This window comes from Amycolatopsis orientalis (assembly GCF_000943515.2).
Lineage (GTDB): Bacteria > Actinomycetota > Actinomycetes > Mycobacteriales > Pseudonocardiaceae > Amycolatopsis > Amycolatopsis orientalis.
In genome coordinates this window covers 3534758-3590118 of the sequence record NZ_CP016174.1, presented here as the reverse complement: position 1 = coordinate 3590118, position 55361 = coordinate 3534758, and the positions used below count along the sequence as shown (strand labels likewise).

Annotated in this window: 59 protein-coding genes and 1 pseudogene (2 of these 60 running past the window's edge); 21 read left to right on the top strand and 39 right to left on the bottom strand. The window is 68.8% G+C overall.

What is annotated here, in order from left to right:
* From SD37_RS16155 to SD37_RS16125, 7 genes are all read right to left on the bottom strand, one after another.
* Nucleotides 1–109 carry the start of a TauD/TfdA family dioxygenase gene (locus SD37_RS16155; RefSeq protein ID WP_044850716.1) on the bottom strand. Its footprint begins 905 nt before the window's first position, so the window shows 109 of its 1014 coding nt (coding positions 1–109); its start codon is at nt 107–109; the stop codon falls past the left edge of the window.
* A 6-nt stretch (nt 110–115) separates the two neighbouring features.
* Nucleotides 116–1537: a cation:proton antiporter domain-containing protein gene (locus SD37_RS16150; RefSeq protein ID WP_044850717.1), complete on the bottom strand. Its 1422-nt coding sequence runs from the start codon at nt 1535–1537 to the stop codon at nt 116–118.
* A gap of 9 nt (nt 1538–1546) precedes the next feature.
* On the bottom strand, nt 1547–2371 hold the full coding sequence (gene ddaH / locus SD37_RS16145; RefSeq protein ID WP_335622507.1) for a dimethylargininase: 825 nt from the start codon (nt 2369–2371) through the stop codon (nt 1547–1549).
* A 5-nt stretch (nt 2372–2376) separates the two neighbouring features.
* A complete protein-coding gene (locus SD37_RS16140; protein ID WP_044850718.1) occupies nt 2377–3636 on the bottom strand; it encodes an ATP-grasp domain-containing protein in 1260 nt (419 codons plus the stop codon).
* Nucleotides 3633–4790, bottom strand: coding sequence for an NAD(P)/FAD-dependent oxidoreductase (locus SD37_RS16135; RefSeq protein WP_044850719.1), 1158 nt, complete (start codon nt 4788–4790; stop codon nt 3633–3635). Before SD37_RS16135 ends, SD37_RS16140 begins: the two co-directional genes overlap by 4 nt.
* A 96-nt stretch (nt 4791–4886) precedes the next feature.
* Nucleotides 4887–6440, bottom strand: coding sequence for a carbamoyltransferase C-terminal domain-containing protein (locus tag SD37_RS16130; RefSeq protein ID WP_236725383.1), 1554 nt, complete (start codon nt 6438–6440; stop codon nt 4887–4889).
* Nucleotides 6441–6542: 102 nt separating this feature from the next.
* A complete protein-coding gene (locus tag SD37_RS16125; RefSeq protein WP_044850721.1) occupies nt 6543–8009 on the bottom strand; it encodes an ATP-binding protein in 1467 nt (488 codons plus the stop codon).
* Nucleotides 8010–8196: 187 nt separating this feature from the next.
* Between SD37_RS16125 and SD37_RS16120 the strand changes: the two genes are divergently transcribed.
* The 3 genes from SD37_RS16120 to SD37_RS16110 all read left to right on the top strand — a co-directional run bounded on the left by SD37_RS16120 (nt 8197) and on the right by SD37_RS16110 (nt 10834).
* Complete coding sequence (locus SD37_RS16120) at nt 8197–8889, top strand: hypothetical protein (protein ID WP_044850722.1); 693 nt, start codon at nt 8197–8199, stop codon at nt 8887–8889.
* The gene (locus tag SD37_RS16115; RefSeq protein WP_044850723.1) at nt 8873–9223 is read left to right on the top strand and encodes an MmcQ/YjbR family DNA-binding protein; all 351 of its coding nucleotides are present in this window, start codon (nt 8873–8875) and stop codon (nt 9221–9223) included. The genes SD37_RS16120 and SD37_RS16115 overlap by 17 nt, the downstream gene beginning before the upstream one ends.
* A 393-nt stretch (nt 9224–9616) precedes the next feature.
* Nucleotides 9617–10834, top strand: a complete 1218-nt coding sequence (locus SD37_RS16110) for an IS30 family transposase (RefSeq protein WP_418189824.1) — start codon at nt 9617–9619, stop codon at nt 10832–10834.
* A gap of 161 nt (nt 10835–10995) precedes the next feature.
* Here the strand turns inward: SD37_RS16110 and SD37_RS16105 are convergent, their stop codons facing one another.
* From SD37_RS16105 to SD37_RS16045, 13 genes are all read right to left on the bottom strand, one after another.
* On the bottom strand, nt 10996–11325 hold the full coding sequence (locus SD37_RS16105) for an avidin-fold protein (RefSeq protein WP_044850177.1): 330 nt from the start codon (nt 11323–11325) through the stop codon (nt 10996–10998).
* Nucleotides 11322–12575, bottom strand: coding sequence for a glutamate synthase-related protein (locus tag SD37_RS16100; protein WP_044850178.1), 1254 nt, complete (start codon nt 12573–12575; stop codon nt 11322–11324). Before SD37_RS16100 ends, SD37_RS16105 begins: the two co-directional genes overlap by 4 nt.
* Entirely contained in the window at nt 12572–13567 is a 996-nt protein-coding gene (locus SD37_RS16095; protein ID WP_044850179.1) for an asparagine synthetase A, read from the bottom strand. The genes SD37_RS16100 and SD37_RS16095 overlap by 4 nt, the downstream gene beginning before the upstream one ends.
* Complete coding sequence (locus SD37_RS16090) at nt 13564–14871, bottom strand: methylaspartate mutase (RefSeq protein ID WP_044850180.1); 1308 nt, start codon at nt 14869–14871, stop codon at nt 13564–13566. The genes SD37_RS16095 and SD37_RS16090 overlap by 4 nt, the downstream gene beginning before the upstream one ends.
* Nucleotides 14868–15332, bottom strand: coding sequence for a cobalamin B12-binding domain-containing protein (locus SD37_RS16085; protein WP_044850181.1), 465 nt, complete (start codon nt 15330–15332; stop codon nt 14868–14870). The genes SD37_RS16090 and SD37_RS16085 overlap by 4 nt, the downstream gene beginning before the upstream one ends.
* Nucleotides 15329–16609, bottom strand: a complete 1281-nt coding sequence (locus SD37_RS16080; RefSeq protein ID WP_044850182.1) for an ATP-grasp domain-containing protein — start codon at nt 16607–16609, stop codon at nt 15329–15331. The genes SD37_RS16085 and SD37_RS16080 overlap by 4 nt, the downstream gene beginning before the upstream one ends.
* A complete protein-coding gene (locus SD37_RS16075; protein ID WP_065912845.1) occupies nt 16606–18360 on the bottom strand; it encodes an ABC transporter substrate-binding protein in 1755 nt (584 codons plus the stop codon). The genes SD37_RS16080 and SD37_RS16075 overlap by 4 nt, the downstream gene beginning before the upstream one ends.
* Before the next feature lie 30 nt (nt 18361–18390).
* A complete protein-coding gene (locus SD37_RS16070; RefSeq protein ID WP_044850184.1) occupies nt 18391–19653 on the bottom strand; it encodes an MFS transporter in 1263 nt (420 codons plus the stop codon).
* Nucleotides 19654–19659: 6 nt separating this feature from the next.
* Nucleotides 19660–21288, bottom strand: coding sequence for a class I tRNA ligase family protein (locus tag SD37_RS16065; RefSeq protein ID WP_065912844.1), 1629 nt, complete (start codon nt 21286–21288; stop codon nt 19660–19662).
* Nucleotides 21285–21650, bottom strand: a complete 366-nt coding sequence (locus SD37_RS16060; protein ID WP_037306256.1) for a cupin domain-containing protein — start codon at nt 21648–21650, stop codon at nt 21285–21287. The genes SD37_RS16065 and SD37_RS16060 overlap by 4 nt, the downstream gene beginning before the upstream one ends.
* Nucleotides 21651–21673: 23 nt before the next feature.
* Complete coding sequence (locus SD37_RS16055) at nt 21674–22987, bottom strand: lysine N(6)-hydroxylase/L-ornithine N(5)-oxygenase family protein (RefSeq protein ID WP_044850186.1); 1314 nt, start codon at nt 22985–22987, stop codon at nt 21674–21676.
* Nucleotides 22988–23046: 59 nt separating this feature from the next.
* Entirely contained in the window at nt 23047–24303 is a 1257-nt protein-coding gene (locus SD37_RS16050) for an ATP-grasp domain-containing protein (protein WP_044850187.1), read from the bottom strand.
* A gap of 355 nt (nt 24304–24658) precedes the next feature.
* Nucleotides 24659–25066 carry a VOC family protein gene (locus SD37_RS16045; RefSeq protein WP_044850188.1) on the bottom strand — a complete coding sequence of 136 codons (408 nt, stop codon included), beginning with the start codon at nt 25064–25066 and terminating at the stop codon, nt 24659–24661.
* A gap of 274 nt (nt 25067–25340) precedes the next feature.
* On the opposite strand from SD37_RS16045, the gene SD37_RS16040 reads away from it, so the two are divergent.
* Together SD37_RS16040 and SD37_RS16035 are read left to right on the top strand one after the other, a co-directional pair.
* Nucleotides 25341–25820 (top strand): DUF2975 domain-containing protein, encoded by a 480-nt coding sequence (locus SD37_RS16040; protein WP_044850189.1) that lies wholly within the window; start codon nt 25341–25343, stop codon nt 25818–25820.
* Nucleotides 25820–26032, top strand: coding sequence for a helix-turn-helix domain-containing protein (locus tag SD37_RS16035; protein WP_044850190.1), 213 nt, complete (start codon nt 25820–25822; stop codon nt 26030–26032). The genes SD37_RS16040 and SD37_RS16035 overlap by 1 nt, the downstream gene beginning before the upstream one ends.
* Before the next feature lie 7 nt (nt 26033–26039).
* Here SD37_RS16035 and SD37_RS16030 read toward each other — a convergent pair whose 3' ends face one another.
* A complete protein-coding gene (locus SD37_RS16030; RefSeq protein WP_044850191.1) occupies nt 26040–27353 on the bottom strand; it encodes a cytochrome P450 in 1314 nt (437 codons plus the stop codon).
* Nucleotides 27354–27423: 70 nt separating this feature from the next.
* On the opposite strand from SD37_RS16030, the gene SD37_RS16025 reads away from it, so the two are divergent.
* Entirely contained in the window at nt 27424–28044 is a 621-nt protein-coding gene (locus SD37_RS16025; protein WP_044850192.1) for a UdgX family uracil-DNA binding protein, read from the top strand.
* Nucleotide 28045: 1 nt separating this feature from the next.
* Here SD37_RS16025 and SD37_RS16020 read toward each other — a convergent pair whose 3' ends face one another.
* Complete coding sequence (locus tag SD37_RS16020) at nt 28046–28240, bottom strand: hypothetical protein (protein WP_044850193.1); 195 nt, start codon at nt 28238–28240, stop codon at nt 28046–28048.
* 83 nt (nt 28241–28323) lie between these two features.
* The gene (locus SD37_RS16015) at nt 28324–29286 is read right to left on the bottom strand and encodes a TIGR03557 family F420-dependent LLM class oxidoreductase (protein WP_044850194.1); all 963 of its coding nucleotides are present in this window, start codon (nt 29284–29286) and stop codon (nt 28324–28326) included.
* 111 nt (nt 29287–29397) lie between these two features.
* Here SD37_RS16015 and SD37_RS16010 point away from each other — a divergent pair, with 111 nt between their 5' ends.
* The 3 genes from SD37_RS16010 (at nt 29398) to SD37_RS16000 (ending at nt 31032) form a co-directional block, all read left to right on the top strand.
* The gene (locus SD37_RS16010) at nt 29398–29730 is read left to right on the top strand and encodes a hypothetical protein (protein WP_044850195.1); all 333 of its coding nucleotides are present in this window, start codon (nt 29398–29400) and stop codon (nt 29728–29730) included.
* A 64-nt stretch (nt 29731–29794) separates the two neighbouring features.
* Entirely contained in the window at nt 29795–30247 is a 453-nt protein-coding gene (locus SD37_RS16005) for an ATP-binding protein (protein WP_044850196.1), read from the top strand.
* Nucleotides 30244–31032: a SigB/SigF/SigG family RNA polymerase sigma factor gene (locus tag SD37_RS16000; protein ID WP_044850197.1), complete on the top strand. Its 789-nt coding sequence runs from the start codon at nt 30244–30246 to the stop codon at nt 31030–31032. The genes SD37_RS16005 and SD37_RS16000 overlap by 4 nt, the downstream gene beginning before the upstream one ends.
* 128 nt (nt 31033–31160) lie before the next feature.
* Here SD37_RS16000 and SD37_RS15995 read toward each other — a convergent pair whose 3' ends face one another.
* From SD37_RS15995 to SD37_RS15985, 3 genes are all read right to left on the bottom strand, one after another.
* Nucleotides 31161–31490, bottom strand: coding sequence for a DUF3140 domain-containing protein (locus SD37_RS15995; RefSeq protein WP_037306422.1), 330 nt, complete (start codon nt 31488–31490; stop codon nt 31161–31163).
* Between the two features lie 30 nt (nt 31491–31520).
* Nucleotides 31521–31985 carry a hypothetical protein gene (locus tag SD37_RS15990; RefSeq protein WP_044850198.1) on the bottom strand — a complete coding sequence of 155 codons (465 nt, stop codon included), beginning with the start codon at nt 31983–31985 and terminating at the stop codon, nt 31521–31523.
* 97 nt (nt 31986–32082) lie between these two features.
* Nucleotides 32083–32544, bottom strand: a complete 462-nt coding sequence (locus SD37_RS15985; RefSeq protein WP_037306273.1) for an SRPBCC family protein — start codon at nt 32542–32544, stop codon at nt 32083–32085.
* Between the two features lie 137 nt (nt 32545–32681).
* Here SD37_RS15985 and SD37_RS15980 point away from each other — a divergent pair, with 137 nt between their 5' ends.
* From SD37_RS15980 to SD37_RS15955, 6 genes are read left to right on the top strand one after another with little or no spacing between them, the layout of a single operon-like run.
* Nucleotides 32682–33095: a phage holin family protein gene (locus SD37_RS15980; RefSeq protein ID WP_044850199.1), complete on the top strand. Its 414-nt coding sequence runs from the start codon at nt 32682–32684 to the stop codon at nt 33093–33095.
* A complete protein-coding gene (locus SD37_RS15975) occupies nt 33092–33397 on the top strand; it encodes a DUF3618 domain-containing protein (RefSeq protein ID WP_044850200.1) in 306 nt (101 codons plus the stop codon). The genes SD37_RS15980 and SD37_RS15975 overlap by 4 nt, the downstream gene beginning before the upstream one ends.
* Nucleotides 33394–33660, top strand: a complete 267-nt coding sequence (locus SD37_RS15970) for a DUF4235 domain-containing protein (RefSeq protein WP_044850201.1) — start codon at nt 33394–33396, stop codon at nt 33658–33660. Before SD37_RS15975 ends, SD37_RS15970 begins: the two co-directional genes overlap by 4 nt.
* A gap of 15 nt (nt 33661–33675) precedes the next feature.
* Nucleotides 33676–34971: an NAD(P)/FAD-dependent oxidoreductase gene (locus tag SD37_RS15965; protein WP_044850202.1), complete on the top strand. Its 1296-nt coding sequence runs from the start codon at nt 33676–33678 to the stop codon at nt 34969–34971.
* 13 nt (nt 34972–34984) lie between these two features.
* The gene (locus SD37_RS15960) at nt 34985–35488 is read left to right on the top strand and encodes a hypothetical protein (protein WP_044850203.1); all 504 of its coding nucleotides are present in this window, start codon (nt 34985–34987) and stop codon (nt 35486–35488) included.
* Nucleotides 35489–35517: 29 nt separating this feature from the next.
* Nucleotides 35518–37308, top strand: a complete 1791-nt coding sequence (locus SD37_RS15955; protein WP_044850204.1) for a thiamine pyrophosphate-requiring protein — start codon at nt 35518–35520, stop codon at nt 37306–37308.
* 34 nt (nt 37309–37342) lie between these two features.
* Here SD37_RS15955 and SD37_RS15950 read toward each other — a convergent pair whose 3' ends face one another.
* The 3 genes from SD37_RS15950 to SD37_RS15940 form a co-directional block, all read right to left on the bottom strand.
* The gene (locus SD37_RS15950; RefSeq protein WP_044850205.1) at nt 37343–38104 is read right to left on the bottom strand and encodes a glucose 1-dehydrogenase; all 762 of its coding nucleotides are present in this window, start codon (nt 38102–38104) and stop codon (nt 37343–37345) included.
* Nucleotides 38105–38153: 49 nt separating this feature from the next.
* The gene (locus SD37_RS15945; protein WP_044850206.1) at nt 38154–38750 is read right to left on the bottom strand and encodes a TetR/AcrR family transcriptional regulator; all 597 of its coding nucleotides are present in this window, start codon (nt 38748–38750) and stop codon (nt 38154–38156) included.
* A gap of 335 nt (nt 38751–39085) precedes the next feature.
* Nucleotides 39086–39454 (bottom strand): winged helix-turn-helix transcriptional regulator, encoded by a 369-nt coding sequence (locus SD37_RS15940; protein ID WP_044850207.1) that lies wholly within the window; start codon nt 39452–39454, stop codon nt 39086–39088.
* 62 nt (nt 39455–39516) lie between these two features.
* On the opposite strand from SD37_RS15940, the pseudogene SD37_RS15935 reads away from it, so the two are divergent.
* Nucleotides 39517–40052: pseudogene (locus SD37_RS15935) on the top strand (GNAT family N-acetyltransferase).
* 25 nt (nt 40053–40077) lie between these two features.
* Here the strand turns inward: SD37_RS15935 and SD37_RS15930 are convergent.
* Nucleotides 40078–41151, bottom strand: a complete 1074-nt coding sequence (locus SD37_RS15930) for a TetR/AcrR family transcriptional regulator (RefSeq protein ID WP_044850208.1) — start codon at nt 41149–41151, stop codon at nt 40078–40080.
* 106 nt (nt 41152–41257) lie between these two features.
* Between SD37_RS15930 and SD37_RS15925 the strand changes: the two genes are divergently transcribed.
* A complete protein-coding gene (locus SD37_RS15925; protein ID WP_044850209.1) occupies nt 41258–42448 on the top strand; it encodes a cytochrome P450 family protein in 1191 nt (396 codons plus the stop codon).
* Between the two features lie 26 nt (nt 42449–42474).
* Nucleotides 42475–43332 (top strand): LLM class F420-dependent oxidoreductase, encoded by an 858-nt coding sequence (locus SD37_RS15920; protein ID WP_044850210.1) that lies wholly within the window; start codon nt 42475–42477, stop codon nt 43330–43332.
* Here SD37_RS15920 and SD37_RS15915 read toward each other — a convergent pair.
* Nucleotides 43313–44716: a serine/threonine-protein kinase gene (locus tag SD37_RS15915; protein ID WP_083254976.1), complete on the bottom strand. Its 1404-nt coding sequence runs from the start codon at nt 44714–44716 to the stop codon at nt 43313–43315. The two genes, SD37_RS15920 and SD37_RS15915, sit on opposite strands and share 20 nt — an antisense overlap.
* A gap of 231 nt (nt 44717–44947) precedes the next feature.
* On the opposite strand from SD37_RS15915, the gene SD37_RS15910 reads away from it, so the two are divergent.
* Nucleotides 44948–45640 (top strand): IclR family transcriptional regulator, encoded by a 693-nt coding sequence (locus SD37_RS15910; protein WP_044850211.1) that lies wholly within the window; start codon nt 44948–44950, stop codon nt 45638–45640.
* 342 nt (nt 45641–45982) lie between these two features.
* Nucleotides 45983–47545: an amidase gene (locus SD37_RS15905; protein ID WP_044850212.1), complete on the top strand. Its 1563-nt coding sequence runs from the start codon at nt 45983–45985 to the stop codon at nt 47543–47545.
* Nucleotides 47546–47585: 40 nt separating this feature from the next.
* Here SD37_RS15905 and SD37_RS15900 read toward each other — a convergent pair whose 3' ends face one another.
* From SD37_RS15900 to SD37_RS15875, 6 genes are all read right to left on the bottom strand, one after another.
* Nucleotides 47586–48137: a TetR/AcrR family transcriptional regulator gene (locus SD37_RS15900; protein WP_044850213.1), complete on the bottom strand. Its 552-nt coding sequence runs from the start codon at nt 48135–48137 to the stop codon at nt 47586–47588.
* Nucleotides 48138–48227: 90 nt separating this feature from the next.
* Nucleotides 48228–49979 (bottom strand): 3-oxosteroid 1-dehydrogenase, encoded by a 1752-nt coding sequence (gene kstD, locus SD37_RS15895; protein WP_044850214.1) that lies wholly within the window; start codon nt 49977–49979, stop codon nt 48228–48230.
* Between the two features lie 143 nt (nt 49980–50122).
* The gene (locus tag SD37_RS15890) at nt 50123–51160 is read right to left on the bottom strand and encodes an LLM class flavin-dependent oxidoreductase (protein ID WP_044850215.1); all 1038 of its coding nucleotides are present in this window, start codon (nt 51158–51160) and stop codon (nt 50123–50125) included.
* Nucleotides 51160–51675 carry an SRPBCC family protein gene (locus tag SD37_RS15885; protein ID WP_044850216.1) on the bottom strand — a complete coding sequence of 172 codons (516 nt, stop codon included), beginning with the start codon at nt 51673–51675 and terminating at the stop codon, nt 51160–51162. The genes SD37_RS15890 and SD37_RS15885 overlap by 1 nt, the downstream gene beginning before the upstream one ends.
* A 48-nt stretch (nt 51676–51723) precedes the next feature.
* Nucleotides 51724–52239 (bottom strand): winged helix-turn-helix transcriptional regulator, encoded by a 516-nt coding sequence (locus SD37_RS15880; protein ID WP_037306300.1) that lies wholly within the window; start codon nt 52237–52239, stop codon nt 51724–51726.
* 60 nt (nt 52240–52299) lie between these two features.
* Nucleotides 52300–53223, bottom strand: coding sequence for a tetratricopeptide repeat protein (locus SD37_RS15875; protein WP_044850217.1), 924 nt, complete (start codon nt 53221–53223; stop codon nt 52300–52302).
* A 546-nt stretch (nt 53224–53769) separates the two neighbouring features.
* Between SD37_RS15875 and SD37_RS15870 the strand changes: the two genes are divergently transcribed.
* Nucleotides 53770–54183: an SsgA family sporulation/cell division regulator gene (locus tag SD37_RS15870; RefSeq protein ID WP_044850218.1), complete on the top strand. Its 414-nt coding sequence runs from the start codon at nt 53770–53772 to the stop codon at nt 54181–54183.
* Nucleotides 54184–54196: 13 nt separating this feature from the next.
* On the opposite strand, the gene SD37_RS15865 is transcribed toward SD37_RS15870, so the two are convergent.
* Entirely contained in the window at nt 54197–55177 is a 981-nt protein-coding gene (locus SD37_RS15865; RefSeq protein ID WP_044850219.1) for an RICIN domain-containing protein, read from the bottom strand.
* A 162-nt stretch (nt 55178–55339) separates the two neighbouring features.
* On the bottom strand, nt 55340–55361 hold the end of the coding sequence (gene fgd / locus SD37_RS15860; protein WP_044850220.1) for a glucose-6-phosphate dehydrogenase (coenzyme-F420). It continues 983 nt past the right edge of the window; the window shows 22 of its 1005 coding nt (coding positions 984–1005); the start codon falls outside the window, past its right edge — the gene reads right to left on this strand; it ends in the stop codon at nt 55340–55342.

The following is a 55361-nucleotide window of genomic DNA, read 5'->3' as shown; positions in this document are numbered from 1 at the left end:
CGACAGGATTCGGGAAGGTCCGCAACTCGCTCCCGATGGCCTCGCGGACCTCGTCGGCGAGCACGACCTCGGCGAAGGTGCCGACTAGGGTTTCCTGCTTGCTGGTCATGGCGTCCTATCTACTTTCCGCCGCCGCTGGACCGGCGGTCTTCTCGGTGTCCTTTTCGGACTTCTTCCCGAACCTGGAGATCAGGGCGAGCGCCGGCGCGGTGGCGACCGTCGAGACCAGCGTCATGATCACGAGCATCGCGAACACCGTCGGGCTGATCACCTTCAGCTGGAGCCCCACGTTGAGCACCACCAGTTCGGTCAGTCCACGGCAGTTCATCAGCGCCCCGAGGGACAGCGAATCGCGCCAGCCGACGCCGGTCAGCCGGGCGGCCGCGGTGCTGCCGACCCATTTCCCGAAGACCGCCACCGCCGTGATCAGCGCGCACCACGCCCACAGGCTCGCCTCGCCGAGCAGGCCGAACTGCGTCCGCAACCCCGTGTAGGCGAAGAAGAGCGGCAGCAGCAGGGTCACGGTGACGCTGCCGAGTTTCCCGGCCGCGCGGCTCACCACCGGATCCTTGCGCGGGGCGATCACGCCGAACAGGAACGCGCCGAAGATCGGGTGGATGCCGATCTCCTCGGTGGCCAGCGCGGAGAGCATGATCCCCGCGAGCAGGATGGCCAGCACCGCCGACTCGGGCACCCGCGGGAGCCACTTCGCGAGCACCGGGCGGACCGCGTAGACCATGACCAGTACGAAGACCAGGGTCAGCGCGATGGTCAGGAACACCTCGTTGCCCGATCCGCCCTGGCTGATCGCGATCACGACGGCCAGCAGGCACCAGGCGGCGACGTCGTCGACCGCCGCGCAGGTCAGGGCGAGCGCGCCCAGCGCGGTCTTCGCGAGCCCGCGGTCGGTCAGGATCCTGGCCAGTACCGGAAAGGCCGTCACGCTCATCGACACCGCGATGAACAACCCGAAGCTCAGGAATCCGACGTCGCCGCCGAAGACCGGGTACAGCCCCAAGGCCAGCACGATGCCCGAGACCATCGGCAGCGCGATGCTCACCTGGCTCACCGTCACCGCGGTGAACCCGCGCCGCCGCACCGCGTCGAGATCGATCTCCGAGCCGACCAGGTACATGAAGAAGATCAAGCCCAGTTGCGCGAGGACGTTGATGATGGAGACCACGTTGCCGGGGAACAGCCAGGCGAACCCGGCGGGCCACAGCAAACCGAGCAGGGACGGCCCCAGCAGGACGCCGGCGATGATCTCACCGATGACCGCGGGTTGCCCGAGCCGTCGTGCGGCCAGCCCGGCCAGATGACAGGCGGCCAGGATCACCGGAAGCGCGACGAGCAGGCGTGGATACGGGTCGGCCCCACCCGGCGCGGCCGTGGCCGTCGCGGCGTGGCCCTGGTCGTAGGCCGAGCCGAAGCCGAGCACGACGACCACCACCACGAGCGGGACGGCGACCAGCACGGCACCGGTCAGCACCCGCCGGAGGGTGACCGCCCGCCGGGCTTCCGGTTGCGCGGAATCCATCTGTTCTCCTTATCCCGCACGCAGTTCCAGCGTGCAGCATTTGACGCTGCCGCCCGCCTTGAGCAGTTCGGACAGGTCGGCGCCGATCGGTTCGAACCCGTGTTCCCGCAGCTGGGCGGTCAGCCCGGTGGCCGCTTGCGGCAGCACGACGTGCTTGCCGTCGGACACCGCGTTGAGGCCGAACACGGCGGCGTCGCGTTCGGAGGCCAGGATCGCGTCGGGGTACAGCTCCTTCAGCACCATGAGACTGTCCTCGGAAAACGCCTCCGGGTAGTACATGACCGTGTCGTCGTCGAGGACCGCGAGCGCCGTGTCGAGGTGGTAGTACCGAGGGTCGATCAGCGTCAGCCCGATCACCGGACGGCCGAAGAACTCACGCGATTCGTTGTGCGCCTCGGGATTCGTGCGGAACCCGGTCCCGGCGAGGATCCGTTCCCCGGCGACGAGGTAGTCGCCTTCCCCTTCGTTGACCCACTGTGCCTGCCGCACGTAGCGGTATCCGTTGGCACGGAACCACTCCAGGTAGGCCTCGGATTCGCCGCAGCGCTGCGTGTGCTGGAACCGCGCGACGAGCACCTGCCCGTCGACCACGGTGGCGCCGTTGGCCGCGAAGACCATGTCGGGCAGCCCGGGCAGCGGGTCGAGCAGATCGACGCGATGGCCCAAGTCGACGTACAGGTCGTGCAGCCACTCCCACTGGGCGATGGCCAGTTCGGTGTACGTGGGCTTCTTCGGGTCCATCCAGGGGTTGATCGAGTACTCGACGTCGAAGTACGTCGGTCTGACCATCAGGTAATGCCGTCGGGTGGCTGTACGTGACACGCTGTCCTCCACGCGTTCTACTGCTGCTTCTGGGTTTCGGAGAGCTTGACCTCGATCTTCCCGGCCAGGTCGTTCGCGTTGCGCATGGCTTCGTCGAAGGACGAGCCGAGCGCGCCGATGCCGCCGAAGATGTTGTTGCCGAGCGGCGGCCGCTTGATCAGGTCGCCGGGTTTCGCGAAGATCTTCAGGTAGTACAGGGCTTCCGATTCGCTCACCGCCGGCGGGACGTCGATCGAGGCGATCACTCCACCGGGGCAGATCAGGCACATCGCGGCGGTGTGCACCCCGGTCGGGCTGAAATGCCGCACGTCCGGCCGCACGCCTCGGGAGACGTCCATGAGGCCTCTGATCGGGTCGTAGCCAGCCGAAAGCCGTGCCATGTGGTCGAGTCCCCCGCCGCCGGGGCGGACGGCGATCTCCAGCAGGAACGGCTTGCCCTGGTGGAACCGGACCTCGGCGTGCAACGCGCCGCGGGTGAGCCCCTGCGCCCGCACCCCGGCGGTCACCACGGCGTGTACCTCGGCCACCTCTTCGGGAGTGAGCGACGTCGGAGCGTGGTGCACGTCGTCGTCGAAGGTCTCGCCCTCCGAAGTGACCCTGTCCACAATGGACCCGAGGTAGACCTCGTCGTCCCAGGCGAGCGCTTCGATGAGATGTTCGTGTCCGTCCAGGAAGGACTCGACGAGCAACCCGTGCGGGCCGAGGTCCAGCCCTTCGGCCTCCATGTTGTACCAGGTCATCCGGTCGATCCCGGCGCGCGCCTGCGCGTAGCGCTCCCGCATCTTCTCCGCGTCGTCGACGCGGAAGACGAAGTTGCTCGCCGCGCCGAGGGTCGGCTTGAGGATCACCGGGTAACCGAAGTCCTCGGCCGCCTGCAGGGCCGCGTCGAGGTCCTCGACGAAGCGGAAGTCCGGATGCGCGGCGCCGCCCTTCTCGTGTGCCTGCCGCATGATCAGCTTGTTCCGGCTCGTCCGCGCCGCGTCGACGCCGATCCCGGGCAGGCCGAGTGCTTCCGCGACCGCGGCGACCAGGACCACGCCGGATTCGGAGAAGGTGAGCACGCCGTCGAAGGATTCCTCGGCGTGCCAAGCCTTCGCCTGGCGGACGAGGTCGTCGATGTGGTTGCTGCCGGCGATCCGGTAGCGCTCCCGCGGCCAGAGGTCTTCCGTGCCGATCCCGTTGAGCACGTACAGCACGCCGCCGAAGTCCTCGATCTGCTGATACCGGGGCAGGTAGTAGTAGGAGTTCTGGCTGGCTTCCAACGCGAGCAGTTTCACGACACACCTCGTAGGGCAGGGCGGGTTGGGTGGACGCCGGACGCGCGGATGAGCGGCCGGTCGAGCGGTTCGAGTCCGGTCGGGGCCGGATCCGCACCGGTCAGGCGGGCGGCGAGGGACCGGGCGATCAGCGGAGCGAACTTGAAGGACGAGCCGCCGCACGCGGCGTAGGACAGCACACGGTCGCCGAGGACGGCGAGCATCGGGCCGAGGGTGGAACGCCGGGCCAGATAGTGACAGTCCCGGGTGTCGACCAGCCAGTCCCGGCGGAAACCCGGGATCAGCGCGGCGAACGTGTCGATCAGGTGCTCACGCCACCACGAGGGCGCCGTGCCGCCTACGACGTCGTCGACGACCCGGCAGGCGCTCGCGGCGCTGAGCTTCAGCGGCGTCCCGGCGACCGGCGGGACCAGCCACGCGCCGCCGGGAGTGCCGAGTGACGTGATCGCCGGGGTCGCCGCCCACGCGGCGGCGTCGGCGGGCGGGACGTCGCAGTAGAGCATCGTCTGCCGGTGCAGCACGAGTTCCCTGGACAGCTCCGGGGCAAGCAACTCCCGCGACCACGGCCCGGCCGCCAGCAGCACGGCGTCCCCCCGCAGGATCCCGCCGTCGGCCAGCCGCACCTCGGCACGGTCGGCGTCGACACCGACCACCTTGCGATGCGGGTGAAGTTCGGCGTGCGCGTGCCAGCGGAGCCGGCCGGCACAGGCCGCCAGTACCCGGTCGGCGAGCAGGACCCCGGCGTAGGACTCGAGAACCGCGCCCGTTCCGGGGTGGAACCCGGCGTGCGGGAACGCGTCGGCGAGTTCGCCCGCACCGAACACCTCAGCCTTCGAACCGGCCGCGGTCAGCAGTTCCCGCGCGGCCGCCGCCTTCTCCGCGTCGATCGCGGTGAGCGCGCCGACCTGTTCGTAGAACCTCGTGCTCAGCAGTCGTTCGAGTTCGATCCACGCGTGATGAGCGCTGACGGCGGCCGCCGTGGTGGCGAGGTCGCCGGGATGCAGGGCACGCAGCACGCGGTGACGATCGAACGAAGTGGCACCGGAGAACGGGATGTCGGCCTGGTCGGCGACGATCACCTCGTGCCCGGCCGACACGCACTCGATGGCGGTCAGCAGCGCGATGACGCCGCCGCCCGCGAGCACGACTCGCATGGCCTTCCCCCTCCGGGCGAAAGTGGGCGCGACGGGATGCCCGGATGCCACCACTGGGGAGGTGGCATCCGGGTCCTACCCCCGTCGGGCAGGGATTCAGGAAGCTCGCGGGGTCACGAACGTGTCGTTGATGACGTAGCCGTCGAGGCCGTACGTCTCCCCGTACTCGATGAGATCACTGGTGCGGTTGAGGAAACCGCGCCCGTTGTTGTTCAGCGAGGTGTTGCACAGCACGCTGAACCCGGTCTGCTCGCGGAACGCCTCGAGCAGGTCGGTGATGCCGGCGTTGCGCTCCCGCGTCACCGTCTGGGTGCGCGCGGTGCCGTCGACATGCGTGATGGCCTTCAACTCGTCGGAGGTGACGTGGTTGAAGTACAGCATGTACGGATCCTGCACCGAGCCGACGAACCACTTCGGCGCGTCGGATTCCAGCGCGATCGGCGCGATCGGGCGATAGTCCTCACGGCGCTTGATCTTGTTGAGCCGCACGGTGGTGTCCACGGTGAACGGCGCGGCCAGGATCGACCGGTTGCCCAGCGCCCGCGGCCCCATCTCGTACCGGCCCCTCGCCCAGCCGATGATGTTGCCGTCCTTGATGTACTTCGCGACCTCGCTCGCCACGAGTGGCCGGGTCTCGTACTTGGCCGGATCCGGGACGACGTCCTCGACGAAGTCCTCCCCCGCGTAGACGTCCCACTCGATGGTCGCCTGCCCGGTGTAGAACCATTGCGCGTCGATGGCCGTGCCCAGCGCGGAACCGCTGTCGTTGGGACACGGCGGCACGAACACCGAGGAGAACAGGCCGCTCTCCCGCCACAACCGGTTCCAGTCGCAGTTCAGCCCGCAACCACCGGAGATCAGCAGCGGCAGGCCTTCGGTCAGGTTCTTCTCGGCGTAGTCGTGGAACCGGCCGAAGATCGCCTGTGAGTGCTTGGCCGCCGCGTTGCGGTATTCCTGCGACCACACCCCGGCGTTGTACAGATGGGACCAGGACATCTCCTCTTTGGACAGACCGAGGATGATGCCGTCGCGGTCGAGGATGAAGTCGATGGTCTTCTGCTCGTCCGGGGTGAGCGGGCCGGGTTCGGCGAACCCGGTCAGCGCCATCTGCTTGCCGGCGTCGTTGAACCGGAACTTTCCCTTGCCGAGCGGGAAACCCGGATCCGCCAGCGCGAAGAGATAAGCGTACTTCGCGCCGGGGTCGGTCAGCACGTGCTGCAGGTGAGTGGCCTCACCGCGCTCGTCGATCCGGTAGAAGTCCCCGATGTTCCCTTCCCACACCAGGGAGTAGTACTCCTGGCCGGGTGCCGCGGGCGCCATCCCCAGCGAGGTGTAGATATGCGAGCGCTCGTGGGTCGAGGAGAAGTAGCGCACGTCCTTGCCGAAGAACTTGCCAGCCTCGTCGGAGATCGCGCCCTCGCCGACACCGAAGTATCCGGTGCGGGACGGGGGTTCCACCGAGAACTCACCCTTGACCCAGCCGCCGAGCGCCACCACGTCGGGTTGCTTGTCGAGCATCCCCGCCGCTCGCGCCATCAGCTCGCCGGTGATCCGGTCGTAGCGCGGGTAGTTGTCCTTTTCCGACTCCAGCGCGAACAGCAGCTTGCCGTCCTCGATCGCCACGATCCCGCCATCGTGACCCTCTTTCATGGACAGAATCAGCATTGTGTCACCGAATTTCGCTCGCCTTCATTCGTCGACTCATTCAAGCCGCGCCGTCCGTTGACCGGAAGCGTCGCGCGGGGAGAACAATCAACCTTCGGACGAGCCCCCCGGCAGGGTGCGCACGGTCTCGTGGCGCAGCGCCTCGAACGCGTTCTTCCGCGCCCGGCGGCCCGCCATCGGGACCGCGACGGCGAGCGGGTTCGGCTCCCGGTACAGCCCGGCGGCGAACGCGCTGACCAACCGGGAGACCGCGTAGCGCCCGGCGACGTTGGCGCGTTGGAGAAGTCCGGCGTCCACGACGGATTCGAGGAGTTCGTCCGCGGTCTCGATCGTGCTGCCCATCGCCGCGGCTACGCCGATCGACGTCGTCCAGCCCGCCCCGTTCTGCCCGAAGTGGTGGATGGCCTCCCGTCCGGCGGGCGGAAGATGTTCGTACGCCGAGGCGAACCGGTCACGGACGTTGACGTCGCCGACACAGAGGCTGTCCATGAGCCGGTCGCGATCCGCGAGCTGGCCCGCGGTGTAGGCGATCGCCCATTCGGGGCGCGCGGCGATCTTGCGGCCGACGATGTTGATCGCCAGCGGAAGATCCCCGCACAGGTCGGCGATCGCGTCGGTCGCGTCGTGTTCGGCGCGGACGCGGTTTCCGCCTGCGATGCGCCCGATCAACGCCAGCGATTCGGTGCGGGTGAACGTGTCCAGCTCGATCCGGTTCGTGTCCTCCAGTCCGAGCAGCCGGGCGCGGCTGGTGACCACGACCTGGCTGTGCGTCGCCTGGCCCAGCAACGGCCGCACCTGTCCTTCGTCGCTCACTCCCGCCAGCAGCACGAACAACCGGCGTTCGGCGAGCAAGGACCGGTACAGCCCGATGCGCTGCATCGGGTCGTCGGGCACGAGATGCGCCGGCACCCCGAGCGCGCGCAGGAAACCGCGCACGATCCCGTTGGCCGAGCGGCCACCGGTCCCGCTGTTGCTCAGGTCGGCGTAAAGCTGCCCGTCCGGGAAGTCCGCGGCGACCTCTTCGGCCAGTCGCAACGCGAAGGCCGTTTTCCCTACACCGATCGGGCCACTGACGACCAACGGCACTTTGACCGGCCCGGTCGCCCCGATCATCCCGGCGGCCTCGGCCAGATTCCTTTCCCGGCCGACGAAAGTCCTCGATCCCATCGGCAGTTGCGCCGGACGGGCGAGGTGGATGACGCCGGATGCCAGCGCGTGCGCGCCATCCGCCGGGATCTCGGCCGTCGGCGGTGCGGCCACCCGCTCCTCGCGTGCCTCGACGCCGCCTCCCGTTTGCCCGGCGACACTCCGCCAGCGCCGTTCCCACGCCGCGCGGTCACCGCCGCACGCGGAGACGAACGCCAGTGTCACGGCGAGGGTGGGCAGCCGGTGGCCGCTGGCCGCGCTGGACAGCACAGAGGGCGCGAACAGCGCCGTCCTGGCGAGTTCCCGGTAGCTCGGGTTTCCCGCCCGGTTCCGTAATACCCGCAGATCATGAGCGAATGCGGCGATCGGACCAGTGGAGCCGTCCAACGGTCGCTCGGGTCTGCCCATGCCATCTCCTCCCCTGGATGGGGCAACGCGATCGCGCTGCGTAACCGACATCCTTGTGGCCTTCCTGGCCACAACCCTAAAGGACCAATGAACCATGCAGCAGATACAAATAGGTGACTCAATGTACAAAGTCCAATAGTTGGACGGGTAAATTCACCTGCTTGGTGGCACCGGATAGGGTTCCGCCATGTCCAGCTCCCTCCCCCCCCTCGCCGAACTCCGGCGCACCGCCGAAGTGTTCAACGGGTTCGCGAATGCCGACACCTCCTGGCTTCGTCTCACCCGAGAAACGCGGTCAGCGATCGACCTGTCACAGGCCGCACATCGCACAATTCTTCTTCGCTGGTTGAACTCGTGGGGTTGCCGAATCCGGTATCCGCGCGAAGGCGAGCCCGCTCCCTTCGACGACGGGATCCGGACCTGGTGGGAGACCTGGGGCGCCGCCCTGCCGGAGGCCGATCTCGCCCACCTCACGGACGCGGGGATCGACACGGCCGCGAAGGCGTACGCGGACCTCTCCGGCGTCGTCGTCTCGGCGGGGCGGACGAGGCGCACCCTGGGTCCGACCGCGGCCGCGAAGGCACTGTATGCTTTGCGCCCCAACACGATCATGCCGTGGGACGCCGCCATCGCGGTCACCCTCCACGGCGCCAGGGACGGCGCCGCGTTCGGCAGGCACCTGCGACTCGGCCGCGAGTGGGCCGCCGCCGTGATCGCGGAGGCGAACTCGAACGGCGACGGTATTTCTGCCCTGGTGGGCAGGCCGGTGTCACTGGCGAAGGTCCTCGACGAATACCTTTACGTCGCCATCACCATGGGCGCCAAGGGTGACTGGGGAACGAAACGCGGAGAATGGTGGAAAAATGGTAACCGGGGATGATGTCAGGAAGATCGCTTCGGAGCTACCCCGGGCCTATGAGGCACTGGTCCGGGACCGGGTGAAGTTCCGCGTGGGGCGAATCGTGTTCCTTTCGCTCTCGCCCGACGAAACCGTACTGGGATTCGGCTATCCCAAAGAGGAGCGGGAAGCGCTGGTGGCGGGCGAACCGGACAAGTTCATGATGCCGATCGCGTCCGATATGCGCTATCAGTGGGTCCGCGTCCGGCTGTCCGCGATCGATTACGAAGAGTTACGAGAGTTGATCGTCGACTCTTGGCGAATGTGCGTACCGAAGAAGGTCTGGGCGGAATACCTCGAAAAGAACCCGCGCTGACACGCCTTTCGACGTGAGCCATTTGGCGCCGCCGACTACCCTTTTCGGTCCCGTGAATTCCCTTTCGGGCGGATCCTCTCCCGGGGCATCCGGCCCTCACCGCGGATCTGGGGGCGGCGAATGTCATAAGGGGTCCCCATGGGACGAATTTCGTCCTATGGGGACCCCTTATGACACCCCCCGGAACCGAAGCCGCCCCACCCGCCCGGATTCGCGCGAAGGCCCCTTCCCTCAACCGAGCCGCACTGCCAGGCACCCAAGGGTGGCCCCCCTGCACCCCTATGGTCCACAAAGGACACTACTCAGCCAGAAATGTCCGATTGACTCCGTTTGACCGTATATCGCGGTCCGTGAAGGCCTCTCGGAGTCATGGGGTTGTTGCAACACCGTCTGATGGAGGGCGGGGTTGTGGTGGTGCGGGTTCATCGGTGGTTGCCGCGGTCGGTGCGGGTGGCGTTTTGGGAGCAGGTCCGGGCCGGGGTGGCGGCGAAGCCGGCGGCCCGGGCGGTGGGCTTGTCCCCGACGACGGGGGTGCGGTTGTTCCGGCAGGCTGGCGGGGTGATCGGTAACGCACCCACCCGGCCTGGTCCGGTCCGGTTAAGCCTGGCCGAGCGGGAAGAGATCGCCTGCCTGACCGCGGCAGGGCAGGGGCCTCGCGCGATCGGGCGGGTGATCGGCCGCCCGGCCTCGACGGTGTCACGCGAGGTGGCCCGTAACACCGGCACCTCCGGTGCCTATCGGGCGGTCAGTGCCCAGCACGCGGCTGAGGAACGCGCGAAACGCCCGAAGGTCGCGAAACTGGCCGCGGACGCCTCGTTGCGCCAGGTGGTGCAGGCCGGACTGGACCGGAAATGGTCCCCGCGTCAGATCTCCCGGAGACTGGTGCTGGAGTTCCCCGACCGGCCGGAGATGCGGGTGTCACACGAAACGATCTACCAATCCTTGTATGTCCAGGGAAAGGGTGCGCTGCGCCGCGAACTGACCGCCGCGTTGCGGACCGGGCGGGCACTGCGGATGCCACGCCGTCAGGCCCAGGCCCGCCGGGAACGCACCCCCGGCGGGCTCAAGGACATGGTCAACATCTCCGCCCGGCCCGCCGAGGCCGCCGACCGCGCGGTCCCCGGGCACTGGGAAGGCGACCTGATCCTGGGCAAGGACAACAAGTCCGCGATCGGAACCCTGGTCGAACGCTCGACCCGGTTCGTGATGCTGCTGCACCTGCCCCACGGACGCGACGCCGCCACCGTCGCTCACGCCATGACCGAGATCATCCACACCCTGCCACCACTGCTGGCCAAGTCCCTGACCTGGGACCAAGGCAAAGAAATGGCCCACCACCAGCAGATCACCCTGGCCACCGGCCTGGACATCTACTTCTGCGACCCTCACGCACCCTGGCAACGCGGCACCAACGAGAACACCAACGGCCTGCTCCGCCAATACTTCCCCAAAAGCACCGACCTCACCCAGCACACCCCAGCCGACCTCGCCCGCGTCGCCACCGAACTCAACGGACGACCCCGAGAGACCCTCGGCTGGCACACACCCGCCGAAGCCCTCGAAGCACTACTCTCAGACCAACAAACAATGCGTGTTGCAACCACCATGTGAATCCGCCCCTCCTTGAGGGACTCTGGATCCCTCAAGGAGGCCTTCACGGACTTCCGACACTGGCCTCACCGCAGGTCTGGGCGGCGCGTGAAGGCCCCCTTCCCTCGGCTGAGCCGTGGGAAGGGGGCCTTCACGCGCGTAAGCAGGCAGCCAGGCCCGACCTACTCGGCGACCTCCTCGATAGCCGAGATCCCCCGCGAGCCGTGGGCCCCGTACCGCTCCCACACCTCGTTCAGCCGGATCCGCCCGTCCGGCAGGAACTCCGGGGTGTTCGTACTGTGCCCCGAGATCACCTGCCCACCGGCCAGCACCATCGTGTAAGCCAGCTCGATCGTCCCGTCCTCGCCGCATTTCCCGGTCAGCGACCCGAGCCGCACGCCGCCGCCGGTCAGTTCGGCCCACACCAGGTCGTCCTTCTGCCGGTACAGCGTCACCGGCGCGTCCGGGTCGGCGCTGACCTTGCGGAACCGTTTGCCGTCGTAGTTGATCATGCGTCCTGCTCCTTCGGTCCGGAAGAACCCGGGAACCAGAGATCGTCCGGGGTGAGGTCGGCGAGGTCGTACTTCCCGAGCGCGCTGGCGAGCAACCGCAGTTCGAGTTCGAGACACCGCACCAGCCGCACGAGCCCTTCGGTCGCGTCCTCGTCGACGGCGAGCAGCGCCGCCCGGCCGAGGCCGACCGCCGAAGCACCCATGGCCAGGCATTTCAGCGCGCGGGACCCTTCCCAGATCCGGCCCGACACCAGCAGCGACGCGTCGTGCTTCCCGACCCGCCGCAGGCATTCCACCAGCGGCAACCCCACCTGGTCGAGGAACACCGACGGCGCCCACCCCGTGCCGCCTTCGGCACCGTCCACGGTGACCGCGTCCGCTCCCGCCGCCCAGGCGACCCGCGCCGCCTCGTCGACGTCCCGGCCGGGGTGCAGTTTCACCCAGGCACGCGCCCGCGGGTAGTTGTTGCGCATCAGGTGGATCTGCTGGCGCAGGATTTCCCCGGTGAACGTGCCGGGACTGCTCGAACGCAGCACCATCGCGGTGTCCGTGCCGAAGGCTTCGTCCACTGTGTACTGTTCGGCGACCTCGCCGGCGGCCGTGCGCGAGAGGACGGTCATCCCGCCGAGACCCGGCTTGGCACCCTGGCCGACCTTCAGCTCGAACGCCAGCCGCCCGCTCTCCAGCAGTTTCGTCGCGGACGGGTCGCTGTAGACGAGGTTCCAGACCTCCGCGTCGGCGTCCTCGGTGCTCTGCTGCACCACCACGCCGCCCAGCCCGTCCGGCACCGCCCCGGCGTACGCGCGGATCCGGCCGAGCAGGCCGTCTTCGGCGCTTTCGCCCATCCGGCCGTAGCCGTGCATGGGCACGACGTTCTCGCCGATCACCATCGGCATCCCGAGCCTGCCCGCCTGCTCGCTCGCGGCGATCCCGAGACCGCTGCCCGCCACCTGCGTGGATCCGAACGCGCACAGGAACACCGGCGACGGCGCCGTGAAGCCGCCCAGGACCGTCGTGAGCCCGACATCGCCGTAGACCGGTTCCCGCGCGAGGTCGAACATCTTCTCCAGGCGCCGCGGGACGAACACCGGCGGCACGATCCGCGCGCGGTCGAGTTCGTCCGTGCCCGAATCGACGTCCGCGCCGAACAACGTGCGGCCGTATCCCCCGACGTCGGGGAAGATCGCCGCACTGCCTTCCCGCGCCCGTGCGCGGATCGCGTCCTCCGGGAGCTGCCGCGCGGTGATCACGGCGCCGCGATCCCGGGCAGCTTCGGGTACGCGTTCGCCTGCCAGACCGCGTCCAGCCCGGCGAGGTAGCGCGTCACCCGTTCCAGCCCCATCCCGAACCCGGCGCTCGGCGGCAGCCCCTCGCGGGCGAGGTCGAGGTACCAGGCGTACTTCGCCGGGTTCTCCCCCGTCTCCCGCATCCGCTCGATGAGCCGCCGGTACTCGTGCGTGCGCTCACCGCCACTGCACAGTTCGCCGAACCCGTCCGAAGCGATGAGGTCGAAGTTCCGCAGCACACCCGGTTCCGTGCTCGACTCGCCGTCGGTGAACCCGCGTGACCCCTTGGGATAGTCGACGATGAAGAACGGCCTGTTCGTCTGCCCCGAGATGATCCGCTCGCCCTGCCAGTCGATCTCCGCGTCGGCGCTCTGCCCGTGCAGCAGGCCCCGCAGCCGCGACACCGCCTCCTGGTGCGTCATCCGCTCGAAGTCCTCTTCCAGCAGCGGCGTGAACGCGTCCTGGTCCCGGCCGAGCGCGGCGAGGTCCATTTTGGACTCTCGCAGCGTGTAGGTGACCACGTGCCGGAGCAGTCCCTGCGCGAGATCGAGGACGTCCTCGCGGCTCGCCCGCGCGACCTCGACGTCGATCTGGGTGAACTCCACCAGATGCCGTCCGGTGGTGGCGGTCTCCAGCGGCTCCAGCCGCACGTTGGGGGCGACGTAGAAGATCTTGTCGAACGCCAGCAGCGAGGCCTGTTTGTACAGGATGACGCTGGTCATCATCTTGTACTTGTGCCCGTAGTAGTCGACGTCGACCTGTTTGGCGCCGCGGCAGCCCGGGTCGGTCACCGGACCGATCAGCGGCGGCTGCAGTTCCACGAACCCGTTCATGCCGAGGTATTCGCGGGTGCCCGCGGTGATGCTGTTCTGGATGCGCAACGCCGCCTGCGTCACCGGTGACATCAGGTGCTCGCGGGTTCCCGGCGGCAGTGCCTGCTCCGGTGTTCCGGTCATGTCCTACTCCCCTGTCTTGGTTGCACGTTCTCGATTCCCGGCATCCCGAACCGCTCGTCGAACGACCGCTCGACGTACCGGAGCGCGTCGAGCAGGTCGCCCGAGGTCATCCGCCGGTCCTCGGGCAGATCGACGAGATCGCCCAGCGGCATCGCGCCGATCCGCTGCCATTCCAGGCGCCCGGTGGAGTCCAGCCGTCCGCGTGCCCGGCCGGCGTTGTCCGGATGCAGGCAGAACGGGACGTCCAGCTGCCCCCGCGCGAACGCGGTGACCAGCGCCCGCCCCAGATCGGCGTCGAGCGAAAGGACGTTGTCCACCAACGTCTTCGCCTGCGCGTGGATCCCGGTGTCGCCGAGACGCCCGATCCGGGAGACACCCCGGGCGGCCTCGGCGGCGTGCTCCAGCGCGGTCACGTTCTCTTCCACGGTCGGCAGCCGGTGCGCTTCGGCGGTGGTCTTGACGATCAGCCTGCTCGCACCGGTGCGGGCCGCCAGCCGCGCGGACTCCGCGATCAGCGCGAGCGCGCCGCCGGGAGTCCTCGGGTAGACGCCCATGTAGCCGTAGACCACCACATGCGTCCGCGCGTGCGGCACGTATTCCCTGATCAGGGCGTGCAGCGCGGCGATCGCTTCCTCGTCCTGCCCGGCGTGGGTCTGCTGCGCGTAGCTGAAGGACAGGCAGCGGACGCCGTGCCGCCAGAAGAACATCCCTTCCAGCACACTGAGCGCGACCAGCAGCGCGGGCGGGCACAGCTGCCCCATCATGCAGCCGCCGAAGGTCTCCAGATGCGGCTCCAGCTCCGGGCTCCTGGCGGCCGCCAGCGTTTCGCAGCAGCGCCGCCAGTTGTCGACCGCCGCCGAGAGCGGCATCCGGCTGTAGGGCAGGCAGTACGACACCGGCCCGCCCTCGGTCGCGTGCAGCCCGAAGTCCAGCAGCGTCTCGACGATCCGGCGGGGATCCGCCGAACCGTGCCGGATCTGCACCGGGAAGTCGCTGGTCAGCACCCCGTCGAGTAATGCCGTCGTGGTGGCGGGATCGTGGTCGGCGAGCGGATAGCCGTTGAGATCGGCGCCGACGGCGAGCGCCGCCCGTGCCGCCTCGTGGTCGCCGACCCTGGTGTAGCTGTCGATCGTGATGGTGCCGACCGTCGCGGCCCGCGCCGCCCTGGTCGCCAGCAGGCCCCGCGTCATCCGCTCCGGATCGGCGAACCCCATCCGCGGCTGGACGACCAGCTCCCCCTCGGCGTGACGGCGGGCGACCACCTCGCCGAACGAAAGTCCCCGTCGCGGGGTGAGCACGCTCATCCGGCACCCAGCGGGACACCGGGGGTGCGCACGGACAGCGTGCGCAGGAAGCTCCGGAACGGGCTCAGCCCGCCGGAATCCTCGAACACCGCGTCGAATCCGGCCTCCAGCAGCCGGGCGGCGTTGCTCCCGCCCGTGACGTCGAGCTTGCCGCCGATGACGACCGGCGTCGTGACCAGCGACGGCTGCGCGCGGAAGGCGTCCATCAGCCGGACGCCGTCCTGGCAGCCGTGCCCGTTGAGGCTGCTGATCACCACCAGGTCCGGCCGCCGGACCGCGCATTCGCGCACGATCGTCGCGTCCGGGACGCAGGCGCCGAGATTGGTCACCCGGCAGCCCAGTTCCTCCAGCAACAGCTCCAGGTACACCAGGTTCCAGGTGTGCGCGTCGGACGAGAGGCCGGTGACGATCACGTCGAGTCCGGTGTCCGGGAGGGCGGGCTGGACGGCTTCGATGCTCATGGTGCGGCTTTCTCCCTCTCTTCGCCGTCCGGCCGCACGTCGATCTCGATCAGCGCGACCGCCTCTTCGGCCAGGCGTATCGCCTCGGCCGGGCTGCCCGCGGTCACCATCAGATCGCCGACGCGGTCCCACGAACTGCGCAGCCCGTCGAACCGGTCACCGGCCGCGACGCCGACGTCGCACAGGAACACGCCCTCGGCCTGCGACGCCTTCTCCACCCCGCGCACGTCGTCGATGACGCCGGGCTCGATGGACAGGAACCGCACGGCGGCCCCGCCTTCGGCCTTGCGCGGCAACACGTCTTCGACCGGCTCGCCCTTCATGACCGAGAAGTAGGCGCGGTTGAGTTCCACCGGGTAGGCCCGCTGGATCAGCTCGATGATGCCGTCACCCGCGAACCGGCCCGCGCATTCCACCAGGTACGGGACGCCGCCGGAAACGATCCATTCGCAGTGGACGATCCCGGTGCCGAACCCGGCCGCCTCGGTGAGCCGCCGCGTTTCCTCGTGCAGCGCCGCGGTCAGCTCGTCCGTGATGTCCGCCGGGACGATATGCGCGAGTTCCACCGGGCGTGGCCCGGGGAACAGCCGCTTGCCGGTGACGTTGGCGAACAGCGGTTCGCCGTCCCGCAGCAGCATCTCGACGCTGTACTCGTCGCCCTCGACGAAGGTCTCGGCCAGCATCTTCAGTTCCATCGCGCGGTCCGGGACGAAGACGCCTTCGTCCTGCACCACGCAGTTCGCCCACGCCTGCTCGGCCTCGGCCGGATCGGCGAGCACCTGGGTGCCCACCGACGCCTGCCGGTTCGCGGGCTTCAGCACGATCTTCCCCGGATGCCGCGCCATGAACTCGCGGACCTGCGCCGGGTTCTCGACGCGGGCCGAGTCCGGGTTCGCGATTCCCGCGGCCCGGCTGACCAGGCGCAGCACCCCCTTGTCCCGCAGGATCTGCGCCGCGCCGAACCCCGCGCCCGGCAGGCCGTACCTCTCCGCGAGCCGGGCCGCGAACGGCGTCGCGTACTCGGTCAGCGGCACCACCGCGGCCGGCTCGAGGTCGGGATGGACGTGGTAGAACTCGTCCGCCTTGCCGGGGAGGTGGAACTCCCATTCGATCAGCTCGCGCACCAGGGCCGAGCCCGCCACCGTCTCCCGCGCGCCGCGTTTGCGGACGACGTCGGGCTCTTCGACGAAGATGACCGACCCGTCTGGCTGGAAGTCCTTTATGGACGAACCCAGCGCGGCGGCCACGAAGCCGACCAACACCACCGGCCGCGTCATGACTCGTCCTCTCGCACGTAGTACCAGTTCTCGGGGTTGATCAGGCCGTACGGGTTGAGCGGGGTGAACCCGCGCAGGTTGCCGGCGACCTCGAACAGGCGCCGCGGGAACGTCGGCATGAAGATCACCGGGGCCTGGTCGGCGATGTACTCCTGGTACTCGTACAGCGCTTCGAGGTCGTCGGTGGTGACCGTCTTCGCGATCAGTTCGTCGGCCCTGGCGTCGCGGTAGTTGCTGAAGTTGCAGGCCGCCCCGCTCTGGAACAGGTTCTCGCCGGTCGGGGAGTTGTAGACCCAGCCGCCGCCCCAGCAGGACAGCTCCCACATCCGCGCCTCGCCGGGCCCGTCCTGGGCGACCAGTACCGAGCCCATCACCTCTTCGAGGCGGATCTCGATGCCGGCCTTGGCCGCGTCGTCCCGGAACTGCGCCATGAGCCGCGCCAGTGAAGGCCTGCCTTCCCAGTACCGCAGGGAAAAGCTCAGCTCGGTCCCGGCCGGGATCCCTTCGCCCGCCTCGCCGGGCCCGGTGCCGGGCCGCACGCACACCGCGGGCGACGCGCCGACATCCCAGCCGTTGTCGGCGAGCAACTGCCGCGCCTTCTCCAGGTCGAACGGCCAGAACCCGCCGCGTTCGGTGATCTTCGGCGAGACCAGCTCGCTCTTGGGCAGCACCGGGATCGACCCGGTCTGGCTCCAGCCGTAGCCCTGGTAGACCTCGCGGGCGCCGTACTCCTGGTCGAAGCAGCTCTGCAGGGCCTGCCGCACGTACGGCTGCCTGAGCAGGTGACCGGCGACCGTGGGGTTGCCGAAGTTCACCGCCATGAAGTTGATGTTGAACAGGATCTGCGGTTCCAGCTGGAATCCCTCGCCGAGCGGGTTCGGCCCGCCCTTCGTCGGGTCGCCGTCGGGCTGGACGCCCATCCCCGGCGGCAGGAAGCCGACCTGGACGTCACCGGACTGGAGCAGCTCGTACTGCTGTTCGTCCGACGTCGTCGAGACCTGGCGCAACTCGTCGAGGCGGGCGGGGTTGGGGCCGCTGTAGTGCTCGTTCGGGACGAAGGTGATGATGCCTTCCTCCGTATAACTCTTCAGCCGCCAGGGTCCGTTGACGACACTCCACACAGGACTGTCGGCCCATCGGGTGCGGTGGGCGTTGTCCTCGGCGACGGGATCCCCGTTCTCCGCCATCAGGAACTCGTACACCGCTTCGGCCTGGCCGATGTCGTGGGTCGCGTCGGCGGGGCCGTCCGCGGTGCGGTCCCACGCCTTCGGCATCGGCGTGATCATGGTGAGCTGGTTCAGCAGCACCCAGTTCTTCGAGTACGCCTTGTCGAAGGTGAAGCTCACCTTGTCGTCGGCGACCTTCTCGAAGGACACCAGGTTGTCCGGGAAGTAGCCCTCGCTGTAGGCGCCGAACTTCGGCCCCTTCGTCTTCAGCATGTTCATCCAGAAGACGACGTTGTCCGCACACACCGTCTCGCCGTTGGACCATTTCCACGGTTTGATCCGGACCGTGCAGGTGCGGCCGGTCTCGTCCCACACCGGCTCTTCGCCGACGCTGAGGTCGTAGTCGATCGCGGGTTCGCCGTCGCGGCCGAGCCAGTAGAGGGGCCGGTACATCAGCATCTGGAACTCGTAGAGGTTCCGGATGCCGAAACGCTCTCCGGGGGTGAACGGGAAGATCACCGCGGGCGGGAACCCGGGAAGGCAGGCCCAGGTCGCCACGCCGCCCTTGATCGGCTTGTCCGTCATGGTTTTCGCTTCCTCCGAATTCGGCCGCGGTCAGGCGGCGGTCGCCTCGAGAACCTCGGCCGGCTGCTTCTTTTCCTGTGCCGACAGCGGTTTCGCCAGGCTGAAGTAGGTGCCGATCACGATCGCGCCCTGCAGGATCGCCAGGCCCCAGAACGCGTAGGGCACGCTGGTCGCGTCCGCCAGCGTGGAGAGACCCACCGTCGCGCCGACGCCGAGCCCGAGGCCGACCGCCTGGGTACCACCGAAGATCCGGCCGACCCGCTCCTCCGGGCTCGCCCGCATCAGCAGGGTCCTGGCCGCGATCCGGCCCTGGGCAAAGCAGAATCCGGCGAACGGGATGGCCGCCATCAGCACGATGTAGTGCAGGGGCTGGATCGCCAGGCAGACCAGGTTGCCGAGGGTGCCGAGCACGGCCAGGTGGATACCCTTGAACCGCTTGCTGACCTTGCCGTACAGGGCGGCACCGACGATGAAGCCGACCCCGGCCAGCGCGTCGACCACACCGATCATCCACGCACCCTGGTCGAACGTCTGCAGGATCAACGTCGTCAGGATGACGTTGGCGACCATCAGGCCGATGTTCCCGTTGGCGTACAACAGCGCGAGCCGTTTGATCGGCTGGCGCGCCGGGACCTCCACCGGCACCGACGGATCGACGGCGGTCGTCGTCTCCGCGATCACCGGAGCCTTGGCGGGCTTACGGCCGATCGCGTAGACCAGGACGGCCGAGAGGACGAAGGTCAGCGAGTTGAAGATGAACAGCGGCGTGGCCCCGAACCAGATCACCAGGAACCCGGCGAGCGACGACGCGAGCAGCATGCCGGCGTTGCTCGCCATTTCGAAGTGCGAGTTGAACTTCCCGAGCCGCTCGTCGGCGATCCGTTCCTTGATCAGGCCGTTGCTCGCGGGCATGAACAACGCCGCGGTGCAGGCGAGCATGAAGTTCGCTATGTAGGACCCCAGGTTCGCGGGCCCGCCGATCCACAGCCACACCGGCAGGGCGAACGCGGTCATCGCGCTGACCAGGTCCGCGGCCACGCAGAGCATCCGCCGGTCGACCTTGTCGACCAGCTTGCCGAACAGCAGCGCGAGGCCGACCTGAGGGATCGACACCGCGATGAAGAGCCAGCCGACCGCCAGCGTGGTCTGTTCGGCGTGGAAGACCAGGATCGCGGCCGCGGTGATCTGGAACGCGTTGCCCGCCGTGGTGATGAAACCCGCCGGGACGAGCAGGCGTTCGGCGAGCCGGGAACTCCGGGCCGCGTCGGCGGAGAAGGTGCTGTCGAGTGACATGGGGGCTCAGACCTCGCTCGTCGGGGGGTATTCCAGTGGTGGCACGGCGAACGCCGTGGTGTGCGTGATGTCGAAGGCGTCCGCGGTGATCCGGAGGTCGAAACCGCCCGCGTTCGCGGCCCGCGCGGCGAGGTCGATGAGGATCGGCGAGGCGCAGCCAATCAGCGCGCGCAGTTCGAGGAAGAGATCGCCCAGCCTGCCCCGGAGCACCTCCTGGTCGAGGTTGCCCTCCAGCGTGCGTGCCGTCGCCGCCCGCAGGCGCTCGACGTGCTGCACCACCAGATCGGCCGCCCGGCTGAGGCTGAAGTCCTCGAGTTCGTAGTTCAGGGCGAACCGGGACACCATCGCCGCCGCGCGTTCGGCGGCCTCGGTCGACACCGGCAGGCCGCTGTTCTCCCCACCGACCTCGGCGGTGAGCTTGGCCAGTGACTCGGCGAGTTCGTTCCAGGGCGCGACGAGCCGCTCCCCCGCCACCTTCTCCAGCGCGGCCCGGCTGAAGTTGGTCCTGGCGAACTCCGGCGCGGTGAGGTTGAGGTGGAACCGCGCGATGTCACGCGGCACCTCGGCCGCCAGATCGCGGGCCCAGACCACATGTCCCTTGCTGGTGGAGAACTTCTCGTTCTCCAGTTCGTAGAACTCGTTGACCAGCAAGGTGTCCGGCAGGACGTAACGGCCTTCGAGCGCCATCAGTTCGGCGACGTGGACGACACCCCAGGTGAACAACGGGTCGAATCCCATGAACACCACGACCCGCGCGTCGTTCTCCGCGAGCCACGCGTCGTCGTCGGTGAGGACCGGCTTCCCGTTGCGCCGCAAGGCGTACTCGGTGCAGTACATCGACGCGGGCATCCCCTCGACCCACGCGTTGAGCCGCTGCCCCGGCGTCTGGAGGAACGGCGCGGGCAGTCCCCACTTGACCGGATACGTGATCGCGAAGTCCGGCAACGGGCCGGCCAGCAGCTCCCGCATCAGCCCGAGCACGTGCGGCCGCCACGCCGGACCGCGTTCCTCGTAGTAGGCGAGCAGTTGTTCGCGGTACTCCGAGACGGGGAAGACCATGATCTCCGTCTCGCGGTAGGTCACCTCGTCGGCGGGGTCGAGCACCGAGTACGGCTCGATGAGCGCGTCGAAGTCGATCGGATGCCCGCAGCCCTCGCAGACCCCGCCGCGGCTGTCGGCGAGACAGGTCGGGCAGCCGCCGCCGACGAAACCCTCGACCAGGAACTCGCCCTTGTTCTCGCTGTACGGCAGCCGCACCTTGCGCAGCCGGAGCTTTCCCTTGTCGTACAGGCGTTTGACGTAGTCGTAGACGAGCGCCTTGTAGCCGTCGTCGGTCGGTGAGAAGCCGTCGACCTCGACGCCCATCGCCTTGAACGTGCGCTGGATGTTCTCGGTCGACTGCTCCACCAGCTCGGGCGGGGTCAGCCCGGCCCTGGCCGCGCTGGTGACGAGGTAGGTCTGGCTGTCGTCGGTGCAGGAGGCGAAGACGGCCTCACGGCCGGCCGCCCGCAGATACCGCCGGTGCACGTCCGCGCCGAGGTACGGCCCGGCGATATGCCCGATGTGCAGGTCCCCGTTGGACGTCGGGGGGCCGCCGATGATCACCACCGGCCGGGTGTCGCGGGGCGTGGTCACGCGCGCTCCTCGTGCCGGGCGGCGAACTTCGCCGTCATGTCGGAGTCCCACCAGATCGCGTACATCTCGAAGTCCTCGGCGCCGTCGTTGAGGATGCGGTGCTCGGTGCCTGGCGCGTGGAACTCGATGTCGCCCGGCCGGAACGCGCGGCGCTCTCCCCCGGCCTCGACGACCGCCTCACCGCGGACGGCGATGAAGATCTCGTACTCGTGGTGGGCGTGCGCACCCGTCGCGCCGTGCGCCGGCACGGTGACCCAGGCGCCTTCGAACGGCGCGTTCAGCGCCGCCCACGGCAGGAGCCGCTGTCCGTAGGCACCGTTCTCGAAGACCATCTTCTCCCGCTCCAGCGGACGGATCTCCATGACTGCTGCTTCCTTTCCGTGGCTCAGCGGGTGGCGACGATGGGTGCGGTGTCCGACGTCGGCTGCGGCGGCACCGAAGGGGTTTCCCCGCGGTGGGCGAGGATGTCCTGCAGGATGTCGTTGGCGCGGGGCGCGAGCACGCTCAGCAGCGAGTCCGCGATCCCGTGTGTCGCCTCGTTGACGCCCTGGAGGTAGGCGGCCGCGGTGGCGGGCTGGTCGATCTCCAGCCGGTAGTCGCGGGTCACCTTGATCTCGGAGAGGCCGATGGACTTCGCGATCTCCTGGACCATCCTCGGCATCTCCGGGGAGAAACCGGTGCCGAGAAGGACGAGATCGGTGCGCAGTTCCTGCGTCTCCCCGGTGCGCCTGTCCGTCAGCTCCAGCACGATCTCGTCGCCTTCGTCGCGGGCGTCGGTGATGTCGTTCATCGTGATCATCCGCAGCCGGGAACGGCCGGAGAGGCGGTCCAGGTAGATCGAGCGGTAGAGCGCGTCCATCGTGCCCGGCGCCAGCCCGGAGTAGTTCGTGTGGTGCATCTCCTTGAGCATCTGCTCGCGGGCCTCCGGCAGCGCGTCGAAGAACTTGTCCACATGGGACGGGAAGAACAGTTCGTTGTTGAACTTGCTGCTTTCGTAGTAGTTCAGGCCGATCGAGCGCATCACCATGGTCGGCTTGCATTCGGGCAGGTCGTTCTGCACCGCGCCGAACAGTTCCGCCGCGCTCTGCCCGGCACCGATCACCGCGACGCGGTACGGGAGATCCTTGCGCAGCTTGGCGATCCTCGGCAGGTACTGCGTGCTGTGGATGACGCGGTCCTGGTTCACCGTCCGGAGCAGGTCCGGGATCCGCGCGTCCCGGCCGGCGCCGACCACCAGGTAGCGGCTGCGGATGACCTCGCCGTCGGCGATCCGGGTCTCCCAGCCGGTGAGCGTGCCGTCCGTCCACACGGGAGTGATGTCGAGGCATTCCCGGCCACGCTGCAGATCCACCAGCGAAAGCGAGTCGGCCGTCCACCTGAGATAGTCGGCGAGCTCGACCCGGTACGGGACGAAGCTGCCCATGTTCACGAACTCGTTGAGCCGGTTGGTGTCGTGGAGGTAGTTGAGGAACGAGAACCGGCTGCGCGGATTGCGCAGGGTCACCAGATCCTTGAGGAACGAGACCTGGGACAGCGCCTCCGGCAGGAGCATGCCCCGCTGCCAGGAGACCTCCTCGTCGCGTTCGATCAGGACCGAATCGCGGGCCAGGCCGGGTGCGAGCTCCTCCAGTGCCACTGCGAGTGCCAGGTTGGACGGTCCTGCTCCGACTGCGAGAAGCTCGACATCACGGTTCGCCATTGTTTGCTCCGCCATCGTTTGAGAGTGCTGGGAAGGTGTTCTGCGGTGCCGGGGCACGGTCAGCCACCGGTGGCCACCGAGGGCAGCAGGGGGTACGCGGTCAGCCGGACCAGGGCCATGGCCTTGTCCAGCACCACTTCACAGTCGTCGGGATCACGACCGGCGCAGATCACGTACGCGTGACGCGAGATGAACTCCGCCGGCGGGAGCCGCATCCGGGCCCCCGGTTCGACGAGCGCGTCGGAAGCGAGGATCCCGTTGCCCAGCAAGGTGTCCGGCACGGACACCGACTCGACGACGCAGTCCTGCTTCGGGTAGCCGAAGCGCACCCCGACCCACCGGTCCTCGGCCTCGTACGGGATATGGGGCCGCATGCCGAGCGCGACGTCGACCGCGGCGGCGCCCGGGTCGATCCCGGTCGCGAACCGGGCCAGCAACGGGATCAGGTCCCCGCCGAGCCTGCCGTTGATCTCCACGATCACCGGCCCGCGTTCGGTGAGCTTGAGTTCGGTATGGGTGATGCCGTACCGGAAATCGATCGCGCTGTGCGCGCGGGCCAGCGTCGACCGGAGTACGGGGTCGGCGAGCAGTTCGTCCGAGGAGCTGACCAGATGGCCGAGTTCCTCGAAGTACGGATGCATGCCGACCGTCTTGTGCGCCAGGAACATCGGCGTGTACTCACCGTCGACCACGGCGCCGTCCACACTGATCTCCGGACCGGTCAGGTACTCCTCGACCAGTGCCCCGCCCTGGTAGGCGGGCGAGCCGCCGAAGCTGGCGTCCTCCGCGGTCCGGAACGCCTTCCGCACCGCCTCGCCGTCTTCCGCGAGGCTGACGCCGATACTGGCCCCTCCCCCTCGCGGTTTGACGACGACCGGGTAGCCGATCCGCTCCGCCACGCGGACCGCCTGCTCCTCGTCGTGCACGAAACCGAAGTCCGGTTGCGCGACCCCGGCCGCGGTGAGGGTCCGGCGGCTGAGCCATTTGTCGCGGCAGCCCTCGATCGCGGAGATCCCCGCGCCCGGCAGGCCGAGTTCGTCCGCGACATGCGCCGCCGTCACGATCAGCGCCTCGTCCCACGACACCACCCCGAGTACCGGCGTGGCCGCGTTCACCGCGCGGGCCGCGGCCAGTACGGCGTCGCGGTCCTGCAGATCCAGCACCGTGCCGCCGGTGATGTGACGCTCCTGCCACGTCTGTTCGGTCCCGGTGAACAACCACAAGGGATGCCGGTGCCCGGCCGACGCCAACAGGTACTCCCGGTACGGCCGCATCCCGCAGCCGATGACCAGGACAACACCCTCCGCTGAGCTCATTCCCTCTCCCCACCAGCCCGTCGCTTCGTCGCGGGCTACTACATCCCGGGGATTGGTTGACCGGAACCCTTGATTCGGGCAGAACAATCAACGGGATGCGCGGGGAGGTCACGTCTCGTGGTGGTCAGGGCACCCTGCCTCAGGTACCCACGTGGCCGGCGGTCTGCTCCGAGCCCAGTCCGTGAAGGCCTCCTTGAGGGACCCTGGGTCCCTCAAGGAGGCCTTCACGGACTCGAGGATCGCTACAGACAGCACACCGGCACCAGCAGTCACAGTGGCTGCGCGTGATCGAGGCCCTAGGTCCCCGGAAGCCGGGAGCCAGGGCAGGGCAGGGCCCGCATCGGGCCGGAAAGCCCTAGGACTGGACGACGTTCACCATCCACGAGATGCCGAACTTGTCGGTGCAGGCACCGAATTCGTCGCCCCACATCTGCTTTTCGAACGGGACCGAAACGGTGCCTTCGGCGGAAAGTTTCTGCCAGTACCCGCGCAATTCCTCGCCATCGTCACCACTGAGGCTGATCGACAGGTTGGTGCCCGGCTTGTGCTCCATTCCCGGCGGCGTGTCCGAGGCCATGATCGTGTACCCGCTCGGCGATTCGAGCTGGGAGTGCATGATCTGGTCCTCCACAGGCGAACCCGCCATCCCGGATTCACCGAAGGTGTTCAGCGTCAATTCCCCGCCGAACACCGATTTGTAGAACTCCATGGCCTGCCGCGCGTCACCGGCGAAGCTGATATACGGGTTGAGACGGGAAGCCATCGGACGCTCCTTCGGATCGGGTCACGAGCATCCTGACAGACGGCCCCGGACGCGACAATCACAGAACTACGGCCGGGTGAATCCTTTCCGGGAACGAAAAGTTGCGCGTCGCAAGTACCGCATTCAGAGGACCAAATGCATGGGAACGTACCCGACTCGGCGACGTCGTGACGATCCTCAACGGGCGCGACCGCGCCTGCCGCGCGCAGTCCCCAGACTCACCAGTCGATAGCTAACGATTGACTTTCGATAGATAACACGCGAAACTCGATGCATGATCACAGGGCAACGGGCGGTCGCGCCCCTCAGAGTGTTCCTCGTGCTGCTGTTCGGGATCCTGGTCCTCTTCCAGACCATGTCCCTGCCCGGCCAGTTCGCGCATATGGCGCGGCAGGACCCCGAAATGGCTTACCTGCGCTGGCCCGCGACGGCCGTTTCCGTCTTCTGGGTGCTGTGCGTCCAGGTCGTGGTCGTGGCCACCTGGCAGCTGCTCACCCTGGTCAGGAAGGACCGGATCTTCACCGAGGCGTCCCTGCGCTGGGTGGACGCGATCGTCTGGGCGATCCTCGCCGGCTGGCTGGTCCTCGCGGGCGTGTTCCTCTACGTCGGCTTCAACGCCGACGACCCCGGCCTGCCGCTGCTGTTGTTCCTGGCGTTGATCGGCGTCGCCGTCCTGGGTCTCCTCATGGTCGTGATGCGCACGCTGCTGCGGCAGGCCACCACGCTGCGGTCCGATCTGGAACAGGTGATCTGATGCCGATCGTCGTCCGCATCGACGTCGAGCTGGCCAAACGCAAGATGAGCGTCGGCGAGTTCGCCGAACTCGTCGGGCTCACCCCGGCGAACGTGGCCGTGCTGAAGAACGGCCGCGCCAAGGCCGTCCGGTTCAGCACCCTGGAAGCGATGTGCCGGGTGCTCCAGTGCCAGCCCGGCGACTTGCTCGAATGGGTCGAAGACGAGCAGTGACCGGACTTCAGTCCGAGACCAGCGCGAACTTCAGGTGGAAGTTGTCGAGCGTCGCGGGCAACGGCCGCTCCGGACCGAGGACGGCGCCGGAAACCAGATCGAAGCGGCGGTCGCGGATCAGGTGCGCGAGCATCGTGCTCGCGCAGAACAGCACCAGATCCCGGCCGGGGCAGATGGCGGGCCCGGCACTGAAGGGGACCAGCGCCGGATTGCCCGCGGCGCTGCCGTCCAGCCAGATCCCGGGTTCGAACCGGTCGGCATACGGCATGGACTCCGGATCGCGGTGGAAGAACGGGGTGAAGATCAGCACCGTCGTCCCCGCCGGACCCCACGCGGTGTCGGCGGTGCTCTCCCGCAGCAGCGCCGGCGTGGTCGGCCACAGCCGGACCGATTCGAGGGCGCAGGCCCGCAGGTAGGCGAACTGGTTCGGGCTGGCCAGGTCGGCGTCGCGGGCTTCCTCGTCGGCCCGTTCGCGCGCGGCCGGGTGGGTGGCGAGCAGCGCGAGCGCACGGAAGGTGACGATCCCCGCCGCGTCGAACGCGAAGAGCCAGTGGGCCACCTGGTCCGCGACGATCTCGGGTTTCCGTTCCGCTTCCGCCGACGCGATGACCTCGGCGAGGCTGCCCGGCTCGACCCGCTCCAGATGTTCGATGAGCCGCGCGCGGAACCGGGCGTAGAGGCTTTCGCGCCGGGGATGCGCGTAGGCCCAGTTCGCGTCTTTACGCAGCCGGTCGAGCATGTCGGTGAGTGCGTCGTCGCCCGCGGCCGACTCGCCGAGCACGACCTGGCGGACGATCCGCCACCAGGCGACGTTGAAGGTGTCCCAATCCAGGGTTCCATTGTCCCACAACGACTCCGCTTCCTTGGCGATCACCGTCGCGAAGGGCTCGGCGAGATCGTGCAGCGGGCGGCCGGGTTCGAGGACCTCCTCGTTGAACCGACGGCGCGGGGGCCGGTCGGCGGCGTCGGAGATCAGTACGCCGTGCGGCTGGAAATGCCCGAGCGCGGCCCTCTTCTCCTTCGTCGACGGGCTGAACGGGACCGGGGCGGCGGCGAGCACCTCGGCGACGTCCTCACCGGAAAGCGCCAGATCGATCGACCGCCCGGGGACGCGCAACCGGAGCGGCCCCGGCCCGTACCGGGACCTCAGCCGCCCGAGCAGCCGGACCGCGGGCCGGTCCAGTTGCAGTTTCTGGGCGGCGGCCAAGCCGAGCGGCCTGCGTTTGATCACCCCGCCCGCGAGGGTGGGTAAAACGACCTGCGCGGCGACGCGGAGCGTGTCCTGGAGGGAGGCGGTGGCCGGTTCGGTGTTGGTGACCATGCCGGCCGGTTACCCGCCGCAGTGGGCGTGAAACGGTTTGACCGGCCGACGAGCCGGGAAATCGGCCGCAATGGCGACCAAGGCACCCGGGGCGGCTCCGCCCGACACCACCGATCTGGATCGGCTCCGCGCGGCGGCGTCCGATTGTCACGGCTGTGATCTCTACCGCGACGCGACCCAGACCGTGTTCGGCGAAGGGCCTCGCCAGGCCGAGATCATGGTCGTCGGCGAACAGCCCGGCGACCAAGAGGACCGGGCGGGCGCCCCGTTCGTCGGGCCCGCCGGGCGGCTGCTCGACCGCGCCTTCGACGAAGCAGGTTTCGACCGGCAGAAGATCTACGTCACCAACGCCGTCAAGCACTTCAAGTTCAAACGCGACGAACGGGGCAAGCGGCGCATCCACAAGACGCCGTCGAGGACCGAGGTCGTCGCGTGCCGTCCGTGGCTGCACGCGGAATTGACGGCCATCCATCCGGAGCTGCTGATCTTCCTCGGCGCGACGGCGGCGAAGGCGCTGCTGGGCGACGATTTCCGCATCACGCGAAGCCGTGGCGAGCGGATCGAGCTACCCGAATTCGACGTCACCGCGGTCGCCACGGTGCACCCGTCCGCCGTACTGCGCGCGCCGGACCGCGACGAGGCCTATCAGGCCTTCGTCGCGGACCTCGTGGCAGCGCGCGGCGGCCGCTGAATCAGGCCACTTCGGAGCTGCGGCCGCTGCTCTCGTGCAGGCCCAGCATGTCCAGCAGCTTCGCGCAGTCGTCCACGCTCGTGGCGCGTGAGGCCACCGCGAGCGCCGCCTTCCGGCGTACCGCCTGCTGTTCCGGTGAGTCCTGCCCCTCCGGGAGCAGGTCGGGTACCGGGTGAAGGCCGAGTTCGTTGCTCATCAGTTCCCCCTTCAGGTGAAGGCCGACGTAGGGCCTAGTACCCAAGACAGCCGGCTTGAACACACGTGACTCCGTCCGGGTGATCAGCCCCGCAACGCCGGAAGCAGCTTGTCCTCGGCGAACCGGAGGAAGCCTTCCTGCTGATCGCCGCCGATCTGGATCAAGGCGAGGTCAGTGAAGCCCGCGGCCTCGTATTCGGCGGCCTGCTTCACGATCTGGTCGACGTCCGGTCCGCACGGGATGGACGCGGCGACGTCCTCCGGTTTGACGAACTGCGTGGCCCCGGCGAACCCCGCGGGCCCCGGCAACTCGGCGTTGACCTTCCAGCCGCCACCGAACCAGCGGAACTGCTCGTGCGCGCGGCGGATGGCGGCGTCGCGGTCCTCGCCCCAGGAGATCGGCATCTGGGCGATCTTCCGGCTGGGCGGGCCGAGTTTGGTGGCGTCCCACTCCCGGCTCAGCGACGCGTCCGGTTCCACCGCGATCATCGCGTCGGCGATCGGGGCGAACCTGGTCACCGACTGTGACCCGGACACCGCCACGGCGATCGGGACGCGCTGCTCCGGGAGGTCCCAGAGCTTCGCCGAATCCACCCGGAAGTGCTCACCCGCGTAGTTGAAGTACCCGCCGTCGAACAGCCCGCCGATGATCTGGACGGCTTCGGCGAGCATCTCGTGCCGGACGTTCGCCGGTGGCCAGCCCTGGCCGATGACATGCTCGTTGAGGTTCTCCCCCGCGCCGAGGCCGAGGGTGAACCTGCCGTCCGAGAGCGCCTGGACCGTCGCCGCCTTCTGCGCCACCACCGCCGGGTGATAACGCATGATCGGGCAGGTCACGAAGGTCATCAGTTCCACCCGTTCGGTGCTCTGCGTGACCGCTCCCAGCACGCTCCACGCGTACGGCGAATGGCCCTGCTCGTCCAGCCAAGGCGAGTAGTGGTCGCTCATCACCTCGAAGTCGAATCCCGCCTTCTCCGCTCCGGCGGCGTACCCGACCAGGTCCTTCGGTCCGGCCTGTTCGGTCATGAGTGTGTAGCCGATGCGCATCGAAGCCTCCCTTCGCGTCTGACCTTCGCGTACCCACCGGTTCCCGCGATCAACCGGAGGTTTATCCGGCGAATCGATCGGGGTACCTGACCCGGGAAGAGAGGAGCAGCCATGCCTCAGCAGAGTTGGAGCGACAAACGAGAACGTCAGTACGAACACATCAAGGAATCGGCGAAGGACCGCGGCGCGAGCACCGACCGGGCCGAGGAGATCGCCGCGCGCACGGTCAACAAGAACCGCGCGCAGGCGGGCGAGGCGCGCGAGGCGAGCCGCACCTCCCTCCAGGACATGTCTCCGCAGCGGCGGGGTGGCAAACGTTCGGGGAAGCGGCTGGGCCCGAACGGACCGACCAAGGATCAGCTGTACAACGAAGCGAAGAAGCGCAACGTCAAGGGTCGCTCGAAGATGTCCAAAAAGGACCTTCAGCGGGCCCTTGGCCGGTGATCACGCGTCCCGCGGCGGGTCCCCTCCGCGGTTGTCCCACGGCCACGGACGGATAGGTTTCGGAATGGATGCACATGGACGGGGCGGTCTCACCCCCCAAACCCGGCCACCGTCGGACGGTACGTTCGACCGGGTCGAACTCCGCCTGCCCGCCGAGGCGGAACAGATTCCCCTCGTCCGCACGCTCACCCATGGGGTGGTGTCCCGTGCGGACTTCGGCTTGGACGCCATTTCAGACGCGAAGATGGCCGTCGACGAAGCCTGTTCCCAACTCGTCCAGCCCGCGGAACTGGGAGCCGTGCTGTGCTGTGTGTTCCACGAGATTCCCGAGGGCATCGCCGTCTCGATCTCCACACGGACGTCGAAGCCCTATCTGCCGAGCGAAACGACGTTCGGCTGGCATGTCCTGACGACCTTGACGCGCTCGGTGGCGGCGCACTGCGCGCCGATCCCCGGCGAAACAGGGGGTACGACGACGATCGACCTCGTCCTGGCCCCGGGAACGAGCGACGGGTGAGCGGGGAGCGCAAGACACTCGCCCGGCAGGCGGACGACTACGCCCATTGCGAACCCCTCTTCGAAGAGCTGGCCGCCCTGCCGGAGGACTCCCCGCGCCGCCGGGAACTGCGTTCCCGGCTGGTCACCGAGCTGCTGCCGCTCGCCGAGCACATCGCGACCAGGTTCTCCGGCCGGGGCGAGCCCCGCGAGGATCTGGTGCAGGTGGCCCGGATCGGGCTGATCAACGCCGTCGACCGCTTCGACCCCGGCCGCGGCCACGATTTCCTCTCCTTCGCCGTACCCACGGTGATGGGCGAGGTACGGCGGCACTTCCGCGACACCGGCTGGTCGGTCCGGGTACCGAGGCGGCTCAAGGAACTCCACGTTTCGCTCAGCCAGGGCACGGCCGCGCTGTCCCAGAGCCTCGGCCGCGCGCCGACGCCGACCGAACTCGCCGAGTACCTCGGGCTTGATGTCAATGAGGTGCGCGAAGGGCTGCTCGCCGGCCAGGCGTACCAGACGTTGTCGGTGGACAAGCCGGTCCACGACGACGCCACCGAGGCCCTCTCCCTCGCCGACACGATCGGCGAGGAGGACCACGACATGGCGTTGGTGGAGACCCATGAGGCGCTGCAACCGCTGCTGCGGGAACTCCCGAAACGGGAACGCGCGATCCTCGTGATGCGGTTCTTCGGGGGCTACACCCAGACGCAGATCGCGGAGAAGGTCGGCATCTCGCAGATGCACGTTTCGCGGCTGCTTTCGCAGACGCTGGACCAGTTGCGGGGCAAGCTCTCGGAATGAGCCCCACCCGGTCGTGAGTGTTGAGTGTCGTTCTAACGGCACTCAACACTCACGACCGGGGAGCACAGACTCGTGAGGGGTAATGACGGTTCTAACCGTCATTACCACTCACGAGGGGTTGGGCACTGTCAGACGGGTTTCAGCGGGTCGTGCCCCAGCGACATCAGCCTGTGCCGCCAGTGCGCCTCACCCGCAACCGGTTCCAGGTCGTCTCGCCGCTGGTCCTCGACCCGCCGGACGACCGAGCGCATCACCCGTTCGTCCTCGGCGGTGAGGTCGGTCCTGCGCTTGCCGAGGATGCTGAGCACGTGCCGTCCGGTCGGCGTTCCCGCCTGGTCCGGCAGCGCTTCGTCCTCGTCGTCGGCCGACCGCGTGCGCAGCCAGTCGGCCAATTCCCGCGAAGTCATGTTGACCACGCGATGGAACTCGTCCCACAGTTCGTCTTCGATCTCGTGCACGGCGAAACCTCCTGCCAGCACTCGACTTTCTTACGGCGTCGTGTACGGCGCGTGCTGCTCGATCGACGGGCTCGCGGTCGGGAATCGTCCTTCCTGACCGGGAACCGGGGTCACCGTGGTGCCCTGCTGTTCGGGCTCGACACGCTGCCGGGGGCGGTTGATCACCGCTTCGGCCTCCTGCTCACCACGGATCCGCGAGAGCACGCTGAGCGTGATCGCGTGGGCGATGGCCAGCACCAGCAGCAGAACACCCAGCCTGCCCACCACACCCGGCAGGTCGCTGCCGCCGATGTCGATGGTCGACAACAAGGCCAGCACGCCCAGCGTCGCGAGGTGGAACAGCACCGTGACGAGCCACGTCATGGACGCCCCGGCGGCCGGATCGCCGTAGGAACCTTGCAGGTAGCGCTTACCGCTCTGGTAGATGATCAGGCCGTCGAGCATGACCAGTGCCACCCCGATGACAAGGAAGGCTACGTACGCGTTGGTAGTCATGCCGGGACGCTCCCTTCGTTAAGGACCTCACCCACTGAAGTACCCGGGACCTTCGCTTGGAAAACGCTGTTTTCCAAGCGAAGGTCCCGGGACCGGGTCAGCTGCCGGGGCGGTCGACGTCGCCGCGCCACGCGCCGGACTCGTGACCGCGGCTCTCGATGAACTCCTTGAACCGCTTCAGGTCGCCCTTGACACGGCGATCGAGGACGCCGAGTTTGTCGGCGACGTTCTCGGCGAAGCCCTCGGGGTCGATCTCCATCTGTGCCGTGACCCGGGTCTTGTTGTCGTCAAGGCGATGGAAGGTGATGACGCCCGCGTGGTCGGGACCGGAGTCCGAAGTCCACGCGACACGCTCATCGGGATGTTGTTCGGTGATGGTCGCGTCGAATTCCCGGCTCACACCACCGAATTTGGTCACCCAGTGGGTGTGGGTCGCGTCGATTTGACGGATCTCCTCGACGCCCTCCATGAACTTCGGGAAGGACTCGAACTGCGTCCATTGGTTGTACGCGGTCTTGACCGGTACTTCGACGTCCACCATTTCGGTGATCGTGCTCATGCAGCCTCCTGTCGGTTAGGTGCTTTTCGAGCCGGCACTCTTTCGGCTACCCGGTGCCCGGCAGGCCGAAACTCGCTGTGGTTGACCGGCCGTACTCCCGGGTACCCGGCGGACAGAACGCTCCGAGGAGGTGCACCATGATCGAACAAACCCACCGGAAGCCGTCGTCGGACAAGTCGGTCGGCGAATTGGTCTCCGACCTGAGCGACGAGGTCAAGCACCTGGTACGCGACGAGATGCGGCTGGCCGTGTTCGAGTTGCAGGGCAAAGGAAAGCGATTCGGGCTCGGCGCAGGGCTGTTCGGCGCGGCCGGGATCTTCGCCTTGTTCGGCCTCGCGACCCTGATCGCCGCGGTGGTCCTGGCACTCGCGCTGGTGATGCCCGCGTGGCTGGCCGCCGTGGTGACCGGCGCGGCACTCCTGCTGATCGGCGGGCTTTCGGCCATCGTCGGCCGCAAGGAGGTCGCGAGCGCGTCGCCGCCGGTGCCGGAAGAGGCCATCGAAGGCGTCCGCAAGGATGTCGACACCGTCAAGCAGGGAGTGCGCTCATGAGTGATTTCCCCAAGAACGCCGAAGAAGCCCGCGCCGACCGCGACGTGACCCGCGAGGAACTCACCGAAACCCTCGACGCGCTGGGCCAGAAGCTCGACGTGAAGGCCAGGGTCAACGAAAACCTGGACGCCAAGGTCGACCAGGCCAGCGAAAAGATCGCCGAAAAGGTTTCGGAGCCTGCCGCGGACAAATTCCGTCAGGGCACCGAAATCGTCCGCGCCAATCCACTGCCGGTCTTCGCCGGGATCCTCGCGCTGCTCGTGACGATCCGCCTGATCATGCGAAAGAGGTCTGCTTCGTGAACAAGGTCCTCTACAAACCGATGAACATGGTCATCAGCGCCCTGGGCGGGATCCTCGCCGGCGCCGCGTTCAAGCAGATCTGGAAACGCGTCAGCGGTGACGAGGACGCGCCGGACGCCATGGACCGCGACTTCACCTGGACCCAGGTGATCGTCGCCGCCGCCGCGCAGGGCGCGATCTTCGGCGCGGTGAAGGCGGCCACGGAACGAGCGGGCGCGATCGGCTATCGCAAGGCGACCGGCGACTGGCCCACCAAGGACTGACCCGGAAGGGTGACGATGCGCGTAGTGATCATCGGCGGCGGTTTCGCCGGCTACAACGCCGCCAAGACCCTGCTCAAATCGGTCGACGACGACACGGAAATCGTCGTGCTGAACCCGACCGACTACTTCCTCTATCTCCCCTTACTCCCCGAAGTCGCCGCCGGAATCCTGGAGCCGCGGCGGATCTCGGTGTCCATCCCGGGCACCCTGCGCGGTGTGCGGTTGGTGCTCGGCACCGCGACGTCGGTCGACTTCGACGGCCGCACCGTGAGCTACACCGACCCCGAGGATCGCGAACACCACATCGGGTACGACAGGCTCGTGCTCGCCGCGGGCAGCGTCAACAAACTGCTGCCGATCCCCGGCGTACCCGAATACGCCCACGGCTTCCGCGGCCTTCCCGAAGCCCTCTACCTTCGTGATCACGTCACGCGCCAGATCGAACTCGCCGCCTCCGCGACGGATCCGGCCGAACGCGAGGCGCGGTGCACGTTCGTCGTCGTCGGCGCCGGGTACACCGGGACCGAAGTCGCCGCGCAGGGTCCGGCCTTCACCGCCGCGCTCGCCGCGCGGCATCCCGAACTCGAAGGCCAGAAGATCCGGTGGCTGCTGCTGGACGTGGCCGAACGCGTCCTGCCGGAACTCGACCGGCGGCTCGGCACCACCGCCGACGAGGTGCTGCGGGCACGCGGGGTCGAGGTGCTGATGAAGACGTCCGTCGACAACGCCGACGAAAAGGGCGTGACGCTGACCTCCGGCGAACCCGTGCCGACCCGCACCCTCGTCTGGTGCGTCGGGGTCCGCCCGGATCCGCTGATCGAGGACCTGGGCCTCAAGACGGCGAAGGGCAGGCTAGTCGTCACCGCGCAGCTGAACGTTCCAGGACGGCGTGACGTCTACGCCTGCGGCGACGCGGCCGCCGTACCGGATCTGACCCGGCCGGGCGAATACACACCGATGACGGCACAACACGCCGAACGCCAAGGGAAACTCGCCGGGCGGAACGTGGCCGCGTCACTCGGGCACGGCTCGCACGGCACCTACCGGCATCACGATCTCGGCTTCGTCGTCGACCTCGGCGCCCACCAGGCCGCGGCGAATCCGTTGCACATCCCGCTTTCCGGTCTCGCGGCCAAGGCGGTCACCCGTGGCTACCATCTGCTCGCCATGCCGGGCAACCGGCTGCGGACGGCCGCCGACTGGGCGCTGGAAGCGGTGGGCAAACGCCAAACCGTCCAATTAGGACTCGTCCGGTCGGGCTCGGTGCCGTTGGACACCGATTCCCCGGAACTCCCCCGTACCAGGTGTTAGAGGAAAGGTGACCATGTCCGGCGAACCCGATCCCGTCCGCGCCGAGGGACCCTCGGTCGTCACCGATGGCGGGAACGAAGCGGCGAAACTCGTCGTCCTCGACCCCGCCGGCGAAGGCAAGAACGGCGAGCTACCGGCGACCTGGCGGCCGCTCACGGCCCAGCGACAGGTCATCTGGTGCCGTCTGCCGGTGGACGGCGCGCTGACCCAGGCCGAGGACGTGGTCGGCGACGCGGAACCCGATGGCCCGCCGATCGACCTCGTGGCGAGCGGCGAGGCGGCCGGGGACGCGCTGCGGCTGGCGGAACGGCATCCGGGCGCGGTCGAACACGTGCTGCTCGTCGATCCCGTACCGGACGAGACCTCCGAACTGGCCGAGCGGGTGCGGTCTGCGGGGACCGCGGTCGAAGTGCTTCCCCACAGCACCGGCGAACCGTTCAACCGGGTCCCGCCGCCGCTGCCGCTCGGGCATCCGGACGTCGTGGCCGGGCTCACCAAGATCCTCGAGGACGTTTAGCCGCCGGAGGACGGCGGTATCCGCCGCCCATGAGCGAAACCGTTGCGGACCATGTTCTGACCAGGCTGCGCGAATGGGACGTCGAGCAGGTCTTCGCCTATCCCGGCGACGGGATCAACGGGTTGGTGACCGCGTTCGGCGCGGCGGACAATAAACCTCGCTTCGTGCAGGCACGGCACGAGGAGATGGCGGCGTTCGCGGCTGTCGGGTACGCGAAACTGAGCGGTCGGCCGGGCGTCTGTATGGCGACGTCCGGCCCGGGCGCGATCCACCTGCTCAACGGCCTGTACGACGCCAAACTCGACCACGTGCCGGTGGTCGCGATCGTCGGGCAGACGGCGCGCAGCGCGATGGGTGGCAGTTACCAGCAGGAGGTGGACCTCCAAGCGTTGTTCAAGGACGTCGCGAGCGAGTACCTCGTCGAGGTCAACGTTCCCGAACAGCTACCGAACGCGCTCGACCGCGCCCTGCGCACGGCGATGGCCCAGCGCGCGCCCACGGCGCTGATCATCCCGGCGGATCTGCAGGAAGAGATCTACCACCCGCCACAGCACGCGTTCAAGCACGTGCCGTCCTCCCCGCCGGATCATCCGCGGGCCAGCGTCATCCCGCCGACCGAAGAGATCACCCGTGCCGCGGAAGTGCTGAACGCGGGCGAAAGGGTCGCGATCCTGATCGGGCAAGGAGCGCGCAACGCCGTCACCGAGTTGCGCGAGGTCGCCGAACTCACCGGTGCCGGAGTGGCGAAAGCATTGCTGGGCAAGGACGTCCTGCCCGACGACCTGCCGTATGTCACCGGCTCGATCGGCCTGCTCGGCACCCGGCCGACGTACGAGATGATGCGGGACTGCGACACGCTCCTCATCGTCGGTTCGAATATGCCGTACGCGCAGTTCCTGCCCGAGTTCGGTCAGGCCAGGGCGGTCCAGATCGACATCGACCCCCGGTTCCTCGGCCTGCGTTATCCGACCGAGGTCAACCTGCTCGGTGACGCGAAGGGCACTCTGCAGCAGCTGATCCCGGTGCTGGAACGCAAAACCGAACGCGGCTGGCGGGAGAAGATCGAGAAGAACACCGCCGAATGGCAGGAGACCATGACCCGCCAGGCGATGCTGGAGGCGGATCCGGTCAACCCGATGCGCATCGTGCACGAACTGTCCGAGCGGATCCCCGAGGACGCCATCGTCACCGCGGACTCCGGTTCGGCGACCAACTGGTACGCCAGGAATCTGCGCATGCGCGGCCGGATGCGGGGCACGCTCTCCGGGACGCTGGCGACGATGGGTTCCGGTGTCCCGTATGCGATCGGCGCGAAGTTCGCCCATCCCGACCGGCCGGTGATCGCGCTGGTCGGCGATGGGGCGATGCAGATGAACGGGATGGCCGAGCTGATGACCATCGCCCGGTATCGCGGACTGTGGGCCGATCAGCGGTGCGTCATCTGCGTGTTCCACAACGGCGACCTGAACCAGGTCACCTGGGAACTGCGTGCCATGGGCGGCTCGCCCAAGTTCGAACCCTCGCAGAGCCTGCCGGAAGTGTCCTATTCGGACTTCGCGCTCGAAGTCGGTCTCGGCGGGATCGCCGTCGACGATCCCGCCCGGCTCGGGGAAGCGTGGGACGTCGCGCTGTCGGCCGATGTGCCGACCGTGCTCGACATCCGCTGCGATCCCGAGGTGCCGCCGATCCCGCCGCACGTCACCTTCGACCAGCTCAAGTCGATGACCGAAGCCGTCCTCAAGGGCGAGCCCGACGCCTGGCACCTCGTGACGCAGGGGATCAAGACGAAGATGCAGGAACTGCTGCCTTCGCGCCGCTGAGACCAGACCGCGGACAAGACTTGCAGGACACGGCCTAAGCGCTCGCACCGCCGTCGAGGACCATGTCGTGCCCGACGACGTACGCGGATTCGTCCGAGGCCAGCCAGAGCACCGCCGCGGCGATCTCCTCGACCGCGCCGATCCGGCCGAGCGGGATGACCGCGCCGAGCCGTTCGGCGCGGTCGGCCTCGGTTTCCCCCGGCCGGAGGGACATGCCGGTGTCGGTGGCGCCGGGGCTGACGGCGTTGATACGGATCCCTTCGGCGATGTGGTCGCGGGCGGCGGTGCGGGTCAGCACGCTCACAGCCGCCTTCGAAGCGGCGTAGGCGGCCATCCCCGACAGTCGGCTGTGGGAGCCGAGGTTGGACGCCATGTTGACGATCACTCCCCCGCCGCCCGCCCGCATCTGCGCGATCTCGTGCTTCATGGACAGCCAGGTGCCGGTGAGGTTGGTGTGGACGACGGCGGTGAACCCGTCTTCGTCGAGATCGGCGGTCGACGCCGGGCTGCCGAGCACCCCGGCGTTGTTGAACGCGATGTCGAGTTTTCCGTGACGCCGCACGGTTTCGGCGACGAGGTGCTCGACCTCGGCACCCACGCCCACGTCCGCGGTCACCGCGTCGGCCGCGCCGCCTTCGGCTTCGATCTCCTTCACCGTCTGACGCAGTTTCTCGCCGTCCCGGCCGGAGACGACGACCTGCGCGCCTTCGCGCGCGAAGGCCACCGCCGTGGCACGGCCGATCCCGGAGCCTCCCCCGGTGACCAGGACGACCTTGCCGCTGAATCGCTTCCCCACAGTAGCCAACTTTCTGGTCCGATCGTTCTAGTATTTGGTGCTGACAAAATCACCGCGGACGAGCGGCTTCGAGTACCGCGATGGCCTGCTTCGCCGTCGCGCGGGCCCGCGGCGCGGGATCCGGCCCCTTGCTCAGCACCCGCATCCCCTGCAGGACGGTGAGCAGGAAGCCGGCGAGCGCCTCCGGATCCGCGGTGGCGTCGAGTTCGCCTTGCGCCTTCGCACGGCTCAGTGCCATCCGCAAGGCCAGGTCGAGCGCGTCCCAGCTGCGCTCGACCACGCGCGCGACCTCGGGATCCTTCGGCATCATCTCCATGGCCGCGTTGACCACGAAACAGCCGTGGCGCCCCGATTCGCCAAGGATTTCGGTGAGATAGCGCTCGATGAGCCGCCGCACCCCCGCGAGCGCGGGCCCCGGTCCGGCGAAGTCCTCGACGAACCGCTCGTTGCCCCGGGCGACGTAGCGGTTCAAAGCCGTCAGGTACAGCTCGTGCTTGGTACCGAACGTCGCGTAGAGACTCGCTTTGCCGATACCGAGCGCGGCGACGAGGTCGTTGACCGAAGTGGCCTCGTAACCCTGTCGCCAGAACAGTTCCAGTGCGGCGTCGCAGGCCGCGTCGACGTCGAATTCCTTCACCCGGGACACGAGAGTTAACCTACCCGTATCTGGAACAGTCAGTCAAATAAGCGACGGTGTGTCCTGGGTCTCACGAGTAGTGATGACGGTTCTGACGAACTCTCTTGATACCTGCTCGTGGCCTGCGGTTGTGCCAACGGTGAGGTACGTGATGGTCGAGTTTCCTCGGCTGAGCCGAGGGAAGGGGGCCTTCACGCGCTACCGCTGTGACAGGAGGTTGTTGATGAAGGATCTGGGACGTTGAACGTCCCAGATCCTTCATCAACGAGGCGAGTAGTGGAGGAGTCGAAACGTTCACCGCCCCCGGTAGATACTTAAAACACGGTTCTGACCGTCATTACCACTCACGAGGCCGAGTCGTAGGCCGACCTGGCCTTCTCCACCTTCGGCAGGTTCTCCGTCGACCAGTCCGCCAAGGTCGCGAACAGCGGCGCCAGGCTCCGCCCAAGTTCGCTGATCTCGTACTCCACCCGGGGCGGCACCTCCGCGTGGTAGGTCCGCGTGACGAGGCCGTCGCGTTCCAGCTGCCGCAGCCGCTGGGTCAGCACCTTCGGCGTGATCGTGCCGATGCACCGCTCGAGTTCGACGAACCGCTGCCTGCCGAACTCGTTGAGCGCCCAGAGGATCGGCGTGGTCCAGCGGCTGAAGACGAGGTCGACCACCGGGGCGATCGGACAGGCCTGCTCGGGGGGCGTCGAGGTTTCGGCACGCATGTGGGACTCGCTTTCCTGAGGATACCAATGCTACCCGGACGAGGACGGCGTAACGTTCTGTCATGGACTTGACCACCGAAAGGCTCGTCGTCCGTGACTGGTCCGAGGACGACGCCGAAGCCGCGCTGGCGATCTACGGCACCACCGACGTGACCCGGTGGCTGACCCCGGCGATGGACCGGGTGGCCGACGTCGCGGCCATGCGTTCGGTACTGCAGCCTGGCAGCAGGCGCAGCCCAATCTCGTGCCGCCGCGCGGAAGATGGGCGGTGCAGCGCAAGGAAGACGGCTTGGTCGTCGGCGGACTGGGCATCCATCTGCTGCCACCGTACGAAGAGGACCTGGAGATCAGCTGGCAGCTGCATCCCGACGCCTGGGGCGAGGGGTACGCCGCCGAGGCCGCCCGCGCGCTGATCTCCTGGGCGTTCACCCAGGACACGGACGAACTCTTCGCCGTCGCGCGGCCGAACAACGTGCGCGCCATCGCGACCGCGAAACGGCTCGGCATGGTCTGGGTCGGCGAAACCGAGAAGTACTACGGACTTCGCCTGCAGGTGTACCGGATCCGGCACACGGACCTCGCGTCTCGTGAGTGGTGATGACCGTTCCATCCGTCATCACCACTCACGAGACCGTAAGCCCGCCCGTCACCGAGACGGCGTACCCCGCGCCGCGCCCGTCCGCGATGGCGGTGATCCTCCCCCGTTCGACCCGGACCGCGGCCTCGGTCTCGTCGCTGACGGCGAGCACGCCCGCGGCGGCCGCCAAGGTCCCGTTCACGTCGCACACCACCCGCAACCCCGGCCAGGCCCGCTTCGGGAAGGCCTGCCGCAGGCCACCGCACACCTCCGCCACGAGCAGCCGGGTCAGCGGGACCAGTTCGTCGGGCTCACTGGTCACGACGACCACGGTGACGTCGCCGCCGTAGGCCCGGACGGCCTCCTCGGCACCGGCCAGGCGGTGGGTGCCCAACACGACGACCACGCCGTCGGCGGGCACGAACGGTTCGGCGCGCACGAGGTCCACGGCCTCGGGCGCTGACCAGGGCCGGTCGGCGGCCTGCGCGGTGGGCGCGAACGCCGGCGGCGCCCACCAGTCGTTGAGCGACAGGCCCGCCAGCCGTTCACAGGCGCTCACGACGTCGAACGGTTCGACCAGCCCCGGCGCCGCGGCCGCCAGCTGGCCGGCGCCGTGCAGCGTGGTGAGCACGGTCTCCGCGAGCCGGACGCGCCGCGGGATCGGCGCCGTCGCCGGGCGTTCCGGCGGGTCGAGCCGCTCCAGCGCGAGCCCGAGCACCAGTCCGTTGAGCTTCACCAGTTGCGCGAAGGGACGCCGGATCCGCTCGTCCGCGAGCACTTCCGGCATCAGGTCGCGGGCGAGGCCGGCCTGCTCGTCGTCCAAGGGGAACGCCGCCACCCTCGCCCTGGCCAGCGCGCCCAGCGCCTCGTCCGGCGTCTCGCCCGGCACGGCGTGCGGCGCCCCGGCGGACCGTTCCGCCAGGTCGGCCAGTACGGCGAAGTACAGCGCGCGTTTGCCGGGGAAGTTCGAGTAGACCGCGCCGCGGGTGAGTTCCGCCCGTTCGGCGATGACGTCGATCTTGGCCTCGCGGAAGCCCCGCGCCGCGAACTCGTCGCGGGCGGCGGCCAGCACCTTCGCGCGGTTGCGCTCCTGCGTCTCCGCCCTGCTCAGCCGGACCATCGGCCTCCTGTCAGCCAGCACGATTGCCTTCGGACCCGGATCAAGATACCTTGACCATTCAGATGATGAGAACATCTGATTTGAACATCCGAACTGGGAGACCACTTTGTCCGACGTGCCCGAGATCCTCCTGACCGACCCCGACGTCCTGCGCGATCCGTTCACCGCGTACAGCCCGGTGCGCGAGCGCTCCCCGATCGCCAAGCTCTCCGCGCCGGGGTTCTCGATGTGGGCGGTCCTGCGCCACGAAGAGGCACGCAAGATGCTGAGCGACCCGCGCTTCGCCTTGAGCCCGGCCAGCTACCAGCGCATGGAGATCCCCGAGCACTGCCGCCCGTACATGCGGTCCATGCAGGAGACCGAAGGCCCGGAGCACGTCCGGCTCCGGCGCCTCGTGGCCCCCGCGTTCACCCCGCGCAAGGCCGCCGCGCTCCGCCCGGGGATCGAACGGCTCGTGGACGACCTCCTCGACAGCCTCGCCGGACAGGACCGGATCGATCTGGTCACCGCCTTCGCACGCCCCCTGCCGATGGACGTGATCTGCGCGCTGGTCGGCATCCCCGAAACCCACCGTCCGCGCTGGCGCGAGTACGGCACCATGGTCGCGGCCGGCGACGGCGCGGGGCTCGCGAAGGCGGTCCCCGGGATCGTCGAGGACTCGCTCGCCGCAATCGCGAACCGGAAACTCGAACCCGCCGAAGACGTCGTCTCGCAGTTGCTCCAGATCCAGGCCGAAGACGGCGACAGGCTCAGCGAGACCGAACTGGTCGCCCTCGTCTGGCAGCTGGTCCTGGGCGGCCAGGTACCCGGCAACCTCATCGCCAACGCCGTCGAGGTCCTGTTCGCCCATCCCGCCCAGCTGGCCGCGCTCCGCGAAGACCCGGACCTCATGCCCGGCGCGGTCGAGGAACTGATGCGCTGGTGCAGCCCGCAGTTGCTGACGGTCCCCCGGATCACCACCACGGACGTCCGGATCGGCGACGTCCTGATCCCCGAAGGAGAACCTGTTACCGTCGCGATCGCGGCGGCGAACCGGGACCCGAGGGCCTTCCACGACCCGGACGTCTTCGACATCCGGCGCGCGGCGGGACCGGCGTGGCACCTGGCGTTCGCCCATGGCCCGCATTTCTGTCTCGGCGCCTCGCTGGCCAGGGTGCAGACCGAAGTCGCGCTCACCGCCCTGCTGCGCCGGTTCCCCGATCTCGCGCTCGCGGACGGCCTGCTCCGGATCCCGGACCCGGGCACCTGGCGGCTGAACGCACTGCCGGTCACACTGCGTGCGGCGGTTGCAAACTGAAACACGTTCTAATAATGTGACCGGCTGTGAGACACGGGATCGTGCTGTTCACCAGTGACCGGGGCATCACCCCGGCGGCCGCCGCCCGGGCGGCGGAGGCCGCGGGCTTCGACGCCTTCCACGTGCCCGAACACACGCACATCCCGGTCAAACGGGAAGCTCCGCATCCGCGCACCGGCGACTCGTCGCTGCCCGACGACCGCTACCTGCGCACGCTGGACCCCTGGGTCGCGCTGGCCACGGCGGCCTCGGTGACCACGCGGATCCGGCTCGCGACGGCCGTGGCCCTCCCGGTCGAGAGCGACCCGATCACGCTGGCGAAGACGATCGCCAGCCTCGATCACCTCTCGGCCGGGCGAGTCACGCTCGGCGTCGGCTTCGGCTGGAACGTCGACGAACTGGCCGATCACGGCGTCCCCGGCGGCAAACGGCGGACGGTCCTGCGTGAGTACCTCGAAGCGATGCGCGCGCTCTGGACGGACGACGAAGCCTCGTACGCGGGCGAATTCGTCTCGTTCGGGGCGAGCTGGGCCTGGCCGAAACCGGTACAGGCGCACATCCCGGTGATCGTCGGCGCGGGCGGGACGGAAAAGACGTTCCGCTGGATCGCGAAATCGGCCGACGGCTGGCTCACCACGCCGGGCGACACGGATATCGAGGACAAGGCCCGCAGGCTGCGCGAGATCTGGCGCGAAGCGGGCCGTGCCGGGGAGCCGGAGATCTCGGCGCTCGGCGTCCGGCCGGATCCGGGGAACCTGGCGGCGCTGGAAGCGGCCGGGGTCACCGAGACGATCTTCGGTCTCCCGGACCGCTCCCCCGGCGAGGTCGAAGCCTGGCTTCAGCGCCTCGCCGGGAAACTCGGCCTCAGCGCTGGGAGTCGATGAGGTAGCGGCCGTCCTGCTGCACCATGACGAAGGTGGCCCGCTCCGTCGTCGTCCCCCCGGACGCCTTGACGTAGGTGAGCGTCGCCGTCACCGTGGTGCCGGATTCGGACACGTTCGACACGGTCACCGCGCGGTAGTCCTTCCAGAAGTTCGAGTACCGCTCGAAACTCTGGTTCTTGGCCCGCTTGAAGTTGTCGGTCAGCGTCGCGAAACCGGCCTGCAGGTTCCCGGGGATGAGGCTGTAGTACGCCGAGAGCGCCTGCCCCGGCGTCTGTGCCGGTGGTGGCGCCACCGAGGACGACGAGGTCGAGGGCGGCGGTGACGAGGACGGCGGAGGAGGCGGCGAGGAAGGTGTCGGCGACGGTTCGGCGGACGACGGCGCCGGGGCGGCGGTCTGCGACTGCGAACCGGCGGGCGGTGCCGCGTTCGAGGGCGAGTCCTCACCGCGGGTGAGCACCACGACCACGGCGGCGATGACGGCCGCGAGCACGAGGAACGCAACGATCACGCCGATCAGGACGCCTTTGCGCGCCCGCGGCGGCGGCTCCTCGGCGACCAGCGTCGTCGACTCCCCCGCCGCCAGCGCCCGCAGCTCCCGCTCGGTCTCGGTCATCGTCGGCCTGCTGTCCGGCCGCACGTCGAGCAGCCTGGTCAGCAGCGGGGTGAGGATGCCCGATTTGACCGGCGGGGGGATCTCCCCGCTCGACGCGCGGTACAGCAGGGCGATCGGGTTCTCGGCCGTGCCGTAGGGCGTGCCGCCTTCGAGCGCGGTGTACAGCGTCGCGCCGAGCGAGAACACGTCGGAAGCGAAAGTGGCGTCCTCGCCGCGGGCGACCTCGGGCGCCAGGAACGCCGGCGTCCCGGAGATCTCGCCGGTCGCGGTGAGCTGGACGTCGCCCATCGCCCGCGAGATCCCGAAGTCGGTGATCTTGACGGTGCCGTCCTCGCCGAGCAGGACGTTGCCGGGCTTGATGTCGCGGTGGACGATGCCCGCCCGGTGCGCGGCCGCCAGCGCCGAGCACAGCTGGATGGCGAGCCGGATGACGTCGTCGACCTCCATCGGCCCTTCGCGGAGCTTGTCCGCGAGGCTGGTCGAGGGGAGGTACTCCATGATGATCCACGGGCGGTCCTGCTCGTCGATCACGCCGAAGACGGTGATGGCGTGCGGATGCACCAGCCGCGCTGCGATCCTGGCCTCGCGCAGCGCGCGGTTCTTGGCCTCGTCGGCCTTCTGTTCCCCTTGCCCGTGCGGCAGAAGGAGTTCCTTGACCGCGACCGTGCGCTCCAGGTTGTCGTCACGCGCCCGCCACACGGTGCCCATGGAGCCGCCGCCGACGGGCTCGATGAGATCGAACCGGTCGGCGAGGCGGCGGATCTCCTCCATTATCGACGTCCCCCTGGCAGGTGTGGTGTTCGCGCGAACCTTGCCAGCATGCCAGGAACGTGCCGGGACGCCGGACCCGGCACGGCCGTTTCCCGGCGCGGTGTCGGTCACGTCGCGGACTGGGCCGTTCAGCGGAACGCCGCCCCTACGGCTGCCCGAAAGTTCGTATCCCGGACCGCCGTGAGCGCACTTTACTTCTCCGGTGTGGGCTGATCTCGAGAAAGGGCGGCGATGCGGGAAACCATCGGCGGACGCGGCGTACTGGAAGGCGCGTTCGCCTTGCTCGAAGCACTCAACGAGCTCGGCGGACAGGCCGGGCTGACCCAGCTGGTGCGGACCACCGGGCTCCCGAAGACCACCGTGCACCGGCTCCTCGACCAGCTGACCGACCTCGGCGCGGTCGAGCGGGCAGGCCGCGGTTACCGGATCGGCTCGCGGGTGTTCCGGCTCGGCCGGTTCTGGCAGCCCGAACTCCGGGACCTGGCCAAGGAATGGCTGCCGGCGCTTTCCGCGCGGATGCGCGTGAGCCTCGTGCTGGTGGTGCCGAGGGAGGGCCGCGCGCTGGTCGCGGCGGGGGCGGTCCTGTCCGCCGACGAGGTCCCCGTGTCGCCGGGCAGCCCGTTGCCGCCGGGGACCGCCGCCGGCCGGCTGCTCGCCGCTCATCACCCCGCGCTCGCGGAACCCGACGCGGACGCGCTGGAGATCCGCGCGGCCGGGTACGCGGCGGAGTCGGAGACCATCGCGGCGGGACTCGCCTGCGCGGCCGTCGGTATCAGGACCCCGGACGGCCGGGTCGGCGCGGCGCTGGCCGCCGTCCTGCCCGCCCGGCGCGACCCGGTTTCGACGGTCGCCGGGCTGGCGGGCACCGCGCGTTCTTTCAGCACCGCGCTCGCCGAGAGTTCACCGGCGAACCGGGCCGGATGATCGACGAACGCCGAACAATTCACGATCAATTCAAGCGGCACTTTCGACACCGAATTCCGGTGGAATATTTCTGACGAAGTGCGTCATTTTCGCGAACCGTCTCACGCTGCGTCCGCGACCGGCAGCACCGAGTGCCGGATCCGGCCATTTTCCCTTGACGTGCACTCGTTTCCGTGACCACTCGATCACCGGCGGCCGGGTGGCCGACAATTCAATCCCTTTTCCTCCTGCTCCATTCGGCGGTTCTGGACGGAAGCGGCCCACGTACGGTTCAGGAATTCTTTCGACATAGGAGGGAATTCCTTGAAAAGACGCCTTGCGGCCGTGTCCGCATTTCTCGTCATGGTGTTCGTCGCGTCCGCGACCTCGGCCGTCCCGGCGCAGGCCACGTCCCTTTCCGGACGTCCGGTCGTGGCCGGGATCGACCTGGAGCGGGCGACGATCCCCGATCTGCAGCGGGCGATGCGCTCCGGACGGCTGTCCTCGGTCGAGCTGACGGCCTTCTACCTGCATCGGATCCGCAAGCTGAACCCGACACTGCACGCGGTGCTCACCACGAACCCGGACGCGCTGCGGCTCGCCGCGGCCAGTGACCTGCGCCGGCTCCGGCATCAGTCGAAGGGCCCGATGGACGGCATCCCGGTGCTGCTGAAGGACAACATCGACACCGCGGACCGCCAGCCGACCACGGCCGGGTCGACCGCGCTGCTGGAATCCCGCCCCTACCGCGACGCCGGCGTGGTCGAGAACCTGCGTGAGGCCGGCGCGGTCATCCTCGGCAAGGCCAACCTGTCGGAGTGGTCGAGCTACCGGTCCACCAGTTCGTCGAACGGCTGGAGCCCGCTCGCGGGCCAGACTGCCAACCCGTACGTCCTCGACCGCAACCCGTGCGGCTCGTCGGCCGGTTCGGGGGTCGCGGTCGCGGCGCATCTGGCGACCGTCGCCGTCGGGACCGAGACGGACGGTTCGGTCACCTGCCCGTCCGGCGCCAACGGCATCGTGGGCGTCAAGCCGAGCCTCGGGCTGGTCAGCCGCAGCGGGATCGTGCCGGTGTCGAAACAGCAGGACACCGCGGGCCCGATGGCGCGCAACGTGGTCGACGCCGCGATCCTGCTCTCGGCCCTCAACGGCGCCGACCGCCGCGACCCGATCACCGTCGACGCCGCCAGGCAGTCACTGGACGACTACACGAAGTTCCTGCGCCCCGATGCCTTGCGCGGCAAGCGGATCGGCGTCTGGCGCGAGGTGTACACCCCGGACGACGCGACGAAGGCGGCGTTCGAGCAGGCGCTGAGCAGGCTCCGGAAACTCGGCGCGACCACGGTGGAGATCACGATCCCCTACCTGGACGTCATCGCGGCCAACGAGTTCCCCGCGATCAGGACCGAGTTCAAGCACGACATGAACGCCTACCTCGCGTCCACCGGCGGCAAGCACCCCGCCGACCTGGCCGGGCTGATCCAGTACAACCTGGACCACGCGGCGGTCGAAATGCCGTACTGGACCCACAACCTGTGGGACCGGTCGCAGGCCACCACCGGTGATCTCACCGACCCGGCCTACCGTGCGATGCGGGAAGCCGCGACGAGCGCGGCCCGGCGGGGTCTCGACGAGACGCTGCGCGGCGGCGCCCTGGACGCGATCGTGGCGCCGACGAACAACGCCGCGTGGAAGACGCAGCTCGGTGTCGGTGACGGCGCGCTGCTCATCGACTCGTCCGGACCGGCGGCGGTGTCGGGGTACGCCAACATGACCGTCCCGATGGCCTACTCCGGGCCGTTGCCGCTGGGACTGTCGATCATGGGCGGCCGGTTCAGCGAACCGTCGCTCCTGGCCATCGCCTACGCCTTCGAGCAGGACACGAAGGTCCGGCGGCTGCCGACGTTCATCCCCTCCATCGGCTGAGCACGGGCCCGCCGCCGGACCGATCCCGGCGGCGGGCCCGCTACCCGGCCTTGGCGTCCGCCAGGAACGCGAGGCTGCGATCGACCTCCGTGACCGCGGAACCCGGCTCGACGTGGCCGTCGATCACCAGCGTGGCCAGCCCGTGGAGAAGGCACCAGAGGGTGCTGGCGAACCCGCCAGGGTCGGCGCACTCCCCCACTCGTTCGGCCAGCACCCCACGGGTCGCCCGGTGCGCCTCGGCGAGTTCCGGATACCCGGCGCGGTCACCGATGCCCGCTCCCATCATCAGCCGGTACAACGCGGGATTCTCCAGCGCGAAGCCGAGATAGGAATGTCCGAGCGCGGTCACCGTCCCGGCGCCGCAGCCCCGCAGACACCCCTGCAACTCGGCGTGCCCCTCCAGCGCGACCGCCACGAGCAGCGCGTCCTTGTCCCGGAAGTGCCGGTACGGCGCCGCGGTGGACGCGCCCACCTTCGCGACCGTGCCGCGCAGGCTCACCCCCTCGGGACCTCGCTCGACGAGGACCTCACGCGCGGCCAGTACGAGCGCACGACGAAGGTCCCCGTGGTGGTAAGCACGTTTGATGATCATGGCGGACCCCCCAGTCCTTGCTGCCACGCGAACGCCTCACCTTAGCCGAGGCGGGAGCGCCGTGGGTCCGGTGCGCCGGTAGAGCAGACTTCACCCGTCGGCCAGGTCGTTCGCCGCGACGTACCCGAACGTCATCGCCGGCCCGATCGTCGACCCGGCGCCCGCGTAACTGGGGCCCATCACCGCCGCGCTGGCGTTTCCGGCGGCGTACAAGCCGGTGATCACCGAACCGTCGGCGCGCAGGACTCGTGCCCGCGCGTCGGTACGCATCCCGCCCTTGGTGCCGAGGTCGCCGGGGACGATCTTGAACGCGTAGAACGGCGGTTCCCAGAGCGCGGCGAGGCACGAGTTCGGCAGGATGTAGGGGTCGGTGTAGTAGTGGTCGTAGACACTGGCGCCGCGCCGGAAGTCACCGTCCACACCGGACAGTGCCTGGCCGTTGAACCGGTTGACCGTGGCGCGCAGCGTCTGCGGCGGGACGCCGATCGCGGTGCCGAGCCCCTCCACGGTCCACGCCTTCTTCACCGCGCCCGCCGAGTACCACTCATCGGGAAGGGGCAGCAGCGGCGCGATGTCCCGGAAGAGGTACCGGTTGCGGTAGTTCTGGTCGACGACCAGCCACGCCGGGATGGTGGGCGACGTCGGGTTCCGGTCGTACATCGTGTGCACGACGTCGCTGTAGGGCGCCGCCTCGTTGACGAACCGCTTGCCCGTGCCGTCCACCATGAGGCCGCCGGGCAGGGTCCGCTCGGCGAGGCAGAAGTACGGCTCCCCCGGCAGCGGGATCGCCGGGCCCCACCAGGCGTCGTCCATCAGGTCCAGCGCCGCCCCGGCGCGTTTCCCCGCCAGGATCCCGTCGCCGGTGTTCGACCGGGCCCCGACCGTCCATTGTGTACCGATCGGCTGGCGCTGGTACTCCGCCCGCATGGCGGCGTTGTGCTCGAACCCGCCCGAGCCGATGATGACGCCGCGCCGGGCCTTCACCACACCCGCCGCGACGGTGACGCCGGTGACCTTCCCGTTCTCGATGACGAGATCGGTCAGCGGCGTGTTCAGCCAGACCGGGACGCCCGCCCGCTGGAGCCCGGCCCGCAGCCCCGCGGCCAGCGACTGTCCCATGGTGAGTGGTTTCTGCCCGGCCAGCGCGGCGGCGGTGCCGCGCGCGAGGCAGGCGGCGGCCACGGCGGCGCCCTTCGGGTTGACCGCGGCCAGCGCGAGCCATTTGTAGTCCGCGCTGAAGACGACCATCCCGGCGGGCGTGGCGAGATAGGGCGGGTTCAGGTTGGCCAATTCGGCGCCGAGGACGTTCCCGTCGAGCTGGTCGGGTTCGATCGAGCGGCCGTTCGGCATCCCGCCGGGCAGTTCCGGGTAGTAGTCGCTGTAGCCCTCCATCCACCGGAACCGCAGCGGGCTGTTGGCCATCACGAACGAGAGCATCGCCGGGCCGTTGGCGAGGAAGGCCTGTTGCCGGGAGACGGGGACCGACGGGCCGACCACGGCGGCCAGGTACCGGGCGGCCAGTTCCGGGCTGTCGCGGACGCCCGCCGCGGCCAGCACCGAATTGCACGGGATCCAGATCCCCGCCCCCGACCGGGCCGCCGAACCGCCGAATTTCGCCGCCTTCTCCAGTACGACACAGCTGAGCCCGCGTCGGGCCGCCGTCAGCGCGGCGGTCATCCCCGCCGCGCCCGCGCCGACCACGACGACGTCGTACTCGCCGATGACCGCGGCGCCGGCCGAAGCCGTCCCGGCGAACGGCAGGCCCGAAGCTAACGCGATCCCCGCACCGGCGGCGGTACCGCGAAGGACCTGGCGTCTGGACAGCCGGCTGTCGGGCTTCATGAGTCCTCCTCACGTCGCGATCGAGCGAGGTCATGTTCTCCAGCCGGCGGCAAAAGTGAAACAAGTTCTACCCGCTTGGAGCACGCCGGGCCGGTCGCGCTCGGCCGGTCACCCCAACCGGCGCGGGCATTCGGCCGAACTCCTCAGTCCACGGCCCGGACCAGGTCCAGCGCGCGGCCGAGCGTGGCGAGCCGGTCGGCGACCGTCTCGCCCGCCGGGTACAGCCGGACCGTGCCGACGCCGGCGGCCCGCCACACCCGCAGCCGTTCGGCCACCATGGCCTCGGTACCGATCAGCGTCGTGCCGAGCACCATTTCGTCGGTCACCAGCCCGGCCGCGCCTTCCCGGTCGCCCGCCTGCCAGCGCTCCCGCACCGCCTCGGCGGCTTCCGCCCAGCCCTGCCTGCTGTAGGCGTTGTTGTAGAAGTTCGTCTTCGCCGAGCCCATCCCGCCGAGACTGAACGCGAGTTCGGCCTTGCGGTCCGCGACCATCCCGCGCAACTCGTCTTCGTCCCTGGCGAAAGCGACCTCGGCGCCCTGGCAGATTTCGAGGTCCGCCCGCGTCCGGCCTGCTTTCGCGAGACCCGCGTCGAGATGCGAGAAGTAGGCTTCCGCCCCCTCCGGGACGAAACTGGTGCCCAGCCAGCCGTCCGCGATCTCGCCGGTCAGCTCCAGCAGCTTCGGCGACAGGGTGGCCAGATGGATCGGGATGTCCGGATTCGGCGTCAGCGAAAGCCGCATCGGCTTGGCCTCACCCGGCCGCGGGATCTCGAACTCCTTGCCGGAGAAGGAGATCTTCTCCCCCGCGAACGCCTGGCGGATGATCGCGACCGTCTCCCGCATCCGCGTCAGCGGGCGGGCGAACGGAACGCCGTGCAGACCCTCGATCACCTGCGGTCCCGAAGCGCCGAGCCCGAGGACGAACCGGCCGCCGGAGAGCTCCGAGAGGGTCAACGCGGCCTGCGCGATCGCGACCGGCGACCGGGTGCCGAGCTGGATGATTCCCGAGCCGAGCCGGATCCGCCCGGTCCGCGCGGCGAGATAGCCGAGTACGGACGGCGCGTCCGAACCCCAGGCCTCGGCGACCCAGCAGTCGTCGAGGCCGAGTTTCTCCGCCTCCAGCACGAAATCCAGCGTCTCCCGCCAACCGCGTGAGGCCTCGACCGTGGTCGCCGTCCGCATCACGCGCGAGCCGCCTCGGCGCGCTCCTTGATGGCGGCGAGCGTCCCGGTCATCGCGTTCTCGAACTCGCGCAGCCGGACGAAGACGATCTTCTCCTCCTTGTCCGGCATCTGGTCGATGGCCAGCGAGAGGCCCGACCGTCCCGGCCCGAGCTGCATCCATTGCCGGAGCTTCGTACCGCCGTTCTCGGGCTCCAGCGTGAAACGCCACAACGCCGTCGGCGTCTCGGGATCGTGAACCGCCCAAGCGAACACGCGCGGCGCCTCGCATTCGACGACGTGCGACGTCGTCTCCCATTCGCCCAGCGCGTCGTGCTTACTACGCCCGACGAACCGCCTGCCGACCGCGGCGCCCTCCGCGCCGTCGCACCATTCGGCCGCCTGGAGTTCCGGGCTCATCTCCGGCATCAGCCGTACGTCCGAGACGATCGACCAGACCAGCTCCGGGGCGGCGTCGACCCATGCCTGGACCTCCACCGTCGGCTTGTCGGCGTATTTGGCGCCGGTCCACTCCATCGTGGCCACCTCCCCGTGCTCGTGACCTGGATAGTTGCGTAAATAGACCTACCTTGTCAAACCTTCCTGGGCGGCGAAGCGGCGCACCACATCGGGGCGGCTCGCGAGCTTGGGCGGGTATCCGGGCCCGAGTCGCGCGCGGGTGTTCTCCGCGGTGAGCGTCCCGGCGCAGTGCGCGCAGACGACCTCCGCGTGCGTGTCGTGCCCGCAGGTGTCGTGATGGAGAGTGACCGGCGGACCGGCCTCCTCGGAGAGCCAGCGGTCCCCCCAGCGCGACATCGCGGCGAGCACCCCGTAGAAATCGGCGCCCTTCTCGGTCAGGACGTAGTCATAGCGGACCGGCTCGGTCTGGTAGGCGCGCTTCTCCAGCAACCCCTCGCCGACCAGGCGGCGCAGCCGGTCGGCGAGGGTGTTCCGCGCGATCCCGAGCTCCTGCTGGAACTCGTCGAACCGGCGGATCCCGTAGAACGCCTCCCGCAGGACCAGCGGCGTCCACCAGTCGCCGAGCAGGTCCATGGTGCGCGCGATCGAGCACGGCCACTGCGCGAACGAAGTCCGTTTCATGCCGGCGAGCCTACGCCCGGTGAAATTGATCCGGTCATTCCTCCACCTATTCTCCCGCGTTCAGGCACTGGCGCGAAATGTTGCGATCCGGTCAAGGAGATCCCGCGCATTAATGTCGCTCACCCGCCTCCGCACGCATTCCGACAGCGGCCGCAAACGATCCCGTGTGCGGGCGGAACGGATTCCGCCCGCGATCTCCATCGCGGCCAGCCCGACCTCCGCCGCGTGGTCGAGGTCGCCCTCCAGGGCGTGGTCGACGGCGAGCCAGATCATCGTCAGCGACCGGCTCCGCGCCATGTCCGGGCCATAGCCGTCGACGGCTTCGGTGAGCGCGGGGATGGCCTCCCTGCTGTGGCCGACGTCGACAAGCCTGGCCAGCTCGGTACGCACCGTGCCGATCATCGCGGCCATGTCGTTGACGGTGAAGAACGCCGACCACGACGGGGCCGCGTCCCCGCAGGAGCTCGCGAACTGTTCCGGCGCGCGGGAAAGCTTGTCCAGCGCCTGCCGGACATCACCGAGCAGCGCGTAGGCCCATGCCTCGTTCGCCGACAGGATCGCCTGCGAAAGCGGTGTTCCCGCCCGCCGTGCCGCGAGTTGCCCTTGCCCGAACTGATCGAGCGCCTCGGCCGGGGAGCGGTGATGCAGATACATCCGGCCGAGCCGGTAATGGACGTTGGCGACGAGATCGTCGTTGCGGGCCTCCGCCGCGAGTTCGAGCGCGCGGCGGAAGTGCCGCTCGGCGCGGACGGGGCGGCCGGAATCGAATTCCGTCCAGCCGACCAGATTGTGCAGATCCGCGACCACTCCCGCCAGCCGCCGGGCCAGTGCCTCGGACATGATGCCCCGCCGCAGCGCGGCGCCGTAGGGTTCCAGCACCCGCAGCAGCTCCCGGCAGGCTCCGCCGCCTTCCCGGTAGTCGCGGGCCCGGAGTGCCGTGATGACACCTTCGAGCCGGTCGATGTCGGCCTGCCCGACGCGCATCGGGAGCCGGTCAATCACGACGGCGCCCCTGGACACGCGGCACCGCCGGACCGGTCCCCCGCCCGGACCGGCACGAGACCGGGAGGCGCTTCGGCGACCCCTGCGGCCGCGAGCCGGAAACGACGTCACGCCGCCGATGATCTCGCCCGGGAATGGTGACGGTGATTCGCACGCCCATTGAGAGGTCCTTCCCAATCCACAACGACCAAAGCCCGTCGAGGTCCAGGACAGAGCCACGCCGATCACTGACGAATTCTCGAACGGCGCCAGATGATGTTAACCACGATAAATATCGAAACCATCCGCCGAATGGTGGGGCGATTATCATTCACCGGAATATGCACGTGCGGAATCTCTTTCTTTTGCACGGATGCCCACTTTCCCGCGGCGCTCACCGCACGTGCTCAGCGAAGACGGTCCGTGAGCACATGAGACACAGCTCTCAGCCGAACGTGTGAAAGTTGTCAACTCGGGTCACGAAAAGGCTTCACATTGCGTTATCCATAGCTGAAGATCAACAGCAACCGACCGTAAGGGGCTGAAGCGTTGGACAAGGAAAATGACCTCATCCGGGGGACGATCGTCTTCGGTCTGCGCACTTTCGGTGCGGACCCCCTCCCCGTCCGCGCCGACCTCGAGTACGACCCCGAAGACCCCTACGCCGTTGTGGTGGCCTACCACTCGGGCGAGGGGACGGTCAGGTGGATGTTCGGCCGCGATCTGCTCGCGGACGGCCTCCTCACCCCATCGGGTGAGGGCGATGTGATCATCAGCCCGGCCGACGACGCCTCGATCGTGATTTTCGCCCTCAGCGCACCCGACGGCTGCGCGGTCCTCGAAGCCCCGGCGCAGGAGCTGGCCGAGTTCCTCGACCGCACCTACGACGCGGTCCCCGCCGGCTCCGAGCCCGAGTGGTTCGACTTCGACCAGGAGATCGGCAAGCTCGTCACCGAGTCCTGACCCTCCTGGGCGCCTAGACCACCGAATCGACGAGGAACACCTGGGCGGCGGTGCCGTCGCACCGATCCTGGATGAGCTGGACGCCGATCTCGCCGCTCCCCTTGTACACCCCGACACACCACTTGGCGCCGGCGGCCGATTTGAGCAGGTATCCCTTCACCGGCGCGGTCACCGGCTCGAAGGCGAACAGCTGATCGGCACGTCCGGGCTCGCAGTTGTCGCCCGCCAGCAGGGTCGACGCGTTCGTGCCGCCGTAGTCGACGGTCACACAGCCTTCGCCGTGCTCCGGGCTGTGCAGGAGCAGCCGGTACCCGCCCTCGGCCTTTTCGACCGACATCGGCGGCGACGCCGTCGCGCAGTCCTGCTGGCCGAGCACGATCCGCTCCTCCCGCACGAACTTCTCCGGCCCCTCCCCCACGCACAACCCGGTATGCGCGAGCCGCACTCGCGTACGCCCGGTCGGCGGCGCGGCCACGCCGGCGTTGTCGGCGTCCGGAACCGTCGTCGGAGCCGGTGGCGCGGCTGACGAAGAACCCGTGGTGACCACGGGCTGATCCCGCGGTGGATCGTCGAACACCACCAGCCCGGCCACCACCAGGAGCACCACGGCCGCCATCCCGGCCACAGGCCAGAGCAACCTCGGCCGCCGTCGCGGGGATTCCTCCGGGACGCTCGCCGGCTCGGCGGGCCCGGGCGCCGGTTCCGGTTCCCGCTCCGACGCGGCGAGATCGGCCCGCACCGCCAGCCAGCGCTCGACCGTCCCCTCGTCGGCGCCGCAGGCACGGACGAACGCCGCCAGCAGATCGGCCCTCGGCAGGGTGTCCCGCGAAAGCGCGCCGCTGATCGTCGAACTCGGCAACGGCGTCCCCGCCTTCGCGGCCCGGCGTTCGAGAGCGCGGTAACTCAGATCGCTGCGGACGCGCAGGGCACGCATCGCCGCGACGAACTGCGCCGCATCGGTGGCTTCACGCGGATCCGGCCGGTCTTCGGCCACGACGGTTCCTCCCCAGGTCAATGGACCCGGCCGAGTCTAGGGGTGTCCGGAACCGTCGGAAAACCTTGAAGCCGACGGGAAGAAAGGCAGGAACCTTCCGGCGCCGGTGCAAAACCGGGGTACGGGTAGCGGTGGCCGTGCGGCGCCGCTACCCGTACCGGGTCAGCCGAGTTCGCGCAGCCCG

Coding starts and splice junctions, on each gene's coding strand:
- SD37_RS16150 (WP_044850717.1), bottom strand. CDS start 1,537: ATGGATTCCGCGCAACCGGAAGCCCGGCGGGCGGTCACCCTCCGGCGG.
- SD37_RS16135 (WP_044850719.1), bottom strand. CDS start 4,790: ATGCGAGTCGTGCTCGCGGGCGGCGGCGTCATCGCGCTGCTGACCGCC.
- SD37_RS16130 (WP_236725383.1), bottom strand. CDS start 6,440: ATGAAAGAGGGTCACGATGGCGGGATCGTGGCGATCGAGGACGGCAAG.
- SD37_RS16125 (WP_044850721.1), bottom strand. CDS start 8,009: ATGGGCAGACCCGAGCGACCGTTGGACGGCTCCACTGGTCCGATCGCC.
- SD37_RS16120 (WP_044850722.1), top strand. CDS start 8,197: ATGTCCAGCTCCCTCCCCCCCCTCGCCGAACTCCGGCGCACCGCCGAA.
- SD37_RS16115 (WP_044850723.1), top strand. CDS start 8,873: ATGGTAACCGGGGATGATGTCAGGAAGATCGCTTCGGAGCTACCCCGG.
- SD37_RS16110 (WP_418189824.1), top strand. CDS start 9,617: ATGGAGGGCGGGGTTGTGGTGGTGCGGGTTCATCGGTGGTTGCCGCGG.
- SD37_RS16105 (WP_044850177.1), bottom strand. CDS start 11,325: ATGATCAACTACGACGGCAAACGGTTCCGCAAGGTCAGCGCCGACCCG.
- SD37_RS16095 (WP_044850179.1), bottom strand. CDS start 13,567: ATGACCGGAACACCGGAGCAGGCACTGCCGCCGGGAACCCGCGAGCAC.
- SD37_RS16090 (WP_044850180.1), bottom strand. CDS start 14,871: ATGAGCGTGCTCACCCCGCGACGGGGACTTTCGTTCGGCGAGGTGGTC.
- SD37_RS16085 (WP_044850181.1), bottom strand. CDS start 15,332: ATGAGCATCGAAGCCGTCCAGCCCGCCCTCCCGGACACCGGACTCGAC.
- SD37_RS16080 (WP_044850182.1), bottom strand. CDS start 16,609: ATGACGCGGCCGGTGGTGTTGGTCGGCTTCGTGGCCGCCGCGCTGGGT.
- SD37_RS16075 (WP_065912845.1), bottom strand. CDS start 18,360: ATGACGGACAAGCCGATCAAGGGCGGCGTGGCGACCTGGGCCTGCCTT.
- SD37_RS16070 (WP_044850184.1), bottom strand. CDS start 19,653: ATGTCACTCGACAGCACCTTCTCCGCCGACGCGGCCCGGAGTTCCCGG.
- SD37_RS16060 (WP_037306256.1), bottom strand. CDS start 21,650: ATGGAGATCCGTCCGCTGGAGCGGGAGAAGATGGTCTTCGAGAACGGT.
- SD37_RS16055 (WP_044850186.1), bottom strand. CDS start 22,987: ATGGCGAACCGTGATGTCGAGCTTCTCGCAGTCGGAGCAGGACCGTCC.
- SD37_RS16050 (WP_044850187.1), bottom strand. CDS start 24,303: ATGAGCTCAGCGGAGGGTGTTGTCCTGGTCATCGGCTGCGGGATGCGG.
- SD37_RS16045 (WP_044850188.1), bottom strand. CDS start 25,066: ATGGCTTCCCGTCTCAACCCGTATATCAGCTTCGCCGGTGACGCGCGG.
- SD37_RS16040 (WP_044850189.1), top strand. CDS start 25,341: ATGATCACAGGGCAACGGGCGGTCGCGCCCCTCAGAGTGTTCCTCGTG.
- SD37_RS16035 (WP_044850190.1), top strand. CDS start 25,820: ATGCCGATCGTCGTCCGCATCGACGTCGAGCTGGCCAAACGCAAGATG.
- SD37_RS16030 (WP_044850191.1), bottom strand. CDS start 27,353: ATGGTCACCAACACCGAACCGGCCACCGCCTCCCTCCAGGACACGCTC.
- SD37_RS16025 (WP_044850192.1), top strand. CDS start 27,424: ATGGCGACCAAGGCACCCGGGGCGGCTCCGCCCGACACCACCGATCTG.
- SD37_RS16020 (WP_044850193.1), bottom strand. CDS start 28,240: ATGAGCAACGAACTCGGCCTTCACCCGGTACCCGACCTGCTCCCGGAG.
- SD37_RS16015 (WP_044850194.1), bottom strand. CDS start 29,286: ATGCGCATCGGCTACACACTCATGACCGAACAGGCCGGACCGAAGGAC.
- SD37_RS16010 (WP_044850195.1), top strand. CDS start 29,398: ATGCCTCAGCAGAGTTGGAGCGACAAACGAGAACGTCAGTACGAACAC.
- SD37_RS16005 (WP_044850196.1), top strand. CDS start 29,795: ATGGATGCACATGGACGGGGCGGTCTCACCCCCCAAACCCGGCCACCG.
- SD37_RS15990 (WP_044850198.1), bottom strand. CDS start 31,985: ATGACTACCAACGCGTACGTAGCCTTCCTTGTCATCGGGGTGGCACTG.
- SD37_RS15985 (WP_037306273.1), bottom strand. CDS start 32,544: ATGAGCACGATCACCGAAATGGTGGACGTCGAAGTACCGGTCAAGACC.
- SD37_RS15980 (WP_044850199.1), top strand. CDS start 32,682: ATGATCGAACAAACCCACCGGAAGCCGTCGTCGGACAAGTCGGTCGGC.
- SD37_RS15975 (WP_044850200.1), top strand. CDS start 33,092: ATGAGTGATTTCCCCAAGAACGCCGAAGAAGCCCGCGCCGACCGCGAC.
- SD37_RS15965 (WP_044850202.1), top strand. CDS start 33,676: ATGCGCGTAGTGATCATCGGCGGCGGTTTCGCCGGCTACAACGCCGCC.
- SD37_RS15960 (WP_044850203.1), top strand. CDS start 34,985: ATGTCCGGCGAACCCGATCCCGTCCGCGCCGAGGGACCCTCGGTCGTC.
- SD37_RS15955 (WP_044850204.1), top strand. CDS start 35,518: ATGAGCGAAACCGTTGCGGACCATGTTCTGACCAGGCTGCGCGAATGG.
- SD37_RS15940 (WP_044850207.1), bottom strand. CDS start 39,454: ATGCGTGCCGAAACCTCGACGCCCCCCGAGCAGGCCTGTCCGATCGCC.
- SD37_RS15930 (WP_044850208.1), bottom strand. CDS start 41,151: ATGGTCCGGCTGAGCAGGGCGGAGACGCAGGAGCGCAACCGCGCGAAG.
- SD37_RS15915 (WP_083254976.1), bottom strand. CDS start 44,716: ATGGAGGAGATCCGCCGCCTCGCCGACCGGTTCGATCTCATCGAGCCC.
- SD37_RS15910 (WP_044850211.1), top strand. CDS start 44,948: ATGCGGGAAACCATCGGCGGACGCGGCGTACTGGAAGGCGCGTTCGCC.
- SD37_RS15905 (WP_044850212.1), top strand. CDS start 45,983: ATGGTGTTCGTCGCGTCCGCGACCTCGGCCGTCCCGGCGCAGGCCACG.
- SD37_RS15900 (WP_044850213.1), bottom strand. CDS start 48,137: ATGATCATCAAACGTGCTTACCACCACGGGGACCTTCGTCGTGCGCTC.
- kstD (WP_044850214.1), bottom strand. CDS start 49,979: ATGAAGCCCGACAGCCGGCTGTCCAGACGCCAGGTCCTTCGCGGTACC.
- SD37_RS15890 (WP_044850215.1), bottom strand. CDS start 51,160: ATGCGGACGGCGACCACGGTCGAGGCCTCACGCGGTTGGCGGGAGACG.
- SD37_RS15885 (WP_044850216.1), bottom strand. CDS start 51,675: ATGGAGTGGACCGGCGCCAAATACGCCGACAAGCCGACGGTGGAGGTC.
- SD37_RS15880 (WP_037306300.1), bottom strand. CDS start 52,239: ATGAAACGGACTTCGTTCGCGCAGTGGCCGTGCTCGATCGCGCGCACC.
- SD37_RS15875 (WP_044850217.1), bottom strand. CDS start 53,223: ATGCGCGTCGGGCAGGCCGACATCGACCGGCTCGAAGGTGTCATCACG.